The organism is Bacillus thermotolerans, from assembly GCF_000812025.2.
GTDB lineage: Bacteria > Bacillota > Bacilli > Bacillales > Domibacillaceae > Quasibacillus > Quasibacillus thermotolerans.
Window position 1 is genome coordinate 57,672 of sequence record NZ_JWJE02000010.1, and the last position, 48,019, is coordinate 105,690.

The 48,019-nt window shown below is 44.2% G+C and carries 47 protein-coding genes, 2 tRNA genes and 1 rRNA gene (1 of these 50 running past the window's edge); 12 read left to right on the plus strand and 38 right to left on the minus strand.

Annotated features, from left to right (window positions below):
- A protein-coding gene (locus QY97_RS06290) for a DUF485 domain-containing protein (protein ID WP_052717096.1) crosses the window boundary here: on the plus strand, positions 1–4 show its end. It extends 356 nt beyond the left edge of the window; only the last 4 of its 360 coding nucleotides appear in the window; its start codon lies off the left edge, out of view; its stop codon occupies positions 2–4.
- Positions 1–1,557, plus strand: a complete 1,557-nt coding sequence (locus QY97_RS06295; RefSeq protein WP_039238613.1) for a solute symporter family protein — start codon at positions 1–3, stop codon at positions 1,555–1,557. Before QY97_RS06290 ends, QY97_RS06295 begins: the two co-directional genes overlap by 4 nt.
- A gap of 809 nt (positions 1,558–2,366) precedes the next feature.
- On the opposite strand, the gene rlmH is transcribed toward QY97_RS06295, so the two are convergent.
- Entirely contained in the window at positions 2,367–2,846 is a 480-nt protein-coding gene (gene rlmH / locus QY97_RS06300; protein ID WP_039238614.1) for a 23S rRNA (pseudouridine(1915)-N(3))-methyltransferase RlmH, read from the minus strand.
- A 215-nt stretch (positions 2,847–3,061) separates the two neighbouring features.
- On the opposite strand from rlmH, the gene QY97_RS06305 reads away from it, so the two are divergent.
- Entirely contained in the window at positions 3,062–5,377 is a 2,316-nt protein-coding gene (locus QY97_RS06305; RefSeq protein WP_039238617.1) for a glycerophosphodiester phosphodiesterase family protein, read from the plus strand.
- Between the two features lie 122 nt (positions 5,378–5,499).
- Here QY97_RS06305 and QY97_RS19855 read toward each other — a convergent pair whose 3' ends face one another.
- From QY97_RS19855 to QY97_RS06405, 25 genes are all read right to left on the minus strand, one after another.
- Positions 5,500–5,649, minus strand: coding sequence for a CxxH/CxxC protein (locus QY97_RS19855; protein WP_082090174.1), 150 nt, complete (start codon positions 5,647–5,649; stop codon positions 5,500–5,502).
- An 89-nt stretch (positions 5,650–5,738) separates the two neighbouring features.
- Entirely contained in the window at positions 5,739–6,950 is a 1,212-nt protein-coding gene (locus QY97_RS06310; RefSeq protein ID WP_039238707.1) for a S1C family serine protease, read from the minus strand.
- Between the two features lie 155 nt (positions 6,951–7,105).
- Positions 7,106–7,900 (minus strand): MBL fold metallo-hydrolase, encoded by a 795-nt coding sequence (locus QY97_RS06315; RefSeq protein ID WP_039238618.1) that lies wholly within the window; start codon positions 7,898–7,900, stop codon positions 7,106–7,108.
- A 24-nt stretch (positions 7,901–7,924) separates the two neighbouring features.
- On the minus strand, positions 7,925–8,719 hold the full coding sequence (locus QY97_RS06320) for a two-component system regulatory protein YycI (protein WP_039238620.1): 795 nt from the start codon (positions 8,717–8,719) through the stop codon (positions 7,925–7,927).
- A complete protein-coding gene (locus QY97_RS06325) occupies positions 8,706–10,046 on the minus strand; it encodes a YycH family regulatory protein (RefSeq protein ID WP_039238622.1) in 1,341 nt (446 codons plus the stop codon). Before QY97_RS06325 ends, QY97_RS06320 begins: the two co-directional genes overlap by 14 nt.
- Positions 10,043–11,866 (minus strand): cell wall metabolism sensor histidine kinase WalK, encoded by a 1,824-nt coding sequence (walK, locus tag QY97_RS06330; RefSeq protein ID WP_039238624.1) that lies wholly within the window; start codon positions 11,864–11,866, stop codon positions 10,043–10,045. Before walK ends, QY97_RS06325 begins: the two co-directional genes overlap by 4 nt.
- A gap of 6 nt (positions 11,867–11,872) precedes the next feature.
- Positions 11,873–12,583 carry a response regulator YycF gene (yycF, locus tag QY97_RS06335; RefSeq protein ID WP_039238626.1) on the minus strand — a complete coding sequence of 237 codons (711 nt, stop codon included), beginning with the start codon at positions 12,581–12,583 and terminating at the stop codon, positions 11,873–11,875.
- Between the two features lie 282 nt (positions 12,584–12,865).
- A tRNA-Phe gene (locus tag QY97_RS06340) sits at positions 12,866–12,938 on the minus strand.
- A 186-nt stretch (positions 12,939–13,124) separates the two neighbouring features.
- A tRNA-Asp gene (locus tag QY97_RS06345) sits at positions 13,125–13,201 on the minus strand.
- Between the two features lie 190 nt (positions 13,202–13,391).
- Positions 13,392–14,684 carry an adenylosuccinate synthase gene (locus QY97_RS06350; protein WP_039238627.1) on the minus strand — a complete coding sequence of 431 codons (1,293 nt, stop codon included), beginning with the start codon at positions 14,682–14,684 and terminating at the stop codon, positions 13,392–13,394.
- A 162-nt stretch (positions 14,685–14,846) separates the two neighbouring features.
- On the minus strand, positions 14,847–16,196 hold the full coding sequence (dnaB, locus tag QY97_RS06355; RefSeq protein WP_039238630.1) for a replicative DNA helicase: 1,350 nt from the start codon (positions 16,194–16,196) through the stop codon (positions 14,847–14,849).
- 120 nt (positions 16,197–16,316) lie between these two features.
- On the minus strand, positions 16,317–16,766 hold the full coding sequence (gene rplI / locus QY97_RS06360) for a 50S ribosomal protein L9 (RefSeq protein ID WP_039238631.1): 450 nt from the start codon (positions 16,764–16,766) through the stop codon (positions 16,317–16,319).
- Positions 16,763–18,733 carry a DHH family phosphoesterase gene (locus tag QY97_RS06365; protein WP_039238633.1) on the minus strand — a complete coding sequence of 657 codons (1,971 nt, stop codon included), beginning with the start codon at positions 18,731–18,733 and terminating at the stop codon, positions 16,763–16,765. The genes rplI and QY97_RS06365 overlap by 4 nt, the downstream gene beginning before the upstream one ends.
- A gap of 39 nt (positions 18,734–18,772) precedes the next feature.
- Positions 18,773–19,711, minus strand: coding sequence for a YybS family protein (locus QY97_RS06370; RefSeq protein ID WP_039238635.1), 939 nt, complete (start codon positions 19,709–19,711; stop codon positions 18,773–18,775).
- Between the two features lie 308 nt (positions 19,712–20,019).
- Positions 20,020–20,199 carry a hypothetical protein gene (locus tag QY97_RS20385; protein WP_125444176.1) on the minus strand — a complete coding sequence of 60 codons (180 nt, stop codon included), beginning with the start codon at positions 20,197–20,199 and terminating at the stop codon, positions 20,020–20,022.
- Positions 20,171–20,323, minus strand: a complete 153-nt coding sequence (locus QY97_RS20805; protein WP_166701676.1) for a hypothetical protein — start codon at positions 20,321–20,323, stop codon at positions 20,171–20,173. The genes QY97_RS20385 and QY97_RS20805 overlap by 29 nt, the downstream gene beginning before the upstream one ends.
- A 285-nt stretch (positions 20,324–20,608) precedes the next feature.
- Positions 20,609–20,890 (minus strand): hypothetical protein, encoded by a 282-nt coding sequence (locus tag QY97_RS19505; protein WP_052725894.1) that lies wholly within the window; start codon positions 20,888–20,890, stop codon positions 20,609–20,611.
- On the minus strand, positions 20,884–21,063 hold the full coding sequence (locus tag QY97_RS20810) for a methyl-accepting chemotaxis protein (RefSeq protein ID WP_052728938.1): 180 nt from the start codon (positions 21,061–21,063) through the stop codon (positions 20,884–20,886). The genes QY97_RS19505 and QY97_RS20810 overlap by 7 nt, the downstream gene beginning before the upstream one ends.
- A 6-nt stretch (positions 21,064–21,069) precedes the next feature.
- Complete coding sequence (locus QY97_RS20960) at positions 21,070–21,921, minus strand: HAMP domain-containing protein (RefSeq protein ID WP_052725896.1); 852 nt, start codon at positions 21,919–21,921, stop codon at positions 21,070–21,072.
- 39 nt (positions 21,922–21,960) lie between these two features.
- Positions 21,961–22,194 (minus strand): 30S ribosomal protein S18, encoded by a 234-nt coding sequence (rpsR, locus tag QY97_RS06380; protein ID WP_039238637.1) that lies wholly within the window; start codon positions 22,192–22,194, stop codon positions 21,961–21,963.
- 26 nt (positions 22,195–22,220) lie between these two features.
- Positions 22,221–22,733, minus strand: coding sequence for a single-stranded DNA-binding protein (gene ssb / locus QY97_RS06385; RefSeq protein WP_039238639.1), 513 nt, complete (start codon positions 22,731–22,733; stop codon positions 22,221–22,223).
- A 67-nt stretch (positions 22,734–22,800) separates the two neighbouring features.
- Positions 22,801–23,091 (minus strand): 30S ribosomal protein S6, encoded by a 291-nt coding sequence (gene rpsF / locus QY97_RS06390; RefSeq protein WP_039238641.1) that lies wholly within the window; start codon positions 23,089–23,091, stop codon positions 22,801–22,803.
- Between the two features lie 210 nt (positions 23,092–23,301).
- A complete protein-coding gene (gene ychF / locus QY97_RS06395; protein ID WP_039238643.1) occupies positions 23,302–24,402 on the minus strand; it encodes a redox-regulated ATPase YchF in 1,101 nt (366 codons plus the stop codon).
- Positions 24,403–24,527: 125 nt separating this feature from the next.
- Entirely contained in the window at positions 24,528–24,725 is a 198-nt protein-coding gene (locus tag QY97_RS06400; protein ID WP_039238709.1) for a DUF951 domain-containing protein, read from the minus strand.
- A gap of 15 nt (positions 24,726–24,740) precedes the next feature.
- Positions 24,741–25,631, minus strand: coding sequence for a mechanosensitive ion channel family protein (locus QY97_RS06405; RefSeq protein WP_039238645.1), 891 nt, complete (start codon positions 25,629–25,631; stop codon positions 24,741–24,743).
- Positions 25,632–25,789: 158 nt separating this feature from the next.
- On the opposite strand from QY97_RS06405, the gene yyaC reads away from it, so the two are divergent.
- Complete coding sequence (gene yyaC / locus QY97_RS06410) at positions 25,790–26,467, plus strand: spore protease YyaC (RefSeq protein ID WP_046128462.1); 678 nt, start codon at positions 25,790–25,792, stop codon at positions 26,465–26,467.
- Here the strand turns inward: yyaC and QY97_RS06415 are convergent.
- From QY97_RS06415 to rpmH, 12 genes are all read right to left on the minus strand, one after another.
- A complete protein-coding gene (locus QY97_RS06415; RefSeq protein ID WP_039238647.1) occupies positions 26,445–27,149 on the minus strand; it encodes a DUF554 domain-containing protein in 705 nt (234 codons plus the stop codon). The genes yyaC and QY97_RS06415 overlap by 23 nt on opposite strands.
- Positions 27,150–27,199: 50 nt before the next feature.
- Positions 27,200–28,057, minus strand: a complete 858-nt coding sequence (locus QY97_RS06420) for a ParB/RepB/Spo0J family partition protein (protein ID WP_039238649.1) — start codon at positions 28,055–28,057, stop codon at positions 27,200–27,202.
- Positions 28,050–28,811 (minus strand): ParA family protein, encoded by a 762-nt coding sequence (locus tag QY97_RS06425; protein ID WP_039238651.1) that lies wholly within the window; start codon positions 28,809–28,811, stop codon positions 28,050–28,052. Before QY97_RS06425 ends, QY97_RS06420 begins: the two co-directional genes overlap by 8 nt.
- A 238-nt stretch (positions 28,812–29,049) precedes the next feature.
- Positions 29,050–29,913 (minus strand): nucleoid occlusion protein, encoded by an 864-nt coding sequence (noc, locus tag QY97_RS06430; RefSeq protein ID WP_039238653.1) that lies wholly within the window; start codon positions 29,911–29,913, stop codon positions 29,050–29,052.
- Complete coding sequence (locus QY97_RS20965) at positions 29,910–30,044, minus strand: hypothetical protein (protein ID WP_261337339.1); 135 nt, start codon at positions 30,042–30,044, stop codon at positions 29,910–29,912. Before QY97_RS20965 ends, noc begins: the two co-directional genes overlap by 4 nt.
- Positions 30,045–30,094: 50 nt before the next feature.
- Complete coding sequence (gene rsmG, locus QY97_RS06435; RefSeq protein ID WP_039238655.1) at positions 30,095–30,811, minus strand: 16S rRNA (guanine(527)-N(7))-methyltransferase RsmG; 717 nt, start codon at positions 30,809–30,811, stop codon at positions 30,095–30,097.
- A gap of 25 nt (positions 30,812–30,836) precedes the next feature.
- Positions 30,837–32,726 carry a tRNA uridine-5-carboxymethylaminomethyl(34) synthesis enzyme MnmG gene (mnmG, locus tag QY97_RS06440; RefSeq protein WP_039238657.1) on the minus strand — a complete coding sequence of 630 codons (1,890 nt, stop codon included), beginning with the start codon at positions 32,724–32,726 and terminating at the stop codon, positions 30,837–30,839.
- Positions 32,727–32,747: 21 nt separating this feature from the next.
- Positions 32,748–34,133: a tRNA uridine-5-carboxymethylaminomethyl(34) synthesis GTPase MnmE gene (mnmE, locus tag QY97_RS06445; RefSeq protein WP_039238659.1), complete on the minus strand. Its 1,386-nt coding sequence runs from the start codon at positions 34,131–34,133 to the stop codon at positions 32,748–32,750.
- A gap of 322 nt (positions 34,134–34,455) precedes the next feature.
- Entirely contained in the window at positions 34,456–35,079 is a 624-nt protein-coding gene (gene jag / locus QY97_RS06450) for an RNA-binding cell elongation regulator Jag/EloR (RefSeq protein ID WP_039238660.1), read from the minus strand.
- 11 nt (positions 35,080–35,090) lie between these two features.
- Entirely contained in the window at positions 35,091–35,852 is a 762-nt protein-coding gene (gene spoIIIJ, locus QY97_RS06455) for a YidC family membrane integrase SpoIIIJ (protein WP_039238662.1), read from the minus strand.
- Positions 35,853–35,932: 80 nt separating this feature from the next.
- Positions 35,933–36,304 (minus strand): ribonuclease P protein component, encoded by a 372-nt coding sequence (gene rnpA / locus QY97_RS06460; protein WP_039238664.1) that lies wholly within the window; start codon positions 36,302–36,304, stop codon positions 35,933–35,935.
- A 223-nt stretch (positions 36,305–36,527) separates the two neighbouring features.
- Complete coding sequence (gene rpmH / locus QY97_RS19860; RefSeq protein ID WP_082090176.1) at positions 36,528–36,662, minus strand: 50S ribosomal protein L34; 135 nt, start codon at positions 36,660–36,662, stop codon at positions 36,528–36,530.
- A gap of 548 nt (positions 36,663–37,210) precedes the next feature.
- Between rpmH and dnaA the strand changes: the two genes are divergently transcribed.
- The 8 genes from dnaA (at position 37,211) to QY97_RS06500 (ending at position 47,993) form a co-directional block, all read left to right on the plus strand.
- Complete coding sequence (dnaA, locus tag QY97_RS06465; protein ID WP_039238666.1) at positions 37,211–38,554, plus strand: chromosomal replication initiator protein DnaA; 1,344 nt, start codon at positions 37,211–37,213, stop codon at positions 38,552–38,554.
- Positions 38,555–38,746: 192 nt separating this feature from the next.
- Positions 38,747–39,883: a DNA polymerase III subunit beta gene (gene dnaN, locus QY97_RS06470; protein WP_039238668.1), complete on the plus strand. Its 1,137-nt coding sequence runs from the start codon at positions 38,747–38,749 to the stop codon at positions 39,881–39,883.
- 145 nt (positions 39,884–40,028) lie between these two features.
- Positions 40,029–40,247: a S4 domain-containing protein YaaA gene (gene yaaA, locus QY97_RS06475; RefSeq protein WP_039238669.1), complete on the plus strand. Its 219-nt coding sequence runs from the start codon at positions 40,029–40,031 to the stop codon at positions 40,245–40,247.
- A gap of 18 nt (positions 40,248–40,265) precedes the next feature.
- Positions 40,266–41,384: a DNA replication/repair protein RecF gene (gene recF / locus QY97_RS06480; protein WP_039238670.1), complete on the plus strand. Its 1,119-nt coding sequence runs from the start codon at positions 40,266–40,268 to the stop codon at positions 41,382–41,384.
- 10 nt (positions 41,385–41,394) lie between these two features.
- Positions 41,395–41,631 (plus strand): extracellular matrix regulator RemB, encoded by a 237-nt coding sequence (gene remB, locus QY97_RS06485; RefSeq protein WP_039238671.1) that lies wholly within the window; start codon positions 41,395–41,397, stop codon positions 41,629–41,631.
- A 62-nt stretch (positions 41,632–41,693) separates the two neighbouring features.
- Positions 41,694–43,619 (plus strand): DNA topoisomerase (ATP-hydrolyzing) subunit B, encoded by a 1,926-nt coding sequence (gene gyrB / locus QY97_RS06490; RefSeq protein WP_039238673.1) that lies wholly within the window; start codon positions 41,694–41,696, stop codon positions 43,617–43,619.
- 113 nt (positions 43,620–43,732) lie between these two features.
- Positions 43,733–46,243 carry a DNA gyrase subunit A gene (gene gyrA, locus QY97_RS06495; RefSeq protein ID WP_039238675.1) on the plus strand — a complete coding sequence of 837 codons (2,511 nt, stop codon included), beginning with the start codon at positions 43,733–43,735 and terminating at the stop codon, positions 46,241–46,243.
- 197 nt (positions 46,244–46,440) lie between these two features.
- Positions 46,441–47,993: ribosomal RNA gene (locus QY97_RS06500) — 16S ribosomal RNA — on the plus strand.
- Positions 47,994–48,019: the final 26 nt, after the last annotated feature.

Here is a 48,019-nt window from a genome sequence, read left to right on the forward strand (position 1 = left end):
ATGAGTGTCCTCTCTATTCTTCTGTTTGTAGGAATAATTGTCTTAACTCTTTTAATTACGTACTTCTCTTCAAAAAAGACAAAAAGTACTAGCGACTTCTATACAGCCGGAGGCGGACTGACCGCCACACAAAACGGCTTAGCCGTAGCTGGAGATTTTATGTCGGCGGCTTCCTTCCTGGGAATCACTGGAGCAATTTCCTTAATTGGATTCGATGGATTTTATATGAGTATCGGAAACCTGCTAGGCTTTTTATTTCTACTGTATTTAATTGCGGAGCCTATGCGGAATTTAGGAAAGTACACCTTGGCTGATATGATGACATCCCGTTTTAAATCGAACAAAGTTCGCGGGACAGCAGCTGCCAGCACACTGGTTATTTCGATCTTTTACATGATCGCACAGTTAGTCGGCGGCGGCGGCCTAATTAGTTTAATGTTAGGAATTGAGTACTGGTTAGCCGTTGTAATTGTTGGTGTTTTAATGACTGTATATGTTATTTTTGGCGGAATGACCGCCACAAGCTGGGTTCAAATTACAAAAGCAATCCTTTTACTCGGCGGGTCGTTTGTGTTAACGTTTCTAGTTTTTTCCAAATTTGACTTCAGCATCATTCAAATGTTCGAGCAAATCAAATCAGCGAGTCCATTTGGAGAGGAGTTAGCAAATCCGGGGAATAAATACAGCAACGGATTGGATATGCTTTCTCTTAATATAGCGCTTGTCCTCGGTGTAGCAGGACTGCCGCATTTACTTATCCGCTTTTTCACTGTAAAAGATGCGGTAACAGCAAGAAAGTCCGTCGTCTACTCCACATGGTTTATCGGGGCATTTTTCTTAATGGTTGTCTTCCTTGGATTTGGAGCTACTGTTTTTGTCGGCTGGGATGAGATCATGGCAGCTAATCCTGCTGGAAACTTAGCTGCACCAATGTTAGCCTTAGCCCTGGGCGGAGACTTCTTATTCGCCTTTATTTCGGCGGTTGCCTTTGCGACCATTCTTGCGGTTGTTTCAGCTCTCGTTTTAACATCAGCCTCTGCCTTCGCCCATGATATTTATGGACAAATTATTAAAAAAGGAAATATCACAGAAAAGCAGCAAATGAAGGTAGCCCGCATTTCTTCTATTACTGTAGCTATTGCGTCTATCCTTCTAGCACTAGTAGCCCAGAATTTAAACGTTGCATTTCTGTCTGTTCTAGCTTTAGGAATCGCAGCAAGTGCCAACCTTCCTGTTATGTTATGCACGATCTATTGGAAAAAATTCAATGCGACAGGTGCTGTAACAGGGATGTTAGTCGGATTAATCAGCTCTGTCATTCTGGTTTTATTAAGCCCGAATGTATGGAACCCAGAGCCAGGTGCAGCGATTTTAACAGGAGACCCGCTGTTTCCATTAGCAAACCCAACGATCTTTACCGTCCCATTAGGTTTTCTGGGAGCATATTTAGGAACTGTCCTGTCAGCTAATAAACAGAAAGCTGACACAGGGGACTTTGAAGAGGTACTGTTTAAATCTAATACAGGTTTTGGAATTAGTGCACCTGAAGAACATTAATTGATTGTTGTTTAGGACGGACCATCTACCAAACAAATAATAATCAGAAGAAATGCGCGAGAAACGAAAAGATAATTCTCGTTTATTACAAGGCAAAACCCGTTAAGTTTTTATATCTTAACGGGTTTTGCCTTCTTAAATGCTCATGCGTACAAAAGTCGAGCCTTAAAAAGTAAAAACAACTATCCACAGCTCCGCCAGGAAAAGGGAAGTTGTTTTCGCCACAAATCATTTGCAGATGAACCAAACTCGATGAGCTTGGTAATTTACAAGTGGCAACAGGCACATATTTTTAGCAGAATGCCTTAATTTCTTCCTCCGCGAGCATTCGATCTTCCTTTCTTTCTTCTTTGTTCATTGGACTCCTTATTAGAATCGTTTATTTTTTCTTTGCGTGCATTTGAGTCTTTTACCATATTTATTCCCTCCGCTATCCTTAAGAATGTTATTCAGCAACATCAAGTATTATAATAACCGAGGGGTGTTGAATTATTCGGTGGCAAGCAAATGTTTCGTTTAGCAACGTTCTACAAATAGCTTGCAGCACCTTTTATGATGAAACAAAAATAGCTGCTCAAAAAGACAAGAAAAGATTGCGGAAGCACAGGGATTAGAAGAGAAAATCCTAAAGGTTTTTAACAACAACTGTCAGATAGACGACACTCGAAAAATAAATAAGCTGGGTTTGACGGCCTCTAAACACCGCATAGGACGATGAATGGATGACCCTCGAATCCGTCTGCATGCGCCTAATCATCGGATACACCATACACCAATGACTTCAATGACATACGCAATAAAAACCTTATTTACTTATGATACGGTTCGCCTCGATTAATCCGAAAACTCCGGTACACCTGCTCCAGCAAAATGAGACGCATGAGCTGATGAGGAAAAGTCATTTTTGAAAAAGATAGCGTGTCATTCGCCCGCTGCATAACATCCTTATGCAAGCCAAGGGATCCTCCGATGACAAAGGCGATTTTGCTTTTTCCGTAAGTGGCTAGCCTGTCGAGATCCTCTGCCAGTTCCTCAGAGGTCTTCATTTTCCCTTCGATCGCGAGGGCGATCACGTGTGCATCGGGACTGATCTTCGCTAAAATTCGCTCTCCTTCCTTCTGTTTCACCTGCTCCATTTCTGTTATACTTAGTTCCTCGGGCGCTTTTTCATCCGCCACCTCGATCATATCCAGCTTCGCATAAGCAGATAAACGTTTAGCGTATTCATCAATGCCTTGCTTCAAATATTTTTCTTTTAACTTACCAACAGTAATAATTGTAATATTCACAGCATGTCCTCACTTTATAAACAATTGCAAACAAGTTATGCACAAACTTATACACATATCCACAATTGTGTATTTTTCTCCTCCATTTTAGCACATTTTTCTGCTCACCTTTTCTTCAATTTTTCCCCATTCATCTTTCAAATTTACTTCCCATTAATACCTCCTTTACATTTTGTTGCCAAAATAGAAGCGTATATACAAAAGGGGGAAATGAAATGAGAAACATGAAAAAGTCTATTCCTGTCTTTCTTGCAGCCGGCATGCTATTTAGCAGTGCGCCGGTCATTCCGCATGCAGAGGCTAATGGACAAGCCGTAAACTTAATGGAAGAAAGCTTTGATAACGCTAGTCTTCCTGCTGGATGGAAAGTGGTTCAAGGGGAAGCCAAAGTGGAAAATGGAAAGTTGACGCTGACCTCTCCATCTACCTCTAAACCTTCCCGTGTAGTCGTGCCGCTCGCTGAAGAAACAGGCGATTATGTCATCGAGGCGGATATGACGTTCTTATCTGCGGTTGAAGACACACGCTGGGCATCTATTATGTATCGCGTTCAAGAAGAGGACTACCCATACTACCAGTTTGCGATCCGGCGAGGCGCCACAGCCTTAAATGGCGTTGAATTCGCTATGCGCAATGAGAACAATCAATGGAATGTCCTGGAGAAAACGTTCTATTCCGAACCGTTTGAGCTGAATAAGACGTACCGCCTAAAGATAGTCGCTAAAGGAGACCGCGTACAACAGTACATAAATGGGCAGCTTGTGATTGACACAGATGCAGCTAATGCCTTATCAGGAGGCGCTATCGGCTTCCAGGCATCCGGAACGACCGTGCAATTCGATAACGTGCGAGTCCAAGCGCAAGAAGCGGCACTCCCGCCTCTAACAGAATCAGGTGCCTTTCTGCCTAAGGAAGCAGAAACCAACATCCTAAATGCGCCAACGATTCTATCATCGAATGCCTCTCTTCAGGCAGTTGAGCAGTTAGCGGGCACAGGTGTCTCTTCCATGATTCTTAAAACAGACCGCTCTTTGCATGTAAACGGCACACCGCTAAAAGACATGCTTGATCAGATGAAAGGAAAAATGATTCCTGTGATTCAGCTTGAGGACGAGCGAACTGTTACACCGCTTGTAAACCTGTTAAAGGAGCAGGCTATTCAAGACGTCCATATTTTATCGACAAAGCCTGAACTTGTACGTCTTGTAAAAGAAGAATACCCGACGGCTAGAGGGGCTGTTCTGTACAATCGTCAATCACTCAATAAGCATGATATTAACGAGTTCATAAGTAAACTGCATGAAAATGGCGCAAAAACAGCCGTCATTCCTAAGAAGCTGCTCTCAGCAGATCTCGTTCATACGTTCCATAGCCGGACAGTGTCCGTCTGGGGGATTGGCGGTTCGAATGAAGAGGAAGCACATGATCTGATTCACACAGGGGTAGACGGCATTATTACCGATCATACCGACTCCGTGCTGACAGCCTTCAGCCGCTATCCTGAAAATACACTTGTACAACGGCCGATTGTAGCTGCCCACCGCGGGATTCCTTCACTGGCACCGGAAAATACGATGGCTGGCTACCGCCTAGCCTACGAAATGGGCGCTGATCTTATTGAAACCGACCTTCAAATCACTAAAGACGGCCAGCTGGTTGTCATGCATGACAGTACGGTTGACCGTACAACGAACGGAACGGGAAAAGTATCCGATTTGACCTTTGAAGAAGTTCGCCAGCTGGATGCAGGCATTACATTCAGCCCTGAATTTGCCGGTGAGAAAGTGCCATCCTTCCGGGAATTTCTGCAGGAGTTCAAGGGAAAAGATGTCATTCTTCTCGTTGAAATGAAAGCAGCAGGCATTGCAGATCAAGTCATGAAGGAAATCGAAGAAGAAGGTATGTCCGACCAAGTAGTGGTCCAAAGCTTTGATTTAGGAAATGTAAAGGATTCTCGGAAACTAAAGCCTGAAATGGCTGCCGGTTATTTATATTCAGCAGCTGTATCCGCCACGGAGGAAGCCCGCATAAAGGATGCGAGGCAAATGATGAACTATGCCTCATCCATGAATGTGACATTAAATTCAAGCTATGGCAGCCTCTCTGAAGAATTTATTACGTATATGAAGCAACGTGGGATGACGAGCCTGCACTGGACATTCCGCGATGAACAAGCCTTGGAAGAAAAATTAAAGGAAGGGCTCATTGGTCCGATTACTGATTACACACAATGGTTAGAAGCAGCCCCTGTTCGGCTGGAAACACCGATTAAGAAACGAAACTTAAAAGTTGGGGCTGAAGCGACCATTCAGGCAAAAGCATTTGTTCATTACCGCACTGATAAAAAACAAAACATCGAAACGAGCTTATTCGCTTCTGATGAAAATGGAAATATCGTCTCGATTGAAGGAAATACAATTAAGGCATTGTCATCTGGCAAAACATTTGTCTTCGTTGAACACAAATTTAATATGCTTGGAGAAGAATGGCGACTCGTATCGAAACCAATCGAAGTCAATGTATCCCAGTAAATGAAAAAAGAGCGACTTGTGTATAAGTCGCTCTTTTTTTCGTTATTCAGATGTGGATAACTAATTTTTTAGAAAGTTATTCACAAACTTATACCAATTATCCACATATTGGGCTTCGAATATTAGTTCGCTACTACATATTCGGCCTTGTTTTGACAATATTCGCATGTTGCTTGTTCTGACTCAAGCTTTTCGATTTTTGGGGCTGTTTCATACTCGTCTACTACAATATCAAGAGCCAGCTCTACATGTTCCTGACAGCAATGAATCATCGTCCTTCCCTCCTTTACCTCTTATATCTCACGAAAAGACGCAGAAAAGCTTATGTTGCTTTCCTGCGTTTTTTTATCCAGTGAGCTTGCTAAAGGGTTTCTTCCGACGTAAGAGTCATTGTAGCGGTTTGCTGTTCTCCGTTACGATAGAAGGTAACCTCCATACTGTCGCCAACTTTTTTCTCATTATACATGTACTTGCGAAGCTCTAAAATATCTGTAATCTCTTGGTCATCGAGCTTTGTAATAACGTCTAGCTCCTGCAATCCTGCTTCAGCAGCTGGTGTATTCGGGAAGACTTGTACCACCATCGCTCCATTTGTTACATTCTTTGGCAGCTTGAGCGTTTGCTGCTGGTGATAGCCCGGAATTTCGTTCACATTTCTTAAGGTCACGCCCATAGCCGGACGCTCCACTTGGCCAGTTTTTTCGAGACTGTCAATAATCGGCTGAGCAAAGTTTATTGGAATCGATAAACCAATTCCTTCCACTGCTGCTTCAGCAATCTTCATTGAGTTAATTCCGATTACCTGGCCGGCAATGTTAACTAGTGCCCCGCCACTGTTTCCTGGATTGATAGCAGCGTCTGTCTGTAATACTTCTGCTTGCCAGTCCACGATATTGTCACCGTTAATATCTACCGGGATGGTTCTCTCCAACCCGGAGATCACTCCCTGTGTCACAGAGCCGGAGAATTCCAATCCAAACGGGTTACCGATTGCAATGACTGGTTCGCCGATTTTTAATGCATCTGAATCGCCGAATTCGGCTACTTTTTCCACATTCGCTCCATCAATTTCAATGACGGCTAAATCTGTCCATACATCTCCGCCGCGTACGGTGGCCGGGGTTTTCGTCCCATCAGCAAGTGTAACCTCTAGCTGCTGAGCTCCCTCGATCACGTGGTAATTCGTTACTATGTACGCTTTGCCGTCTGCTTTCTTGTAAATAACACCTGAGCCTGTCCCTGCAGGCTGAGAGGTTTCCTCTCCCCAGAAGCTTCCGGATTGAATATTCGTGATACCAACTACCGTGTCTTGTGCTTTGTCCACGGCCTTTGTCACATCCGTAGTCACATCGAGTGATACCTTATGACCCCGGGTTTGCTGATTATTCTCTTGCACTTGAACCTGCTCTTCGCTTCCACCAGGCAGCAATCCCTGGTCTGCCAGCCTAGGAAGAGCAACTAATACGAGAAGCGCACCTATAATGAGTCCTGCTAGACTAGCTAAAAAATAACCGACTTTGCTGGCGCTGCGCTGGCTTCGTCCCGTACGGCCATTTTCATCATAATAGCCCAAGCTATTCACCCTTTCCACATACGTACTCTCTCTTATTTTCCCCGTGTAGCTCAAATTATAACGTTTGCTTTGAAAAATTCAAATAAAACGCAATTTGACCAGGCTTTGGGAGACAAACATAAGAAAGCCGCCTGACAAAGCCAGGCGGCGAAGCATTATACCTCTGTCAAAATGGTTGGTGTCTTCGGATCGGTATGATGGAGCTGGAACTGCACGCCGACCGGCATATCCTTCATTTCTAATGTTTGAGCCACACTCATTTCAGCTAACTCCTTCAAATTATTATCCTGACTTAAGTGTGCCAAGTATACACTCTTTGTTTTGTCACCAATTACTTCACTCATCGCAATAGCGGCATCTTCATTAGACACATGGCCAAAGTCGCCCAAAATACGCCGCTTAATGTTCCACGGGTAACGACCGGCCCTCAGCATCTGGACGTCGTGATTGCTTTCAAACACATACGTATCAGCATGCTTAATAATCCCTTTCATACGATCACTTACATAGCCGGTGTCTGTAATTAATACAAGCTTTTTTCCTTCATGATGAAAGACATAAAACATCGGTTCAGCGGCATCATGAGAGACACCAAACGATTCAATGTCCAAACCGCTAAAGCTTTTTACCGTTTCCATGTCAAATGCAAATTTTTGCTCTGCATTCACTTGACCAATTAATGGCTCCATTGCCTGCCATGTTTTTTCATTCGCATAGATTGGAAGCTTGTACTTTCTTGCCAGCACACCCAACCCTTTAATATGGTCACTGTGTTCATGGGTTACGAGGATACCTGACAAATTCTCCATCTTCCGGTCAATCTCAGAAAAGAGGGACTCCATCTTCTTCCCGCTTAATCCGGCATCTACTAAAAAGGATTGCTTGTCCGTTTCTACGTAAAACGCATTTCCTGTACTCCCGCTTGCCAGAACACTAAAACGCATTGTCATGATGATTCACTCCACTTTTACTCATTAACTGCTTTCTTCATTCTTATAAATTGAGCCGTCAAACGCATTTACGTACATTTTTTCCGTTTCATCGCCGCTTTTTATTTTAAAATACCAAGTAGGCGATAATACTTGTGTTTCTGTCAACTGTACCACGGTATAATAGCCAAGTTCTACATTCGAGATCTCACTGTTTGGTTTGATTAAACCATTGAGATAAAGTGTCTGAACCGCCTGATGGGCAGATAAAATTTCTTCTTCTTCCCCATTCTCCATCAGTTTCTCCAGCATCATCTGATGATAAGATACAATTTCACCTTGTCTGTTCACTTTGATAGATAATTGGGCCTTAATGTTCTCAAACATCTGCCTGTCCTGATAATACTGATAGAAAATGTAGGTCGTTCCATCCTTCTCCTCTGACGTGTCCCAGTAACTATATTGGTCACCATAGAGCACATTCGATTCTATGAACGACCGTATATCATCCATTTTATTTTCTCCCAGCTTGACTGGCTTTTTCAAATAGCTGACAAGGTTAGTATCATTCTGCCGTAATCTTACCGACTGTCCTGAAAGCTCGCCAATCTCTCTCTCTGTAAATGTCTTTACCTCTCCAGTGATGTATGGTTCTTTGCTTACTTCTTCCGGAAGTTCTTCATATTCCACATTGTATGACTTCAGCTTATCCTCGATTGAAGCTTCCTTAATAAACTCAAATTGGCTGGTAGAATATCTATTCAGAAATACAGATAATAAAAAGACATCTAATACGAGGAAAACGATAATGAAAATGGTTTTCGTGTTACTCCAATCCATAAGCGTTTCCCCCTGTTTGAGTAGTGAACGAAAGCTTGTCCCAGCGTCCATTATATTTGTAGAACCAGGCAGGCTCTAGAACAAGTACCTTAGACGATTGCGGATCCTGCTGAAGCTCATAGCCTACTATCAGGTCCTCCAGCAATGCTGCATCAAAGTCCTCCATGCTCTGTATCTGCTCCAATGCTGAGGTGCTGTTTGGAAGAGTGATTTCCTCCGCCTCAGAAGGCAAGGAAATATCAAGCGTGAAATACGGACGTACATACATATAAATATCTGATTTTCCCCATATCTGCATAATCTCTGCCATGTTTCCTTTATTAAAGACAGGAACGCCATTTTTATACAAACGATAGCTGATTGATGCAGAGCCTGGTTCTGCTTCAAACAAACGGTACTGATCAGACCAGCCGCTATGCTCATTAACAAACTGAATACTTTTATCAACCAGCTCGTGCAGGCTTCCTGGAGTAGTCGTCTCCGACTCGATAGCAGGGTTCACATACGAAATTGTATTCGTATCATAGTTCACTTCCATCAGACTGGAGCCATCTGTATACTCTTCTCCTTCTCCACTCGTTCCTTTTTTCACCAGGCTTGGGTCTTCAAATAATAAATCTTTAAAGTCTTCAACATTTAATTCATCGGGCAAGTATTTCTCTCTTTTTAGCCTTGGTGATTCCTCTGGCAGAAACAGCGGATCGGAAGCCCCTTCGAGTTTGATGTGCTGGTATGTCTCCCACTGCTCTTCTGCCTTGTCCATAAATTGCTTCTTAAAGGCAGGCATGCTTTCTGCAGAGGCGGAACTGCGGAAGACCAGCCTTTCTTTAGTAGAAACAAAGTAAACAACGGCTTGCCTTGCCTGACGGTTTACTTCAGAAATAATGATACGATCAAACACGGCATTTGGTGTATCCCCATCTTCAAAATTCAGTACATTATCGATCGTATAAAAAGGGATAAAAGTCGGAAATTTAAGCTCAACCCGGTCCTTTCCGTAAAGCAATTCCTTGAAGCCTCTTTCAGAAATGCTGGGCGATACGTTTACTATATCTACGAATGACCATTCTTGAAGCTCTTTAATGATCGCATTCATTTCATTTCGACCGGCTGTTCCGTAATGTTCATTTTCCGTGTGATAAAGAATTGTTGAGGGCTTGATAACATCGGCCTCTTCTCTCATTTCACTAATAGAGGCCACTTCATGTATATTATCTTCCGTAATAGGATCATAGTTAGGCTGGTAATTCCAAATTCCCAAGGTAAAAATAATACTCAGCAGCACGAGCACACCTAACACTATTGATTTTATTTTTTCATAGTTCATGACCAATCATCCTCTTGAGGCAACTCATATGGAAGAGTGAAGCAAATGGTTGTTCCTTTTCCTTCTGTGCTCGTTGCCCAAATATGACCTCCGTGTGCCGTTACAATCTCTTTCGCAATAGCAAGCCCTAGACCTGTTCCGCCCATCTTGCGTGATCGAGCCCGGTCCACCCGGTAGAAGCGCTCAAAAATCCGATTAATATTTTTCTTCGGTATGCCCATTCCCTGGTCGCGGATGCTGACTTTGATGTTATCTGTATTCTCCTCCACCTTAAATGTCAGCTGGCCGCCTTCAGGTGAATACTTCATGGCATTTGAAATAATATTATCAATAACCTGGGTCAGCTTATCAGTATCAATTTCCACGTAGATAGGATACCGAGGCAACTGCCGCTTGAAGGTGACCTCCTGCGACTTTGTCATTTCAAATCGGTCAATAATCTTATTGAAGAATTCCGTGAAATCTACGTCTTTCTTTGTAAGCTGATAATCCCGGCTATCGAACTTAGAAAGCTGCAGTAAATCATTTACGAGACGAATCATACGCTCTGTCTCGGTCTGTGTGACTTCAAGGAAATGCGGAGCAATATCCGGGTCTTGCCATGCCCCTTCAGCCAGTGCCTCTAGGTAGCTTCGCATCGTCGTAAGCGGTGTCCGCAATTCATGGGATACGTTTGTTACGAATTCGCGTCGTTCCGCTTCAATCTTCTCCTGCTCCGTAATATCATGAAGCACAGCGATCAAACCGTTTACAAATCCAGTTTCCTTTTGTATAACGGAGAAATTAGCTCGTAGAATGTACGGCTGGTCATCTGCACCATAATCGAGTATGACTGAGTCTTGTTCATTTAATAAATCATCAAATGAGTATTCTTCCTCCAAACCGAGCACGCTTGTAATCGGTTGTGAAATCACTGTTTCACGTGAAACGTTCAAAAGCCGTGCCGCAGGTTCGTTAATAAGGATGACTCGGCCTTTCCGGTCAGTTGCAACTACTCCATCGGTCATATAGGAGAGGACGGAAGAAAGCTTTCTTCTTTCTCCTTCTGTCGTAGCCTGCGCTTCTTGCAGTCTCTTCGTTAAATTGTTAAAGGTAATCGCCAGCTCACCGATTTCATCCTGCCCGTATACCTTTACCTTCCTGGAGAAGTTACCCCTTCCTAGAGCAACAGCCTGGCGGCGCATGTCGGTAATTGGGCGGGTAATCGTGCGGGCAAGCAAAACACCTAATATAGCTGTAGCAACTAAAGCTAAAGCTGTACCGGTAAACAAGATTTCATTGATTTGGTTCATCTGGGTGTAGACATTCTCTACCTTTCCGATTAAGTAAACAGCACCGATCACTTCTCTGTTTGAAATAATCGGTGATGTATACACCCAAATACGTTTGTTTGACTGCTCATCAATATACATTCTGTCTTCTTCCGCACCGAAGGAAAGAGTCCTCTTTACAGCAATGTCGGTTACCCGTTGTCCAATAATCCCCTGTCTGTTCGGATCAGAGGTACCGATAATCCGGCTTCGCTGATCAATAACTCTTACTTCTGATACGTCCGGAGCCATAAAGTCTTCCAAAATCCTTTGGATATCCTGCTCAAGCGTCAGAGTTTCCTCCGTCCGCTCTTTCAGCATCTCTTCCCGTAAGTTATACTCCAGCAAATTCACCCGTTCTTGAAGAGAAGTTTTGAAGTTAGTAATCAGCTTGTCTTCAAGCTCTTTCACGAAATAAACACCGATGATTTGCATCGCAAATAAAATCAGCAGCACATAAATTAATACAAACTTCAGCTGTATTGATCGAAAGAACCCTACTCTTTTCATTCACTATTACTCCTGTTCAGGGTTGCGCAAGTAATAGCCCACCCCTCTTCTAGTTACAATCCAAGAAGGGTGACTAGGGTTATCTTCAATTTTTTCTCTCAGACGGCGAACGGTAACATCTACTGTACGTACATCTCCATAGTAATCATAACCCCATACCGTCTGCAGCAAATGCTCCCTCGTCATTACCTGACCAATGTGTTTAGCCAAATAATAAAGCAGCTCAAATTCGCGGTGCGTTAGCTCAATGGTTTCTCCCCGCTTGGAAACAACGTAAGCATCCGGATGAATTGTTAATGAGCCAATTGTAATTTCATTTGTCTCTTCCTCTTCCTCGGAAGGAGAAGGTACCGCCTGGTGACGGCGCAGATTCGCTTTCACACGGGCGATTAGTTCCCTCGTGCTGAAAGGCTTTGTTACATAATCATCTGCCCCCAGTTCCAAACCAAGCACTTTATCAATCTCTGAGTCTTTAGCCGTCAGCATAACAATCGGCATTTCATGTTTCTTTCTTACTTCCCGGCATACTTCCATGCCGTCCCGGCCAGGCAGCATGATATCGAGCAAGATCAAGTCTGGCTGTATATCTTCCACCATCTCCACAGCCTGATTGCCGTCATAAGCACAATAGACTTCGTAGCCTTCTTTCTTTAAATTAAATTGCAGAATATCTGCAATCGGTCTCTCGTCATCTACAACTAATATCTTCTTTTGCATACCTTTCTCCTCACTTCTTCAGTATGAAAGCCTTATTGATTCATAGAGTTCATTTTAATATTTTACCACATCTCTGAGACGAAGGTTTTGCTTCCTCTTGCGGGTTAGTTTACGGAAAAACAGGCCGTTATGCATGCAAACGACCTTCACTTATACCTATATACTTCCTTCTACACTTTATCATGAAAGAGAGGGATTTTCACCTCTTGGCCTTAAAGGAACACTTTCTCGTATATGAAAAAAAGCACCGCGAGAGCTAATATCGTCGCAATGCTTCTTTGATGGCTCAGGACGGAATCGAACCGCCGACACATGGATTTTCAGTCCATTGCTCTACCGACTGAGCTACTGAGCCTTCCCTATAAGTTGTTTTACCATTTTCGCTTCCTCTGCCTAAAGAAGAAGCGGCTGAGTGTATATTTAAAATATTTCGTCTTTTACAAGGCGAAATATGAAAAAATAAGGCGGCCAACTTACCAGTTGATCGTCTTTCAGCCGCCATCTAAGGAAATAGGATTCATTAAATTAAACGGTTGTAAAATGGCGGTCCGGACGGGACTCGAACCCGCGACCTCCTGCGTGACAGGCAGGCATTCTAACCAGCTGAACTACCGGACCATACTATTAAACTTTTAATATTAACAACGCTGTTAATATTAGCATATACTTAAAAAACTGACAATAGTTTTTGAGAAAATTGTCGAAAAAAGTGAAAAAAGTGAAAAACAAAACATTCCTTTCGAAGACAGAAACAACCTTCAAAAAAACCCGCCTTCCTAAACTGGAAGGCGGGTTTTTACATGGCATCTTATCGTTGAGCCCAAACGCTGCGTACTATATTTGTCTGACTGCGGTCCGGACCGACAGAGAATACAGACAACGGAATACCTGTCAGCTGTGATACACGCTCTAGATAGTGACGGGCGTTTTCTGGAAGCTCACTTAATGATTTGCATCCAGTAATATCCTCTGTCCAGCCTGGCAATTCTTCATACACAGGCTCACATTCAGCAAGGATATTTAAATTTGCAGGAAATTCTTCAATGACCTCTCCTTTGTAGCGGTAAGCTGTGCAAATCTTTAATGTTTCAATGCCTGTTAGAACATCGATGGAGTTTAAAGATAAGTCAGTTAAGCCGCTTACACGACGCGCATGACGAACAACCACACTGTCAAACCAGCCAACGCGGCGGGCACGTCCAGTTGTTGTACCATACTCCCGTCCTACTTCACGGATTTGATTCCCAATTTCATCCTTCAGTTCTGTCGGGAACGGGCCGTCTCCCACGCGTGTAGTATAGGCTTTAGACACACCAACCACATGGTTGATCTTCGTTGGACCTACACCAGAACCGATCGTGACACCACCAGCTACGGGGTTAGAAGATGTGACGAACGGATAGGTTCCTTGGTCAATATCCAGCATAACTCCTTGTGCACCTTCGAATAATACGCGACGGCCTTCATCCAACGCATCATTAAGCACGACGGATGTGTCACACACATAGTCCTTAATTTGCTGTCCGTATTCATAATATTCATCGAGAATGTCCTCAAGCTTAAAACCTTCCGTTTCATAAAAACGCTCAAGCAAGCGGTTCTTCTCTTCTAAGTTGCGGGAAAGCTTCTGCTCGAATGCTTCCCGATCTAATAAATCAGCTACACGAATACCGATACGAGCGGCTTTATCCATGTACGCAGGACCGATTCCTTTTTTTGTTGTGCCAATTTTATTGTCGCCTTTGCGCTCTTCCTCTACCTCATCAATTTTTAAATGGTACGGAAGAATCACATGAGCACGGTTGCTTATACGCAAATTATCAGTTGATACGTTTCGATCGTGCAAATACTTTAACTCTTCTACTAACGCTTTTGGATCTACAACCATTCCGTTGCCGATCACGCAGATTTTGTCTTTATAAAAAATACCTGATGGAATTAAATGAAGCTTGTATGTAACACCGTTAAATTTAATTGTATGTCCAGCATTGTTACCGCCCTGGTAACGAGCCACCACTTCTGCATTTTCTGAAAGGAAATCTGTGATTTTCCCTTTTCCTTCATCGCCCCACTGGGTTCCAACCACTACTACTGACGACATAAATAAGCACCTCCGAAGGGTCCGTAATTTTCTTATTATTTCACCAAACCTATTTTAACAGGTTAAAACTATAGAAGTCAATCACAAAACACGAACATTTACATAACTAGTTTTTTATTCGTTCGTAAAAAAACATCACCAACACATAGTTGGTGATGAATGTTAGCCGGTTTCATCCAATCGGCGTTCCAAATTAACAAACTTGTTATATTCCTTAATAAACGCCAGCTGAACGGTACCGACCGGACCATTCCGCTGCTTTGCAATAATGATCTCAATAATGTTCTTATTCTCGGTCTCTTTATCATAGTAATCATCCCGATAGAGGAAGGCGACAATGTCGGCATCCTGTTCAATCGAGCCTGATTCCCGAATATCGGACATCATCGGTCGTTTGTCCTGCCGCTGCTCAACTCCGCGGGAAAGCTGGGAGAGCGCAATAACCGGCACCTCCAGCTCACGGGCAAGTGCCTTTAAGGAACGAGAGATTTCCGATACCTCCTGCTGACGGTTTTCGCCAGAGCGGCCGCTTCCCTGGATGAGCTGCAAGTAGTCAATCAGGATCATGCCAAGTCCCTGCTCCTGCTTCAGCCGGCGACACTTAGATCGAATCTCACCAATTCGAATACCCGGTGTATCATCGATATAAATGCCTGAATTAGACAGGCTTCCCATCGCCATGGTTAGCTTGCGCCAATCTTCATCGGTCAGAGCACCTGTCCTTAAATTTTGAGCATTGATATTGCCTTCAGCACAAAGCATCCGCATGACCAGCTGCTCCGCTCCCATCTCCAAGCTGAATATCGCCACGGTTTCATCCGTCTTCGTTGCTACGTTCTGAGCAATATTAAGAGCAAAGGCAGTCTTACCAACGGAAGGACGGGCAGCTACGATGATTAAGTCATTTCGCTGAAACCCCGCTGTCATATGATCCAGCTCCGCAAATCCGGTTGGTATTCCCGTAACTTCTCCTTTGCGGTTATGGAGCATTTCAATATTATCATAGGTGCGTACGAGTACGTCTTTAATATTGTGGAAGGCACTAACATTTTTGCGCTGTGCTACCTCCATAATGCTTTTTTCCGCTTCATCCAGCAAAGCATCAACCTCATCTTCCCGGTTGTAGCCTTCCTGGGCAATGGTCGTGGCTGTACGAATAAGCCGTCTTAATAAGGATTTTTCCTCTACGATGCGGGCATAATATTCAATATTGGCTGCTGTCGGCACAGATTCTGCCAGCTCGGTTAAATAGGATACGCCGCCTACATCTTCTAAATCCTTTACTGAAGCAAGCTCCTCCGTCACCGTTACGACATCGACGGCCTGGCCATAGTCATTCAGCTTCAGCATCGTATTATATATTTTTTGGTGGGCCGTCCGATAAAAATCTTCTGGAATTAAAATCTCAGAAGCAACCGTTAGAGCAGACGGCTCCAAGAAAATAGCACCAAGTACAGCTTGTTCCGCTTCGATGCTTTGCGGCGGAACTCGATCAGTCAACAAATCACTCATTACCTGAACCTCCTTGCAGGAAGCGCTGTTTCTTCCTTGTTAACTAACCTATCTTAAAAAAAATGTGACCAGAAAAATCCGATCACATTTTCCAACCTTATTATTTTAGCATGAAATGCTTTATTTTTCTTCCACTACATGAACTTTTAATGTAGCAGATACTTCATTGTGAAGCTTCACGGGTACATTCGTATAGCCCAGTGCCCGAATACCGTCAGGCAGATCCATTTTGCGCTTATCGATCTTAATATTGTGTGTTTTCTTTAATTCTTCCGCTACTTGCTTCGTTGTCACAGAACCGAATAAACGGCCGCCCTCGCCGGATTTTGCTTTTACTTCTACTGTTAGCTGTTCAAGCGTTTCCTTCAGCTTTTTCGCCTCTTCTAATTCCTGCTGAGCAAGCTCTGCTTCCTTTTTCTTTTGAACATCCAGTGTTTTTTTATTCCCCGGTGTTGCTTCTACCGCATAGCCGTTTTTGATTAAGAAGTTATGAGCATATCCATCTGCCACATTCTTCACTTCACCTTTTTTTCCTTTTCCTTTTACGTCTTTTAAGAAAATTACTTTCATTCCTCAACGCCTCCCTCATATAAATCAGTGATTACCTGTTGAAGCATCTCTTCTGCTTCTTCAATAGACATTTCTCTTAACTGGGTGGCAGCGTTCGATAAGTGGCCGCCTCCCTGCATCTGTTCCATAATGACCTGTACATTCACCTTTCCGAGCGAGCGGGCACTGATACCTACCGTATCAGCTGCTCGGCGGGCAATAACGAATGAGGCTTGTACCCCATCCATGGCAAGCAGCGTATCAGCTGCCTGGGCGATTAATACGGAATCATATACCTGATCCTCCGCCCCCGTAGCGATTGCGATACCATCTTTGTAGAAATACACCGTCTCGATGATCTGTGAACGCTGAATGTACGTCTCTATATCTTCTTTTAAGAATTTTTGCACAAGAACCGTATCTGCCCCATGAGCGCGCAAGTAGGAAGCAGCATCAAATGTGCGTGATCCTGTACGCAGAGAGAAACTTTTCGTATCTACGATGATGCCTGCCAGTAAGGCGGTCGCTTCTAACATCGACAGCTTGTTGATCTTCGGCTGATATTCAAGCAGCTCTGTAATTAATTCTGCTGTAGATGAAGCGTATGGTTCCATGTACACGAGCAACGGGTTTTTAACAAACTCTTCACCGCGGCGATGATGATCGATAACGACCACTTTATCTACTTTTTGAACCAGCTTCTCTTCAATCACCATGGAAGGCTTATGTGTATCCACAATAACGAGAAGAGTGTTCTCTGTTGCTAGATCAAGCGCCTCTTCCGGAGCAATGAATCGAGAATACAACTCCGGATCCTTCTTTACCTCTGCCAGAAGCCGCTTGCCGGCCGTATCAATCTCTGAAAAATCAAGAACTACATAGCCTTCACAGTTATTCATTTCAGCTACCCGGCGAATCCCCATTGAAGCACCGATCGCATCCATATCCGGATAGCGATGGCCCATCACGAGCACCTTATCACTTTCTGTCACAAGCTCCCGCAACGCATGAGAAATGACTCTTGCTCTGACACGCGTTCTCTTCTCCATAGGGTTCGTTTTACCGCCGTAGAATTTTACCTTGCCATTCAACTGCTTGAGGGCCGCCTGGTCGCCTCCTCGTCCCAGGGCAAGGTCTAAGCTTGATTGGGCAAGATCACCCAGCTCAGGCAGTGATACCTCTCCTTGCCCTACTCCCATACTCAAAGTAAGAGAGGCCGCTTGTTTGGCTGTTTTCTCTCTTACTTCATCGAGAATGGAAAACTTTGATTCCTCAAGCTGATGAAGAATCTTTTCATTTAATACAGCAAAGAAGCGCTCAGACGAAATCCGCTTTAAGTAAATACCATATTTTAATGCCCAATCATTTAAAATAGAGGTGACCATGCTGTTTAAGCTGCTGCGCGTTTGATCGTCCATGCCTTGCGTCAAATCATCATAATTGTCCAAGTCAATCAGGCACAGTACTGTTTGTTCCTCGAAAAACCGCTTTGTGATTTCCTCCTGCTCTGTCACATCAAAGAAATAAAGCAATTTTTCTTCAGGCTTGACCGTTACCTTAAACTTCCGGTCGTTCAGCTCTATAATCTCTTCCTTTTCATTTTTAATGATTGCTACCAGCGGGTCTGCTAATTCATGAAGCGACTCCCCAGAGAGAGTGTCTTGTTCAAAATAAGAGGAAAGAAAATGATTGGTCCATTCTATATAATAGTCATCATTATATAAGAGAATTCCGATAGGCATCTCCATTAATGCCTCTTCCCCTACCCGCTTCAACCGATAGGATAGAGTGGTTACATACCGCTCAACCTCTCCATATATGATATTCTCTGCTCTTATTAGGAATAAAATTAACACTATACTCACGGCTAAACCGACCAGCGCGACAGGCCAATTGTAGAAAGCCAGTACAGCCAGTACAATCAGCAAAGCCGTTGCTAATCCGTAGATCGGATACCGTATTTTCTGTCTGCTGTAATAAGAAAGCATCGTTTCAGCTCCTAAAGATAGATTGGCTTCAACATTACATTAGCCTTTTTGTTGAAGGCGCCGCTTTAAATCAAATCCTAAATCAATTATACCTAATAATCGTACAAGATAAAGAAGCGGAAGAATAAGAAATGAGAAAATCGTTAATAAAATAGGGAAAACGATAGACCATTTTTTCGCATAAAAGAAAAAATAAAGAAACGATAACCCTTGTAAAAGCAGACAAAATTGCAGCATAAACATGATGTTAACATAAGCGAAGTACCACATGCTTCCTTGTTCCGGCGGAGCAATTAAACTGAGCACGAGAAAGAGAACATAATACCACAAGATGCTTTTTGGCAGCTGCCATTCTCTGAATGGTCGGAAACGTGGTGTATCAATTGACGTTCTCTTCGCTAACGGAAAGTTAATCAGCATGATGAATAGTACATACACTAAGGAAAATAAAACTAGGAAACTTGGCAGCAAAGCTGATAAATAATCGAGCATCGCATGTCCCTGGCTGATCGCTTCTTCTGGTACCGGCTGTCCCATGCTTTCCATCATGTCTATAGACTCTTGATACGACTTCTGGAAGGAATCGCTCATTCCACGAATCGCTTCTTCGGCAAAGGTCATGGCCAGCGCATAGGAGGCAACCATACTAAGAAGAAAAATAAGAGTACCAGTCATAAATATAGAAAGCTTATCTCGCTTTTTCTGTATCATAACTCCCATTACAGTGCCTAATACAATGAATAAAAAAGCTAACAGAACAGCAGGCAAACCACCGATAAGGATAGACAACAATATCCCAATCAAAGCAAAGCCTATTGCTATCTGAACGGGCTGCTTCGCTCCGTACACTAAAAAGGGAAGGGGCAAAAGGAGACTGACAATCATTCCTAAAACCGGCACATAGAGTGTCAAAGCTAACAAAATGACAAAGAGTCCCCCCATTTTTACCCCTTCAATTATTTTGTTTTTGTTTTCCACTTCAACACCTCGTTAATTATTGTCCAACTGAAGAACTATCTTCTTCAGCCTTTTCGTTAGTTTCCGTATCTTTTTATTGTAGCTTTCTTCCCTTATTCCTTCAACTCTTCTTACTCCGTACAAGCAAGGGTGTTTCACGTGGAACAAAACATAAGAAACATCAGTGTGTAAAACAGCTTTTTATCGATTTTATTTGGATAAGCCTACTGCTTAGTTCCTTCATTATTCAGAGAAAATATCACTGCCTAAGTGGCCCGGAGCTTTTTGACAGTCAAAGCACCAAACTCCTTACTCTCCACTGCAAATGGTTAAGGGTCTGCTCTCACTTTTAACCTAGTGATCGCTGCTATGGGCCTAGCAAAGTTCAATAACTGATAGTAAACTGCTTTTGTTGCTTTAATAGCTGCTATTTCCCAATTAAAGCTGGCCGGATATTTATCATCCGCTGCTTTCACTTGATCAGCTGTCTGAATAGATTGCTCTGCCAATTGTGCTCTTTTTCGCTGTCTTGCTCAAATCTCCTTTGGACAAGATAGCAACGGCTGCTATTTCATTCATTGCCTGGGCAATTTGTTCACCAGGCGCATTGTCTTCCTCAGAAACGTCACTCAAATGATAACAATACCGTCTGCTTGCCTCATCATCTCCTCTTTTGTCTGCTTCTTTGTTTTATAGCTGATAAAGAGAATAATAAAAACCAAGAAAAGGACAAGCAGAACCATCAAAGGAATGATGAATCAATCCTTCTAACTAAATTGCTTTTTACTCTTTCCATACGAAAGAAGCTGCTTGGCAAAAGAGGATTCTCCCTTCTGTCAAGCAGCTTGCAGATGATTCTTACTCACTTAACTTAAATTGTGCGACTGCTTTTTTCAACTCATTGCTTAAATGGATTAACTACTCAGAAGAGTCGGTTACAGCCCGGATAGCGCCCAGCTGTTCATCAGCTGAGGCACTGATCTCTTCACTCGCAGCAGCGGACTGCTCGGAGGCCGCAGCAACCGATCCCATCGTTTCTAGTACATGATCTTTAACGACAGCTGTCCTCTGAATTTCCTGATGAATGGGTTGAATGGAAGCGTCCATTTCATTGACATAGGCAGACAGCTTCTGGAAGACTTTTTTGGTTGCCTCAACCGCTTCCAATTGGCTAGCAAAATTAGCACGAGTGTTCAGCATTTGCTCGACCGCTTTTTTGACTCCTCCTGAATAGTCAAGATCGTCCCCTTTACGTCTTCTGTCGCTTCAGCTGATTGCTCTGCCAGCTTTCTCACTTCTTCAGCTACTACGGCAAAGCCCTTGCCATGTTCTCCCGCACGCGCCGCTTCAATAGAAGCGTTTAAAGCCAGCAAATTTGTTTAGGAAGAAATGTCTGTAATTGTCTGCATGATTCGTTCAATGGACGTAATTTTCGTCTCTAGCGCGAGGATAACCTTCTCGGCTTCCTCAATATATAAGCTAGTCTCCGCACTTGAGGTGCCAAGAGCCTGAATCTGTCTAATTCCTTCCTCCTGCGCCTCTTCCGTCTGTCGCGCTGTTTTCGTTAACCGGTCCGCTCCACTAGAAATAACAGCAATTTGTTCTCCAAGACGATGAGATTGTTCAGCAGCGTCGCTTGATTCCTCTGCTGATCTTGTCGCACCAGCCGCCACTTCATTAATAGCTACGGTAATTTGCTCGCTGGAAGCGTTCGTTTCTTCGGATACAGCCCTTAAGTGTTCTGCTGCTTCTGTCACATTCTCTGCGGAGTGATTCATCACTGAGATAATGGAACGCATGCTCTCTACCATACGGTTAAAAGCAGAAGCCAGTTCACCAATCTCATCCTTGGAAGCAACCGGCATCTGCACACTTAAGTCTCCCTTAGCTACTTCTTCATACCTGATTATCCCTGCTTCTTCTTCACTGCTTAACAACTTGTCAATGTGTGCATATTTCGTTAAATCCCCGCCTTGCTCTGTCGCATGGACAATTCCAGCGCCTTGAGGAGACATCACAAGAGCAGAGCCATTATAGCCAATATTCATCCCCTCTATCTGACTTGTAATGTGAGCTAAACCAATGTCAGCCCCTACAGCTCCCATAACTTGGCCTTCCACAGTAACAGGCTTGGATACAGTGACGACATATTCTCCCGTCGCTGCAAAAAAAATAATACTCAACCAATTTGATGAAAAAGGCGGGTAATACAAATCTAAGGATATAAGCACAAAAAAAGACCTGCCCTGAGTGGCAGATCTTTGACCGGATTATTCTCCGGATACGTATGGAAGAAGTGCTGCTTGACGAGCACGTTTAATTGCAATTGTTAACATGCGTTGGTACTTCGCACTTGTTCCAGTTACACGACGTGGAAGAATTTTTCCGCGTTCAGAGATAAATTTCTTTAACAAATCCACATCTTTGTAATCGATATGTGTGATGTTGTTAGAAGTAAAGTAACATACTTTCCGACGTCTACGTCCACCTCTGCGTCCTGCCATGTTGATTTCCCTCCTTTATTAATGATTTAGAATGGTAGATCATCATCTGAAATATCGATAGTTTGTCCATCGTTTGCAAATGGATCATCATCCATTTTTGTATATCCTGATTGTCTATTATCATTGTTGCGTTGATTCTGCTGGCCAAAAGGAGCCTCCTGAGGTCTTTGCCCGCCGCCAAATGAGCCCATTTCATCGCCGCGTCCGCTTGCAGAAGCATTACGCGGTTCTAAAAATTGCACACTGTCAGCTACAACTTCAGTTACGTACACCCGTTTGCCATCTTGTCCTTCATAATTACGTGTTTGAATACGTCCATCAACACCAGCTAAGCTCCCTTTCTTTAGAAAGTTTGCCACGTTCTCAGCCGGACGACGCCAAACGACACAGTTAATGAAGTCTGCCTCCCGCTCACCTTGCTGATTAGTGAACGTGCGGTTAACAGCCAGTGTGAAGGTAGCAACAGCTGCTCCACTCGGTGTGTAACGAAGTTCAGGGTCCTTTGTTAAACGGCCAACTAAAACGACTCGGTTCATCATCAGAATCAACCCCTTTTACTCCGCTATGTTCCACGTGAAACATAGCGGCCATGTGTATTTAAACAGTTTATTTCTCTTCTTCACGAACAACGATGTGGCGGATAATGTCGTCGCTGATCTTCGCTAAACGGTCAAATTCTTCAACCGCAGCAGCTTCTGCGTTAGCATGAACCAACTGGTAGAATCCTTCACGGAAATCGTTGATTTCATAAGCTAAACGACGTTTACCCCACTCTTTAGAATCGATGATTTCCGCACCGTTAGAAGTTAAAATTCCATCAAAGCGTTCAACGATCGCTTTTTTCGTTTCATCATCAACGTTTGGGCGGATAATGTACAAGAATTCGTACTTTCTCATCTTTCTTTCACCTCCTCATGGACTATACGGCTCTTTTACATAAGAAAAGAGCAAGGAGTAACAGTTTCATTACTCACGAGAAGAAATTATATCACACACTTTCACTTTAAGCAACATCGTGGGCGTGAATAAATAGACAATCACAGCTCACAACAAATGAAAAAGCGGAGAAAATGATTTCTCCGCTTTGATCAGATATCTCTTCGTCTCTTATACATTGAATCTAAAGTGAACGACGTCTCCGTCCTTCATCACATAATCCTTTCCTTCCAAGCGCACCTTGCCAGCTTCTTTTGCCGCTCCCATTGAGCCAGCAGCCATCAAATCGTCATAGGCAACAACCTCCGCCCGGATAAAGCCCCGCTCGAAGTCGGTATGAATGATACCCGCACATTGAGGAGCCTTCATGCCCTTACGGAACGTCCACGCTCGTACTTCCTGCACACCTGCTGTGAAATACGTAGCAAGTCCAAGCAAGGAATAAGCAGCGCGAATCAGCTGATCCAGGCCAGATTCTTCAATCCCAAGCTCCTGCAGGAACATCGCTTTTTCTTCATCATCCAGTTCCGCAATCTCTTCTTCAATTCGTGCACAAACTACAATTACTTCTGCATTTTCTTCCGCCGCATATTCCCGTACTTTTTGTACATATTCATTTTGCGAAGGATCAGCAATGTCTTCTTCACCTACGTTCGCTACATACAGAATAGGTTTAGCTGTTAGCAGATGAAGCTGCTTCGCGATCCGTTCCTGCTCGTCAGATAATTCTACAGAACGAGCCGGCTTGTTCGATTCCAATGCCTCTTTCAGTTTCTCAAGGACATCGTTCTCTGCTACAGCTGCTTTATCCTTTTGCTTCGCAAGCTTCGCTACACGAGTCAGACGCTTCTCTACCGTTTCCAAGTCCGCCAAAACCAGCTCTAAGTTGATTACTTCAATGTCGTCTACCGGATCTACTTTTCCAGATACGTGAGTAATATTATCATCTGAAAAACAGCGTACAACTTGGCAGATCGCATCTACCTCACGGATATGAGACAAGAATTTGTTTCCAAGCCCCTCTCCTTTGCTGGCTCCTTTGACGATCCCTGCAATATCGGTAAATTCAAAGGCAGTAGGTACTGTTTTCTTCGGTTCCACCATTTCTGTTAATTTATTTAAACGCTCATCAGGCACTTCTACAATGCCTACATTCGGATCGATTGTACAGAACGGATAGTTAGCAGACTCTGCTCCCGCTTTTGTAATCGCATTAAATAGTGTTGATTTGCCGACGTTTGGCAAACCGACAATCCCAGCTGTTAAAGCCATCTCGTTCACTCCTCTATTTAAACTGTTAGATTTGCTGTCTCTAAACCTTTCACAATTATAAGTTCAGTTGCAGAAAAAGGCAATTGCCGCTCACTCTCTAAGATGCCCATAAAGAAACAGCAGCGTTAACTCTCGCTGCTGTGGTCCAACACTTTTTTCAGCTTCTTAGTGAATTCTCTTCTTGGCAACATGACACTATGCCCACAGCCTTCACACTTAATGCGGATATCCATACCCATTCTAATAATCTTCCAGCGATTCTCCCCGCAAGGATGCGGTTTTTTCATTTCCACCACATCATTTAATTGAAAGGTTTTTTCCATCTTATCATCCCTCACTTAGTTATTCGCTTGTGTCATGTTTTGGTTCCCTTCTCCACGCGAATACATCACCAGACGTGGAAACGGAACTTCAATGCCGTGTTCGTCAAGACGAGTCTTTACTTCCTTACGAATCATCCGGGCAATATACCAGTGGTTCATCGGTGTGGTTTCTGCTGTAATCCGTAAAACCACATCTGAAGCTTGAAGCATTTGAACGCCGAGCAGCTCAGGAGGCTCAACAATTTCAGGATATCTATCAGGCAAGGTTTTCAAAAGCTCAGTGATAATCTTCTCTGCTTGCTCAATATTCTCCTCATATGCAATGCTTACATCCACAACAGCGACACTATTGTGAATGGAGAAGTTCGTCACTTGAGTGATTGACCCGTTCGGCAAAATATGAAGCTCTCCTGTCCAGTTTTTTATTTTGGTCGTGCGTAAACCAATCTCCTCCACTGTTCCTTCAAAACTGCCAATTCGCACAAAATCCCCCACCGAGAATTGGTCTTCAAAAATGATAAAGAACCCTGTAATCACATCTCGCACGAGGTTTTGTGCACCGAAACCAATCGCAAGACCAACGACTCCCGCCCCAGCGATCAATCCTTTTACATCAAAGGATAAAACAGCCAACACATTAATAATAGCTATGAAATAAACGACATACGAAACAATGTTCTGCAGAAGCTTTAATAATGTATTTTCGCGGCGTTCTGAATATTTCAAAGGCGCTGTCATCCGCAGCTGGAAGAACTTGCGGATTCCTGCTTTTGCTATCTTGACAATGATGCCTGCTGCTAGAATGGTAATGAGAATTTGCAGCGCCCCTTCGCCAATCGCCAGCCATGTTTCTTCCTTTGTTAATTCCAGCCAGACCCTTTCAAGCACTCGCTGAAAAGTAGACATACAAATTCCTCCTTATTTAAGACATTTTTATTTTAACAAGAATAATAAAAAATTTGTAGCTGGGTACATGTACAGAAAGGCAGTCTTTTTCAACAGAGCACGTATAGAAAAGGAGAAAATTCCGTATACTTTTACTACTATCCAGCAGGAGGTCCTATATGAACCTGAAAAGCTTGTTTGAACGCAAATCTGGCCCCTATTATATTAATCATAAAGAACAGCGGGCAGCTTCTATTCTCGCTGATTATCTGCTAGAGTGGCTCCCCTCACCCGGAAGCCGGCCTATTGTCCTTGTTTTTGTTGGAACCGACCGCTCCACCGGCGACTCTCTCGGCCCCTTAACGGGTACATTGCTTGAGGAAAAACCTCTTTTTCAATTTCACCACTATGGCACACTGGAACAGCCGGTGCATGCATTGAATCTTTCCCAAACGATGAACGAGGTTAAAACTGCTCATGAGAAGCCGTTTATCATTGGGGTGGACGCTTGCTTAGGCTCTTTAAAAAGTGTAGGGAATATCCAAGTCGGCAAAGGCCCTGTTAAACCAGGCTCAGGTGTCAAAAAAGATCTTCCGCCTGTTGGCAACATTCATATCGCCGGTATTGTTAATGTCAGCGGATTTATGGAGTTTCATGTGCTCCAAAACACGAGGCTACATACCGTTATGAGTATGGCTCAAGTGATTGCAGATGGAATCGCTGAAGCCGCTCTCCGTTATTCGGCAGCAGCCTTGCTAAAAGAACGACAATCAAGAGCCGCACTTGATGCCTCTCTTCCAGCTAGGCAAACAGTTATGTATAAAGAACCTTTATTCAAGGAAGATGTTGAATCGTAATAATCACACCTACAACGATCAAGCTTGGCAGCAAATTTGCCACCTTGATCTTTGTTAGTCCGAGAAGATTTAAGCCGATCGCTAAAATCATAATTCCTCCGGCTGCAGTCATTTCTACAATAAATGCATCCAGCCATGCCTGCGGCACGAGGCGATCAATCTGGGTGGCAAATAAGGCGATTCCTCCTTCGTAAAGCACAACCGGCACAGCAGAAAAAATAACGCCCATCCCTAATGTAGTCGTTAGGATTAAAGCCGTCACCCCGTCAATGATTGCCTTTGTTAATAAGACCTCATGGTTATCACGCAGGCCGCTGTCAAGCGCACCAATAATCCCCATCGCCCCAATCACAAAAATTAAAGTAGCTGTTACGAACCCTTGAGCGATGCTTGTCTCATCTGTAGGCTTGCCGACTCTTCGCTCAAGCCATAAGCCAATCTTGTTTAACCGGTCATCGAGCGTGCACACTTCTCCAATAGCCGCACCGATTACAAGACTAATAATGACTGTCAGGAAGTTCTCGCTCGTCAGCCCCATTTGTAATCCAAGCACAACCACTGCTAAACCAATGGCCTGCATTACTGTACCCTTGATCCCTTCTGGAATACGGTGAAGCACCTTTCCTAAAAGAGCACCCATCACAATAGTCAATCCATTGACAATCGATCCGAATAGCACCATCCTTCTCTCCTCCTTTTCAAGAAAAATAGCTGCCTTAAATCGGCAGCCTGTTATTTTTCTTGACCCAACAAGTCTAGAATTCTATTTAAATCATCTGGTGACACAAATTCAATTTCGATCTTGCCCTTTTTTTTGTTCTTTGTCTGTTTAATACGTACGGCCGTGCCAAATCTCTCTCTTAACACGTCTTCCCGTTCTTTGATAAATACATCTTTTGTTTCTTCAGGAGTAGATGTTTCACGTGGAACATTTTGATTACACTCTTGAATCCACTTCTCGAGCTGGCGAACATTTAATCCTTCTTTCACAGCCTTGTTCGCTGCCTGAATCATCTGCTCCTTCTCTTTAAGCCCAAGAATGGCTCGTCCATGCCCCATGGTTAAAGCACCGTCCGTAATCAGCTGCTGTACTTCAGGCGGCAGGGAAAGCAGCCGGAGGTGATTGGCAATGTGAGAGCGGCTTTTTCCCATTTTCATCGCCAGCTCTTCCTGCGTAATATTCAGTCTTTCAATTAATGACTGATAAGCGGCTGCCTCTTCAAGAGCGGTTAAGTCTTCCCTCTGCAGGTTTTCAAGCAGCGCCATTTCCATCATCTGTTCATCCGTTAGCTTTCGGATTACAACTGGCACCTTTTGCAGCTCTGCTGCCTTGGCAGCCCGATATCGCCTTTCCCCTACCACAATTTCATAGCCTTTAATGCTTTTTCGGGCAATAATCGGCTGCAAAATGCCGTGCTCTTGAATGGATTGCTTTAATTCTTCAATCGCTTCTTCGTTAAACACTCTCCGGGGCTGATAAGGATTGGGCCGCAATTCCTTCAAGGCGACATCCTTTACTGTCTCTTCACTGCTATCCAAGTCCATATCTTTAAACAGAGCATTGATCCCTCTTCCTAGCCCTTTAGCCACTTGCCGCCACCTCCTTAGCTAAATCTTTATACATTTCCGCCCCTCTCGAACGCGGATCATATAAAATAATAGGTTTGCCATGGCTTGGTGCTTCACTCAGTCGAATATTACGCGGAATAACGGTTTGATACACTTTCTCCTGAAAATATTTCTTTACCTCTTCAATGACTTGAAGACCAAGGTTCGTCCGAGCATCCAACATCGTTAGCAGTACACCCTCAATAGCCAATTCCTGGTTCAAATGCTTTTGAACCAGACGGACCGTGTTTAATAGCTGGCTCAGACCCTCCAATGCGTAGTACTCACATTGAACCGGGATAAGAACCGAATCAGCGGCTGTCAGTGCGTTGATCGTTAACAGTCCCAAAGACGGAGGACAATCGATCAAAATATAATCATACGTATCACGTACATCTTCTAGTGCTCTTCTCAACCTTAATTCCCTTGAAATAGTCGGCACAAGTTCAATATCTGCACCTGCCAATGAAATTGTAGCCGGGGCCACATCTAACCCTTCAATAGACCCCTCTCTAATAATATCCTTTATTGGCGTATCATCCACCAGCACATCATATAAACATTCATCCAAGTCCCCTTTTTCCACACCGAGACCGCTCGTCGCATTTCCTTGCGGGTCAATGTCAATTAAGAGCACTTTATTATCTAAAGAAGCCAAACAAGCTCCCAGGTTAACAGAGGTTGTCGTCTTCCCGACGCCCCCTTTTTGATTAGCTATGGCAATCACTCTTCCCATCTGGCCACCTGCTTTCTCCTATCTTAAAAAATTTGCTGCACATCTATTTTAACAAAAATCATGACGTGCGTTGCCGTTCGCGGAAGAATATTTTTTTAAAAAAGCGAGAAGCGATTGATCCGCTTCTCGCTCCCAGCTGTTGGCGATTTTACAAAATAGCCAAGCAAAATAAGCTATGTAGGCTTTTTCCTCTATCTATTGGCAATCTAAAACGAGAAGCTGCTTATCTGCTTCCCGTTCATTTGTTCTTTTTCGGTATTTTAATCGTAATCTGATAAAAGTCCTCGAACTCTTCCTCCTGGGTGTTTAAATTGATCCCATTATCACTTACCATCGAGAGTGACTGACGGATCGTATTCACCGCTATGCGAATATCTTTGCTAAAAGCTTTACGCCGAGGCTTCGGCTTTTTATTCGCTGTGTTCAGCAGCTGAATGACTCGCTCTTCCGTCTGCTTTACATTTAACTGCTTATCAATCACTTCGTTCATGATCTGAACCTGCTTCTCCGGATGCTTCAATGGGATAAGCGCTCGCGCATGCCGCTCAGTGATCTTCTTCTGTATTAAAGCATTTTGTACCTCTTCAGGCAGCTTTAATAGACGCAGCTTATTTGCGACTGTCGACTGTCCTTTTCCAAGGCGCTGAGCAAGAGCTTCCTGCGTGAGTCCATGAAGCTCTAGTAACTTTCCGTATGCTACAGCTTCTTCAATCGGGGATAATTCTTCCCTTTGCAAATTCTCTATTAAAGCAACCGAGGCTGTCTCTTTATCATCTAAATTATTAATAATAGCGGGTACTGTTTCCCAATCGAGCGTTTGAACGGCCCTCCAGCGCCGCTCACCTGCAATCAATTCATACTTCCCGTCTTCTGTCTCGCGAACAACAATGGGCTGAATCATTCCATGCATACGAATCGTTTGAGCCAACTCTTCTATCTTATCGTCATTAAAAATCGTCCTTGGCTGGAAGCGGTTTGGAACAATAGCAGGTATCGGAATCTGCTTTACTTCTTCTCTTTCCCTCACACTTACCGATTCTTGCGGTTGTTCTTCCACTGTTTTTTCCCCCAGGCTAAATAAACGAGAGAAACGATGCTTCATACCCCTACACCACCTTTAACAAGCTCCCTTTTATATGTATTCTCCCTTTGTCCCTCTTCTTCCTTCTTCTTTAGATAGCTTTTTTGTTTATTCACAGGGTCTTTCTTCTCCTTTCTGCTTGATTTATTCACATACCGCCTTCTTTGCATAAAAAAATAAAGTTATCCACAAGTGGATAACTTTATTCGATTGGAAGCTTATTAGGCGTTCCCGGCTTCCGTGGATACTTCTTCGGCGTTTTCTTTACCTTTTCAACCACTATAATTGTCCGCTCACTCTCTTCAATCGGAAGCAAAAAAGAGTGCTCATCTCTTAACTGGCCGCCCAGTACCTCGATTGCTTTCTGACCCTTTTGCAGCTCTTCATCTGCACTGGCAGCTTTCATAGCTACGAAGATCCCGCCAGGCTTAACGAGCGGCATACACAGCTCGCTTAAAACGGACATGCGGGCTACAGCACGGGCCGTAACAAGGTCATATTGCTCTCTATGATCGACAGATCGTCCAAAGGTTTCCGCTCGGTCATGGAAAAAATGCACTTGATCAAGTCCAAGCTGAGCAGCCAAATGGTTGAGAAATGTAATGCGCTTATTGAGAGAATCAACGATAGTCACGCTAAGCTCCGGGAAAGCAATCTTTAATGGAATGCTTGGAAACCCCGCGCCAGCTCCAACATCGCAAACGGACAAGCTGCCGGCAAAGTCTGCGTAAAACGCAGCAGACAGTGAGTCATAGAAATGCTTCAAATACACTTCTTCCTCATCTGTAATAGCCGTTAGATTCATTTTTTCGTTCCACTCAACGAGAAGTTTATAATACGTGTCAAATTGGTCAAGCTGAGCAGGAGAAAGGTGAATCCCTTTCTCTGCAAGCAGCTGTTGAAATTGCTCCTTATTCAATCGCCTAACGTCCCTTCAACTAGTCTTAATTAGCCAAGCGTGCAATACGGCCTTGTTCAATATAAACAAGCAAAATGGAGATGTCCGCTGGATTGACACCTGAAATACGTGAAGCTTGCGCAATGGATAGCGGTCTTACTTTTTTCAAGTGCTGGCGAGCTTCTGTAGCCAAGCCGCTGATTGCATCGTAGTCAATGTTCTCAGGGATTTTCTTATTTTCCATTTTCTTTAGCTTTTCCACTTGTTGAAGAGATTTTTCGATATATCCCTCGTACTTAACTTGAATTTCCACTTGCTCTTCTACTTCTGAGTCCAATGCTTCAGGCGCTGGGGTAAGCTGCTTCAGATGTCCGTAGTTAATCTCCGGACGTTTGAGGAGATCCGCCGCACGGATACCATCCTTCAGCTCACTGCTGCCTGCCTCACGAACGACCGATTGAGTTTCCTCATTCGGTTTAAGAATCACTGAACGTAAGCGTTCTATTTCCCCGGCAATAGCTGCTTTTTTCTCTAAGAACCGTTGGTAGCGCTCTTCAGAAACTAGACCCGCCTTGTAGCCGATTTCTGTTAAACGCAAATCAGCATTGTCATGGCGGAGAAGCAGGCGGTATTCTGCACGTGATGTCAATAGACGATAAGGTTCGTTCGTTCCTTTCGTTACTAAGTCGTCAATCAGTACGCCAATATAAGCGTCTGAACGGCTTAGGATGACTTCTTCTTTGCCGAGCACGCGGCAGGCTGCGTTAATACCAGCCATGATGCCTTGAGCTGCTGCTTCTTCATAGCCAGATGTACCATTAATCTGGCCGGCTGTGTACAGGTTTTTCACTTTTTTCGTTTCAAGTGTCGGCCATAGCTGAGTCGGTACAATGGCATCGTACTCGATTGCGTAACCGGCCCGCATCAGCTGAGCTTTTTCAAGGCCTGGAATCGTACGGAGCATACGATGCTGCACATCTTCAGGAAGGCTTGATGACAGCCCCTGTACATATACTTCTTCTGTGTTGCGCCCTTCCGGCTCAAGGAAAATTTGGTGGCGCGGCTTGTCGCTAAAGCGGACAATCTTGTCCTCAATAGATGGACAATAACGCGGACCTGTTCCTTTGATAACACCGGAGTACATTGGAGAACGGTGCAGGTTCTCGTTAATGATGGCATGTGTTTCTTCGTTCGTATACGTAAGCCAGCAAGGAAGCTGGTCAGTGATAAACTTCGTGGTTTCATAGCTAAATGCCCGCGGTTCGTCGTCGCCAGGCTGAATTTCTGTTTTGCTGTAGTCGATCGTACGGCTGTTCACACGCGGCGGGGTACCTGTCTTGAAACGGACAAGATCCAAGCCAAGTTTTTCAAGGTTTTCAGATAAACCGATAGACGGCTGCTGATTGTTCGGTCCGCTGGAGTATTTCAAGTCGCCAAGAATAATCTCTCCGCGCAGGAAGGTACCTGTCGTGATGATGACAGCATTCGCGCGGTATGTCGCTCCTGTTTGTGTCACGATTCCACGACATTCTCCGTCTTCTACAACTAGTTCTTCCACCATTCCTTGAATCAGTGTTAAGTTCTCTTGGTTCTCAATGGTTTTCTTCATCTCTTGCTGATACAGAACTTTGTCCGCCTGTGCGCGCAATGCTTGCACGGCTGGTCCTTTCCCTGTGTTCAGCATACGCATTTGAATATATGTTTTGTCAATGTTGCGTGCCATTTCACCGCCAAGTGCATCGATTTCACGGACCACAATACCTTTTGCCGGGCCGCCAATAGATGGGTTACACGGCATATAGGCAATCATGTCCAGATTGATGGTAATCATCAATGTATTCGCACCGGAGCGGGCAGACGCGAGGCCTGCTTCTACGCCGGCATGTCCGGCACCGACGACAATGACATCGTATTGGCCTGCTTCATATTGCGCCATAGTTTTGTTCCTCCTGTTTATTTATTTCCCGAGACAGAATTGGGAGAATAACTGATCAATTAGGCTCTCATGTACACTCTCACCAATAATTTCACCTAATAACTCCCATGTTCTAGTTAAATCTATTTGAACAATATCGATTGGCGTACCTGCTTCTGTATTATCAATCGCCTCTGTAATCGAAGTAAGGGCCTGGTTCAACAAAGCAATATGACGAGCATTGGATACATACGTCATATCCCCAGCCTCAATGGATCCCGAGAAAAATAGAGAAGCAATCGCTTCCTCCAGTTCATCGATTCCTTTCTCCTCTAGAAGCGAAGCAGTTACTAGCTTCTTATCTCTTGCCAGCTCCTTCACACGCTCCATATCGATTTTCTGCGGCAAATCTGTTTTGTTCACGAGAACGATGACATCCATTCCTTCTACTGCCTGGAACAGCTTTTCGTCCTCTTCAGTCAATTCATCCGAGTAGTTTAACACTAGAAGAATCAAATCAGCCTCTTTTAATACTTGGCGGGAACGCTCTACGCCAATTCTTTCAACGATGTCTTCTGTTTCACGGATACCTGCCGTGTCTACTAGACGAAGCGGAACACCGCGGACGTTTACATACTCTTCGATTACATCACGCGTTGTCCCTGGAATGTCGGTAACAATAGCCTTGTTTTCATGAACTAGTGCATTCAACAAGGAGGATTTTCCAACATTCGGACGTCCAATAATAACCGTTGATAAGCCTTCACGAAGAATTTTCCCCTGCTCTGCTGTTTGCAGCAGCTTTTTAATTTCTTTTTGTACGAAAGCTGCCTTTTCCAGCAGCACTTTATGGGTCATTTCCTCAACATCATCGTACTCTGGGTAATCGATATTTACCTCAATATGCGCTAAGGTTTCCAAGATTTCTTGTCGAAGCTGGCGAATCAGCTTCGACAGGCGTCCTTCCATTTGGTTAAGCGCGACATTCATCGCCCGGTCGGTTTTCGCCCGAATCAAGTCCATGACTGCTTCGGCTTGTGAAAGATCAATACGACCATTTAAAAAGGCCCGCTTAGTAAACTCGCCTGGTTCGGCTAGCCGCGCTCCTTGTGCCAGAACAAGCTGCAGGACGCGGTTCACAGATACTAAACCGCCATGGCAATTGATTTCTACCACATCTTCTCTCGTGAACGTTTTTGGTCCTTTCATTAGAGACAGCATGACTTCCTCTACTACGTTCCCCGTTTTAGGATCGATTAAATGACCATAATGAATCGTATGGCTGGTCATTTCTGTCAGTGATTTTTTAGAGGGACTCTGGAACACACGGTCAGCAATTTCTACCGCTTCTTCCCCGCTCAAACGTACGATTGCGATCGCTCCTTCTCCCGACGGAGTAGAAATAGCTGCAATTGTATCAAAATCCACCGCTCTCACCTCTTCCTATCTTTATTTATCGGTCTGGCTGCTTCCATCATCAATACCGCACGATCATCTATTAATAAAAAAAGAATTTTATTCCTAAGCGATTAGAATAGCATAAATTGCAGAGTCTAAAAAGAAGGCTGATTTATCCACAGCCTTCCCCTTAACCTTATCTATTTTAACTTATTCACGTCTGGATAACAATCCTAACTACCTTTACTATATATTCTGTAAAATATAGTAATAAAATACATGAAAAATAACATAAAAAAAGCTTTCCTGACAAATTCTATCTTTTTCAGCTTAGAATTTGCCGGAAAGCCTGTTACACAGATTTAGGTTCAATCACTATATAGCGACGCGGCTCTTTGCCCTCAGAAAAGGTTCGCACTTGTCTGTTCTCAGCAAGAGCTTTGTGGATCACTTTCCGTTCGAAGGAAGGAAATGGCTCCAGTCGAACCGGTTTTCCTGTCACAAGCGCCTTTTTGGCCATTTTTCTTGCCAAAGCAACTAGTGTTTCCTCTCTGCGCTCACGATAATTTTCAGCATCAAGTGTAAAATGAATGAAATTAGTGGAATAACGATTAATCACAAGCTGAGTAAGCTGCTCGAGCGCATTTAGCGTTTGACCCCTTTTTCCAATCAACAAAGCAATTCTCTCACCTGACAATGAAAAACGAACATGCTTGCCGGTTTTCTCTACTTGAATGTCTGGATGAACACCTAATTGAGCGGCAATCGATAAGAGATAGGCTGTGGATTCTTCGATGGGGTCTGCTTTTTTTCTCACTCTCACCGATGCAGGCCGCTGTCCAAAAAGCCCAAAAAGTCCTTTCTTTCCTTCGTCCAGCACATCGATTTCGACTTGTTCTTCTGTTGTATCCAGCTGTTGCAGAGCGGACTGAAGCGCTTCCTCAACAGTTTGTCCAACAGTCGTCACTTCTTTCATTCATCTCCCCCCTATTTGCTGACCGATGCGGCTTGTTCTCTGTCGCTTATCTTATTGATGACAAGCGTTTGTACAATCATAAAAACATTCCCGACTACCCAGTACAAGGATAAAGCAGCTGGCAAATTAATCGCGAAGACGACAATCATCACAGGCATAAGCCAAAGCATCATGGCCATTTGCGGGTTTTGGCCCGCCATGCCTGCCATCATGATCTTTTGCTGCAAGAAGGTTGTCACTCCGGCAATTAACGGAAGAAGAAAAATCGGATCTGGTGAACCGAGATCAAACCATAAGAATGTATCCTGCTTAATCGCATCTGTCCGCATGATGGCTTGATAGATCCCGAAAATAATCGGCATCTGAATCAATAGCGGAAAACAGCCGGCTAGCGGGTTGACATTATATTGCTGGAAAAGCTGCATTGTCTCCTGCTGAAGCTTTTGCTGGGTCACAGCATCCTTTGACTTGTATTTCTCCTTCAATTTCTGCATTTCAGGCTGAAGCTTTTGCATCGCTCTGGAGTTCTTCGTCTGTTTCACCATTAACGGCAGAATGACCAGCCGGATAATGACTGTTACGATGATGATAGCCCAACCGTAGCCGCCGACAAGTTCAGCTGTTTTAATAATGAAAAAAGATAGCGGGTAAACGATAAATTCGTTCCAAAACCCTTCACTTTCCGCTGTAATTTCCTGATCAAACTCTGTACAGCCGGCCAGCAGAACACTGGTTACCATCAGCAAGATCAAAGTGATCGTTTTCTTGCTCAAACTCCTATTCCCCCTATGACTCTTTCCACGCAGCCGCCATTGAGGGAGGGCGGCTCAACGGATCGTCTTTTTTATTTTTATTAATTGGTTGTATCTTGCGAATTAAAAAAGCTTTTGTTTAGCAGCTTGGCCCTTTTCAATACGTGGATCAAGCTTTTCTTTACTTCATTCCCATTCATGTCAGCCGCTGGCTTGCGGGCAATAATAATCAGATCATGTCCGGGCAAAATATTTTCCTTTAATTCTGTAAAGCTCTGTCTGATTCGGCGCTTCACTCGATTGCGTGTAACAGCGTTCCCGATTTTCTTACTGACAGACAATCCAATTCGGAAAGGAACATTTAATTCATTCTTGCGTACATACACAACAAACTGGCGATTGGCAAATGATTTTCCGCCTTTGAAAACGGATTGAAACTCACTGTCTTTTTTAACGCGGAACGTTTTTTTCACCAGTCAATCACCTTTTCTTCTTTATTCTATACATGTACATGCCTATTTTAAAAAAAGCTTTGTTAAATATTATTGTTGAGAAACGCCAGGTTCACTCCCGTTCAGCTAGAGCTGTACGGAACATGGCACTGGCGCTTTAAACAAGGCAAGAGAACCATTGTTTAAACAACAATAACGATTTAACAGAGCTTCTAAAAAAAAGGCCACTGATCTGTTCAGTGGCTTATGCAGATAATACTTTTCTTCCTTTAGCACGACGGCGCGCAAGAATACGACGACCGTTTTTAGAGCTCATGCGTTGACGGAAACCATGAACTTTGCTTCTTTTACGTTTATTTGGTTGGTAAGTTCTTTTCATTTATAAAACACCTCCCTGAGGAATGAATAACGTCAAAGACAGTCTTTTTGATTATAAAGAGGATAGGACTATCTGTCAACTCTTCTTCTTCAAAAAGAAAAACTCCTCTTCGCATTATTTTTTCGCTTTCATCATTTGTGGATAATTTTCGACAGCTATTTTTTATTCACAGCCCTTACTGACAACTTTTTCACAAGCACGCAGCTTGTGGAAAACTGTTTCCTCACAGAAGAATAATGCTGTGGATAATTTTATCTTTCATTGCAACTAAGCGTTTTTTCTGCTATTATTATTTTGTTTTTACTCTGGATAAGTAATCCAAGCATTTTATTTATCCACAAATTGTGGATAAGCTGTTAATAATTTATTCACTTCATTGGAAAAAGGTTGTCCACACCTTGTGAGTTTTGTCGAAAAGTTAGTTTCTTCTTATATATATATTTAATCACAAAACATTCCAATGCATAAATATAAATTTCGCTTTTTTTTGAGCGAAAAACCTATTATATAACAGTTACTTTTAATTTTTTTTGAAGAGGAGGGGCCTCATGGAAAATATCGACGATCTTTGGAGTAAAGCGTTAGCAAATATAGAGAAGCGGATCAGCAAACCGAGCTTCGATACCTGGTTGAAATCAACGAAAGCTCATTCTTTGCAGGGTGATTCGATTACCATTACCGCTCCAAATGATTTCGCCAGAGACTGGCTTGAGGGTCATTATTCCCAATTGATTTCTGGAGTGCTCGCCGAAGTTACCGGTCAAGAGCTGGCTGTTAAATTTATTATTCCCGAAAATCAGCAATCTGATGAATATCAAATGCCGATGCCAAAGAAACCGCAAAAGAAAAGTGACTCCAATGAGGTTCCGCAAAGCATGCTTAATCCGAAATATACATTTGATACATTTGTCATCGGCTCTGGGAACCGCTTTGCACATGCAGCGTCGCTTGCTGTTGCGGAAGCACCGGCGAAAGCGTACAATCCTTTATTTATTTACGGAGGAGTTGGGCTTGGGAAAACCCATTTGATGCATGCAATCGGCCATTATGTTTTGGAGCACAATCCGAACGCGAAAGTTGTTTACTTATCTTCAGAGAAATTTACGAACGAATTCATTAACTCAATCAGGGACAATAAGGCAGTCGAATTCAGAAACCGTTATCGGAATGTAGATGTTCTGCTAATAGATGATATTCAGTTCTTAGCCGGTAAAGAATCGACCCAGGAAGAGTTTTTCCATACATTTAATACGCTTCACGAAGAGAGCAAGCAAATTGTCATTTCAAGTGACCGGCCTCCAAAAGAAATTCCGACACTTGAGGATCGTCTTCGCTCGCGTTTTGAATGGGGATTAATTACAGACATTACACCGCCCGACCTAGAGACAAGAATCGCTATCTTGCGGAAAAAGGCGAAAGCGGAAAACCTTGATATTCCTAATGAAGCGATGCTTTACATCGCCAACCAAATTGATACGAACATCCGGGAGCTCGAAGGAGCACTAATACGCGTTGTCGCTTTTTCTTCGCTGATTAATAAGGACATTAACGCAGATTTAGCGGCAGAAGCACTGAAGGATATTATTCCAAGCTCGAAGCCGAAGGTTGTTACGATTCAAGATATTCAGCGGGTTGTTGGTGAGGAATATAACGTGAAGCTTGAAGACTTTAAGGCTAAGAAGCGAACAAAGTCAATTGCTTTTCCCAGGCAAATTGCCATGTATTTGTCCCGCGAGCTGACAGACTTTTCACTTCCGAAAATTGGAGAAGAGTTCGGCGGCCGAGACCATACAACCGTTATCCATGCTCATGAAAAAATTTCAAAGCTGCTTCATACGGATAACCAGCTTCAGCAAAAAATCAAAGAAATTCAAAGTATGCTAAAATCTTAATAATGTGTATAACTTTTTAGGGTTTGTAAACAGTCTGTCCACATGTGGATAGGCTGTCTTTGCTTTCGTTTTTCTGGGTTATCCACATACTCACAGCGCCTAGTACTATTACTATTATTTTTTTAATATAAAATAATTAGTTTATGCAGCAAAGCAGAAAGATATGCGACTAACTTGCGGAAGGAGAAAAAAATGAAGTTTTCTATTCAAAAAGACCGTTTCGCTCAAAGCGTGCAAGATGTCTTAAAAGCCATTAGCTCTAGAACAACGATTCCAATTTTGACGGGAATTAAAATTGATGTAACAGAAGAGGGCGTTAAGCTTACAGGAAGTGACTCTGATATTTCCATTGAATCGTTTATTCCTCAAGAGGAAGAGGGAAAAATCCTGGCTGAAATTGAACAACCAGGCTCTATTGTGTTAAATGCCCGCTTCTTCAATGAAATCGTCAAGAAGCTGCCGCTTGATCGGATAGAAATTGAAGTGATGAATTCTTTTCAAACGGTTATTCGTTCGGGCCAGTCTGAATTTAACTTAAACGGCTTGGATCCAGAGGAGTACCCGCACCTGCCGCAGATCGAGGAAAGGGAAGTATTTAAAATGCCGACAGATCTGCTGAAGACCATTATTCGGCAGACGGTGTTTGCAGTGTCCGCCTCAGAAACACGCCCCATCTTGACAGGTGTAAACTGGCGGATGGAAGATGGCCGGTTAGTATGCATTGCAACGGACAGTCATAGGCTCGCTATGCGGAAAGCGGCAGTAGAAACCGACTCTGACGCCGAGTACAATGTCGTGATTCCAGGAAAGAGCTTAAATGAGCTGAGTAAAATTCTTGATGATACGAAAGAACCGGTGGAAATCGTGATCACTGACAGCCAGGTGCTTTTCCGGGCGAAGCATTTGCTTTTCTATTCCCGTCTGCTGGAAGGGAATTATCCGGACACGAGCCGCCTGATTCCGACGGAGAGTAAAACGAAGCTTGAATTAAACACGAAGGAATTCCTGCAGGCGATCGACCGGGCTTCTCTGCTTGCAAGAGAGGAACGTAATAATGTCGTAAAGCTTTCCGTTATTGATCAGGATACGATCGAAATTTCTTCAAATTCCCCGGAGATTGGAAAGGTAACGGAGCAAGTCAAGAGCCGGTCTGTGGAAGGGGACGAGCTCAGGATCTCCTTTAGCGCTAAATACATGATGGATGCTCTGAAGGCACTGGATGGAACGGAAATTAACGTACAGTTTACGGGGGCTATGAAGCCGTTTATTATCCGTCCGGAACAGGACGACTCCACGCTTCAATTAATTTTGCCAGTAAGAACATACTAGAGTGAAAAACTGTTTGCCATAGAGAGAAGGGGCTGTTGCCAAAAGAGGTAGACAGCCTTTTCTCTTATGCTCTTCTTCTTTGTGTTTAAGTGAAAAGTTTAGTAAAATAAAGTATTAGAGAATTTAGTGGAAAGCAGGAAAATAAATGGAGCAGAAAATAACGATCCAAACAGACTACATTCCTTTAGGTCAATTTTTGAAGCTTGCCGATCTGATTCAAACCGGCGGCATGGCCAAGTGGTTTTTAAGCGAGCATGAAGTATATATCAATGGCGAGCTGGACCAGCGCAGGGGAAGAAAGCTTCGGGCGGGAGACCGGATTGATATTCCGGGAGCCGGCAGCTTCATCATTGTGGGTTCATAAACAAAGGATGTTATAAGCATGCATATAACTGAATTGTCCTTAGAGAACTATAGAAACTACCTCTCTCTAGACATTGAATTTGACAATAAAGTAAATGTCTTTCTTGGCGAAAACGCTCAAGGCAAGACGAATATTATGGAGTCTATCTTTGTGCTCGCTATGGCGAGATCTTACCGTACGTCTAACGATAAAGAATTAATTAGCTGGGAAGCAGATTATGCTAAAATAAGAGGGAGAGTGCAAAAAAGTCAAAGCTCTGTTCCTCTTGAGCTGATCATTTCTAAAAAAGGGAAAAAAGCAAAGTGCAACCACATTGAGCAGCAGCGTCTCAGTCAATATGTCGGAAATATGAACGTAGTCATGTTTGCTCCTGAAGATCTTAACCTTGTAAAGGGCAGTCCTCAGGTTAGAAGACGGTTCATTGATATGGAAATTGGTCAGGTGTCCCCCGTCTACCTTCATGACATCAGCCAATACCACAAAGTGCTCCAGCAAAGAAATCGTTATTTAAAACAGCTGCAATTGAAAGAAACAAAAGACATGACCATGCTGGATGTATTGACGGACCAGTTGATTCAACTGGCTGTAAAGGTGGTTAAGAAGCGGTTTGCCTTTATTCACCTTTTGCAGGAGTGGGCCCAGTCGATCCATTCAGGCATCTCCCGCGGACTGGAACACTTGGATATCGTCTATGAACCGTCTATAGACGTATCAGAAGACGATGTTTCGTCCAAAATGATAAGTATATTCGAAGAAACGTATCACTCTCAGCGGAAAAGGGAGTTGGAGAGAGGCGTTACACTGAGCGGCCCTCATCGTGATGACCTTGTTTTCCTTGTGAATGGGAAGGATGTGCAGACATTTGGTTCTCAGGGACAGCAGCGGACAACGGCCTTATCCGTGAAACTGGCGGAAATTGAACTGATTCACTCTGAGATTCAGGAATACCCGATCCTTTTACTAGACGACGTGCTTTCCGAGCTTGATGACTATCGGCAGTCCCACTTGCTAAATACGATTCAGGGGAAAGTGCAGACCTTTGTGACAACGACGAGCATTGAAGGAATTCATCATCAAACGTTGCAAGAGGCTTCGACCTTTTCAGTCAAGCAAGGAACGATTTCGCAAATAAAGTGAGGAAGCGTGTATGTATGTTCAAATCAGCGAATCAGATATTTTGCGTACAAGCGACATTGTAGCCATTATCGACCAGCATAGTCTGGAGCTATCAAAGGAATCAGCTGTCGGGTACTTGTCAGAGGAAGATGTTTCTCTGTTGACAGCTGGCCATTATAAATCAGTCATTATCACTACGAACAGCCATTACCTTTCTCCTTTTTCATCACATACATTGAAAAAACGAGTATATGAAAATCATCCATAACAGCCCGAAAAAGCCCCATAGGAGCGGGTTGAAAAAGAAAGAGCAGGTGAACGGATTTGACTATGGAACAACCAAACGCAGGGAATCAGCCTTCTTACGATGAGAATCAAATACAGGTCTTAGAAGGGCTTGAAGCCGTTCGTAAGCGGCCAGGTATGTACATTGGTTCAACAAGTGCGAGAGGTCTTCACCACCTTGTGTGGGAGATTGTCGATAACAGTATTGATGAAGCGCTCGCAGGCTACTGTGATAAAATCCGAGTCATTATCGAGGAAGACAACAGTATTACCGTAAAGGACAATGGACGAGGAATTCCGGTCGGTACTCATGAGAAAATGGGTCGCCCAGCCGTTGAAGTTATTTTGACTGTTCTGCATGCCGGGGGAAAATTCGGCGGAGGCGGATACAAGGTATCAGGGGGACTTCACGGTGTAGGAGCTTCAGTTGTAAATGCCCTTTCTTCTGAACTGGAAGTGTTCGTTCATCGTGACGGCCATGTTTACTACCAGTGCTACAAAAGAGGCGTGCCCCAAGAGGATTTGAAGATTATTGACGAAACCGATTATACAGGAACGACGATTCACTTTACTCCAGACAAAGAAATTTTTACTGAAACGATAGAGTACGATTATGATACGCTTGCCAATCGTATACGGGAGTTAGCCTTCTTGAACCGCGGAATCAACATCGCCATCGAAGACCGCCGGGGAGAAGGAAGAATAAATGAGTACCATTACGAAGGCGGAATTAAATCTTATGTGGAGCATTTAAACCGTCAAAGAGAAGTGCTTCACAGTGAGCCGATTTACATGGAAGGGGTAAAGGATGGCGTCTCTGTAGAAATCGCCCTCCAGTACAATGACAGCTTTGCCAGCAACTTGTACTCCTTTGCTAACAATATTCACACCTATGAAGGTGGTACGCACGAATCAGGGTTTAAATCCGCCTTAACGCGGGTGATCAATGACTATGCACGCAAGAGCGGTTTGATTAAAGAAACAGACACCAACTTATCCGGTGAAGATGTTAGAGAAGGCTTAACGGCTATCGTATCAATTAAGCATCCGGACCCGCAGTTTGAAGGACAGACAAAGACGAAGCTCGGGAACTCCGAAGTCCGGGCGGTCACTGATTCGGTCTTCTCCGAACGCTTTGAGGCTTTCCTGCTGGAAAATCCAAATGTAGCGAGAAAAATCGTCGACAAAGGACTCATGGCTACCCGAGCTCGGCTCGCTGCCAAAAAGGCAAGAGAGCTTACCCGACGAAAGGGTGCGCTGGAAATATCCAATCTGCCTGGAAAGCTAGCAGACTGTTCGTCACGCGATCCGGAAATCAGCGAACTGTACGTGGTTGAGGGGGACTCAGCCGGAGGTTCGGCCAAGCAAGGACGCGACCGCCATTTCCAAGCGATCCTGCCGCTGCGCGGAAAGATCCTTAACGTTGAAAAAGCAAGATTGGACAGGATCCTATCAAATAATGAAATTCGCACAATTATTACAGCACTCGGTACAGGAATCGGAGAAGATTTTGATATTTCTAAAGCAAGGTACCATAAGCTGATTATCATGACAGATGCAGATGTGGACGGCGCACACATTCGTACCCTGCTGCTTACATTCTTATTCCGGTATATGCGTCAGCTGATTGAAGCGGGCTATATTTATATCGCTCAGCCGCCGCTATATAAAATAACTCGCGGAAAGCAAATTGACTACGCATACAATGACCGTCAGCTCGATGAGATTATGAGAGGGCTGCCCGAGAATACGAAAGTAGATCTACAGCGCTATAAGGGTCTTGGAGAGATGAACCCTGAACAGCTCTGGGAAACAACAATGAATCCGGAATCGAGAACATTGCTTCAAGTAAGCCTTGAGGATGCAATCGATGCGGACGAAACGTTCGAAATCCTGATGGGTGACCGGGTAGAACCGCGCCGGCAGTTCATCGAAGAAAATGCATTATATGTAAAAAACTTAGATATTTAACACAGCGTTTAGCTTGTGGCATACAAAGCAGGATAGATGTGCATCTATCCTGTGTGTCTTTTTATTTCAGGACAGTAGGTTTTTAAACTGTTCGTTGAAGGAGGTCTTTGAACATGGCTGAAACGCCTCAATCCAATGTTACAGAGATTAATATTAGCCAGGAAATGCGATCATCGTTTCTAGACTATGCAATGAGTGTTATCGTCTCCCGGGCGCTCCCTGATGTGAGAGACGGCTTAAAGCCGGTACATCGACGGATTCTCTACTCGATGAATGACTTAGGGATTACGGCAGACAAAGCGTATAAGAAGTCAGCTCGTATTGTCGGGGATGTCATTGGTAAATATCATCCGCACGGGGACTCGGCTGTTTATGAAACAATGGTAAGAATGGCGCAAGATTTTAACTACCGCTATATGCTTGTGGACGGCCACGGAAACTTTGGTTCAGTGGACGGCGACTCGGCGGCAGCTATGCGTTATACAGAAGCGCGCATGTCGAAAATATCGATGGAACTGCTGCGCGACATTAACAAAGATACAATCGATTATAAGGATAACTACGATGGTTCGGAAAGAGAACCTGCTGTGCTTCCGGCAAGATTTCCTAATCTGCTCGTCAATGGAGCTTCTGGTATTGCAGTCGGTATGGCGACAAACGTGCCTCCTCATCATCTCGGGGAAGTGATTGATGGAATTATTGCATATAGTGAAAATGGAGACTTGTCTATCCTGGATCTCATGCAGTATATTCCAGGGCCAGATTTTCCTACGGGCGGCATAATCATGGGACGAAGCGGCATCCGCCAGGCCTATGAAACAGGAAAAGGTTCACTCACCATTCGGGCCAAAGTAGAGATTGAGCAGAAGGCTAACGGCAAAGAAACCATTATCGTTACAGAGATTCCTTATCAGGTCAATAAAGCCCGGCTGATCGAAAAGATTGCTGAGCTTGTACGTGATAAACGAGTTGATGGAATCACAGACCTGCGTGATGAGTCTGACCGCAATGGCATGAGGATTGTCATTGAAGTTCGCCGGGATGCCAATGCCAATGTCATTCTTAACAATTTGTACAAGCATACAGCCATGCAGACAAGCTTTGGAATCAATTTACTGGCGCTTGTAGATGGCCAGCCTCGTGTATTAAACCTTAAAGAGTGCCTTCACTATTACTTAGAGCATCAGAAGGTAGTAGTCCGCCGCCGGACAGAATTTGAACTGAGGAAAGCGGAAGCAAGAGCTCACATTTTGGAAGGCTTGCGCATAGCGCTTGATCATATCGATGCTATTATTGCCCTAATCCGCGGCTCTGAAACAACGGCAATTGCGAAAGAGGGGTTAATGGAGCAGTTCTCCTTGTCTGAGAAGCAGGCTCAAGCCATTCTTGATATGCGCCTTCAGCGTCTGACAGGATTGGAAAGGGAGAAAATTGAAGAAGAATACCAGCAGCTGAGAACGTTAATTGCTGAGCTGAAAGCCATCTTGGCAGATGATGAGAAAGTGGTAGAGATCATTCGGGAAGAGCTGCTTGAGATTAAAGAGCGGTTCGGCGATGAGCGCCGCACGGAAATAGCAGATGCAGGTTATGAAGATATTATGGACGAAGATCTCATTCCTCGTGAGCAAGTGATATTAACTCTGACTCATAATGGTTATGTGAAACGGATTCCAGCTTCCACTTACCGAAGCCAAAAACGTGGCGGACGCGGCATCCAGGGAATGGGTACAAATGAAGACGATGTGGTCGAGCAGCTAATGACAACGTCCACACATGACACCATCCTCTTCTTTACAAATAAAGGGAAAGTGTATCGTCTAAAAGGCTATCAGATTCCAGAATTCAGCCGGACAGCCAAAGGGATTCCGATTGTTAACTTGCTGGATGTTGAAAAGGATGAGTGGGTCAATACCATGATTCGAATTGATCCTGATCCGGACGTTCAGGCGAATTACTTATTCTTTGCTACAAAATCAGGTATCGTAAAGCGGACCTCTTTAAAAGAATTTACACATATCCGCACAAACGGAATACGAGCGCTCACTCTTCGTGAAGAGGATGAACTAATTTCTGTACGTTTAACAGACGGCAAGAAGCATATCATTGTGGGCACAAAGCAAGGGATGCTTATCCGTTTTGAAGAGGAAGATGTCCGTCAGATGGGCCGGGCGTCTATGGGTGTGAAAGGAATAAGGCTGGATACCGGTGACGAAGTCGTAGGTATGGAACTGCTCGCTGAAAACGACTATGTGCTGGTTGTGACAGAAAACGGCTACGGAAAACGAACACCGGAGGAAGAATACCGCATCCAATCAAGAGGCGGAAAAGGCTTAAAGACTTGCAACATTACAAGCAAGAACGGGCCTCTCGTGGCAGTGAAGACCGTCACAGGAGAAGAAGATCTTATGCTGATCACCGTTGGCGGTGTATTAATCCGAATGGATGTAAATGATATTTCCATTACAGGAAGAAACACGCAAGGCGTAAAGCTCATTCGACTAGGTGATGAGGAGACAGTAGCTACGGTGACGAAGATAGAGAAGGAAGAACAGGAGCTTGAAGAAATTCTTCCTGAAAAATCAGAGGCAGTGGAAAAAGTGTCTCCGGAAGAAGAAGCAGAATAAGCTAGCGGAAAAAGAGGCCGGATTCTCCGGTTTCTTTTTCTTTTGTTAAAAAGTAAAAAAGCTGTTGACGAAGAGAATAATGGATGATATATTAATAAAGGTCGCTTGAACGCGACACTGAAATTGATCTTTGAAAACTGAACAAAATACATGCCAGTTAATTCTTGATTTAATTATTTTATGAGCAATCAAACATCTTTTTGGAGAGTTTGATCCTGGCTCAGGACGAACGCTGGCGGCGTGCCTAATACATGCAAGTCGAGCGGACGGAAGGGAGCTTGCTCCCGGAAGTCAGCGGCGGACGGGTGAGTAACACGTGGGTAACCTGCCTGTAAGACTGGGATAACTCCGGGAAACCGGGGCTAATACCGGATAGCTTCTTCCTCCGCATGGAGGAAGAATGAAAGGCGGCCTTTGGCTGTCACTTACAGATGGACCCGCGGCGCATTAGCTAGTTGGTGGGGTAACGGCTCACCAAGGCGACGATGCGTAGCCGACCTGAGAGGGTGATCGGCCACACTGGGACTGAGACACGGCCCAGACTCCTACGGGAGGCAGCAGTAGGGAATCTTCCGCAATGGACGAAAGTCTGACGGAGCAACGCCGCGTGAGTGAAGAAGGTTTTCGGATCGTAAAGCTCTGTTGTCAGGGAAGAACAAGTACCGGAGTCACTGCCGGTACCTTGACGGTACCTGACCAGAAAGCCACGGCTAACTACGTGCCAGCAGCCGCGGTAATACGTAGGTGGCAAGCGTTGTCCGGAATTATTGGGCGTAAAGCGCGCGCAGGCGGCCTTTTAAGTCTGATGTGAAAGCCCACGGCTCAACCGTGGAGGGTCATTGGAAACTGGAAGGCTTGAGTGCAGAAGAGGAGAGCGGAATTCCACGTGTAGCGGTGAAATGCGTAGAGATGTGGAGGAACACCAGTGGCGAAGGCGGCTCTCTGGTCTGTAACTGACGCTGAGGCGCGAAAGCGTGGGGAGCGAACAGGATTAGATACCCTGGTAGTCCACGCCGTAAACGATGAGTGCTAAGTGTTGGAGGGTTTCCGCCCTTCAGTGCTGCAGCTAACGCATTAAGCACTCCGCCTGGGGAGTACGGCCGCAAGGCTGAAACTCAAAGGAATTGACGGGGGCCCGCACAAGCGGTGGAGCATGTGGTTTAATTCGAAGCAACGCGAAGAACCTTACCAGGTCTTGACATCCTCTGACACCTCTGGAGACAGAGCGTTCCCCTTCGGGGGACAGAGTGACAGGTGGTGCATGGTTGTCGTCAGCTCGTGTCGTGAGATGTTGGGTTAAGTCCCGCAACGAGCGCAACCCTTGACCTTAGTTGCCAGCATTCAGTTGGGCACTCTAAGGTGACTGCCGGTGACAAACCGGAGGAAGGTGGGGATGACGTCAAATCATCATGCCCCTTATGACCTGGGCTACACACGTGCTACAATGGATGGTACAAAGGGCAGCGAAGCCGCGAGGTGAAGCCAATCCCATAAAACCATTCTCAGTTCGGATTGCAGGCTGCAACTCGCCTGCATGAAGCCGGAATCGCTAGTAATCGCGGATCAGCATGCCGCGGTGAATACGTTCCCGGGCCTTGTACACACCGCCCGTCACACCACGAGAGTTTGCAACACCCGAAGTCGGTGGGGTAACCCTTACGGGAGCCAGCCGCCTAAGGTGGGGCAGATGATTGGGGTGAAGTCGTAACAAGGTAGCCGTATCGGAAGGTGCGGCTGGATCACCTCCTTTCTAAGGAAAATCGAAAAGCGTAAGCT

What these genes read in the sequence shown, in the direction of transcription:
- QY97_RS06295 (WP_039238613.1), top strand. Translation starts at nt 1, where the DNA reads ATGAGTGTCCTCTCTATTCTTCTGTTTGTAGGAATAATTGTCTTAACT.
- QY97_RS06305 (WP_039238617.1), top strand. Translation starts at nt 3,062, where the DNA reads ATGAGAAACATGAAAAAGTCTATTCCTGTCTTTCTTGCAGCCGGCATG.
- QY97_RS19855 (WP_082090174.1), bottom strand. Translation starts at nt 5,649, where the DNA reads ATGATTCATTGCTGTCAGGAACATGTAGAGCTGGCTCTTGATATTGTA.
- QY97_RS06315 (WP_039238618.1), bottom strand. Translation starts at nt 7,900, where the DNA reads ATGACAATGCGTTTTAGTGTTCTGGCAAGCGGGAGTACAGGAAATGCG.
- QY97_RS06320 (WP_039238620.1), bottom strand. Translation starts at nt 8,719, where the DNA reads ATGGATTGGAGTAACACGAAAACCATTTTCATTATCGTTTTCCTCGTA.
- QY97_RS06325 (WP_039238622.1), bottom strand. Translation starts at nt 10,046, where the DNA reads ATGAACTATGAAAAAATAAAATCAATAGTGTTAGGTGTGCTCGTGCTG.
- walK (WP_039238624.1), bottom strand. Translation starts at nt 11,866, where the DNA reads ATGAAAAGAGTAGGGTTCTTTCGATCAATACAGCTGAAGTTTGTATTA.
- yycF (WP_039238626.1), bottom strand. Translation starts at nt 12,583, where the DNA reads ATGCAAAAGAAGATATTAGTTGTAGATGACGAGAGACCGATTGCAGAT.
- QY97_RS06350 (WP_039238627.1), bottom strand. Translation starts at nt 14,684, where the DNA reads ATGTCGTCAGTAGTAGTGGTTGGAACCCAGTGGGGCGATGAAGGAAAA.
- dnaB (WP_039238630.1), bottom strand. Translation starts at nt 16,196, where the DNA reads ATGAGTGATTTGTTGACTGATCGAGTTCCGCCGCAAAGCATCGAAGCG.
- rplI (WP_039238631.1), bottom strand. Translation starts at nt 16,766, where the DNA reads ATGAAAGTAATTTTCTTAAAAGACGTAAAAGGAAAAGGAAAAAAAGGT.
- QY97_RS06365 (WP_039238633.1), bottom strand. Translation starts at nt 18,733, where the DNA reads ATGCTTTCTTATTACAGCAGACAGAAAATACGGTATCCGATCTACGGA.
- QY97_RS19505 (WP_052725894.1), bottom strand. Translation starts at nt 20,890, where the DNA reads ATGCTGAACACTCGTGCTAATTTTGCTAGCCAATTGGAAGCGGTTGAG.
- rpsR (WP_039238637.1), bottom strand. Translation starts at nt 22,194, where the DNA reads ATGGCAGGACGCAGAGGTGGACGTAGACGTCGGAAAGTATGTTACTTT.
- ssb (WP_039238639.1), bottom strand. Translation starts at nt 22,733, where the DNA reads ATGATGAACCGAGTCGTTTTAGTTGGCCGTTTAACAAAGGACCCTGAA.
- rpsF (WP_039238641.1), bottom strand. Translation starts at nt 23,091, where the DNA reads ATGAGAAAGTACGAATTCTTGTACATTATCCGCCCAAACGTTGATGAT.
- ychF (WP_039238643.1), bottom strand. Translation starts at nt 24,402, where the DNA reads ATGGCTTTAACAGCTGGGATTGTCGGTTTGCCAAACGTCGGCAAATCA.
- QY97_RS06400 (WP_039238709.1), bottom strand. Translation starts at nt 24,725, where the DNA reads ATGGAAAAAACCTTTCAATTAAATGATGTGGTGGAAATGAAAAAACCG.
- QY97_RS06405 (WP_039238645.1), bottom strand. Translation starts at nt 25,631, where the DNA reads ATGTCTACTTTTCAGCGAGTGCTTGAAAGGGTCTGGCTGGAATTAACA.
- yyaC (WP_046128462.1), top strand. Translation starts at nt 25,790, where the DNA reads ATGAACCTGAAAAGCTTGTTTGAACGCAAATCTGGCCCCTATTATATT.
- QY97_RS06415 (WP_039238647.1), bottom strand. Translation starts at nt 27,149, where the DNA reads ATGGTGCTATTCGGATCGATTGTCAATGGATTGACTATTGTGATGGGT.
- QY97_RS06425 (WP_039238651.1), bottom strand. Translation starts at nt 28,811, where the DNA reads ATGGGAAGAGTGATTGCCATAGCTAATCAAAAAGGGGGCGTCGGGAAG.
- noc (WP_039238653.1), bottom strand. Translation starts at nt 29,913, where the DNA reads ATGAAGCATCGTTTCTCTCGTTTATTTAGCCTGGGGGAAAAAACAGTG.
- mnmG (WP_039238657.1), bottom strand. Translation starts at nt 32,726, where the DNA reads ATGGCGCAATATGAAGCAGGCCAATACGATGTCATTGTCGTCGGTGCC.
- jag (WP_039238660.1), bottom strand. Translation starts at nt 35,079, where the DNA reads ATGAAAGAAGTGACGACTGTTGGACAAACTGTTGAGGAAGCGCTTCAG.
- rpmH (WP_082090176.1), bottom strand. Translation starts at nt 36,662, where the DNA reads ATGAAAAGAACTTACCAACCAAATAAACGTAAAAGAAGCAAAGTTCAT.
- dnaA (WP_039238666.1), top strand. Translation starts at nt 37,211, where the DNA reads ATGGAAAATATCGACGATCTTTGGAGTAAAGCGTTAGCAAATATAGAG.
- dnaN (WP_039238668.1), top strand. Translation starts at nt 38,747, where the DNA reads ATGAAGTTTTCTATTCAAAAAGACCGTTTCGCTCAAAGCGTGCAAGAT.
- yaaA (WP_039238669.1), top strand. Translation starts at nt 40,029, where the DNA reads ATGGAGCAGAAAATAACGATCCAAACAGACTACATTCCTTTAGGTCAA.
- recF (WP_039238670.1), top strand. Translation starts at nt 40,266, where the DNA reads ATGCATATAACTGAATTGTCCTTAGAGAACTATAGAAACTACCTCTCT.
- remB (WP_039238671.1), top strand. Translation starts at nt 41,395, where the DNA reads ATGTATGTTCAAATCAGCGAATCAGATATTTTGCGTACAAGCGACATT.
- gyrB (WP_039238673.1), top strand. Translation starts at nt 41,694, where the DNA reads ATGGAACAACCAAACGCAGGGAATCAGCCTTCTTACGATGAGAATCAA.
- gyrA (WP_039238675.1), top strand. Translation starts at nt 43,733, where the DNA reads ATGGCTGAAACGCCTCAATCCAATGTTACAGAGATTAATATTAGCCAG.